This is a genomic window from Erwinia psidii (genome assembly GCF_003846135.1).
Taxonomy (GTDB): domain Bacteria; phylum Pseudomonadota; class Gammaproteobacteria; order Enterobacterales; family Enterobacteriaceae; genus Erwinia; species Erwinia psidii.
In genome coordinates, this window is record NZ_RHHM01000005.1 from 173,015 (window position 1) to 230,685 (window position 57,671).

The following is a 57,671-nucleotide window of genomic DNA, read 5'->3' on the forward strand; positions in this document are numbered from 1 at the left end:
CCATGATGGGCCAGCCAACCAGCAGCAACATGCTGATGTGGATCACCCCAAAGATAGCGCCAAGTCGCCAGTAATCCCTTGATTTCACATAACCACAACCGTAAATGATCACCCCAGGACCGGTGGCGTAAGGAGTCAGGCACCCCATAATGCCGATAGAAAGCACCAGTAAAAGGCAAAGCTGTTCCATGGGAACACCGGGGATGCTTTTACCCAGCGCAAGAATAACCGGTAGCATGGTGGCGGTATGGGCCGACAGACTGGCAAACAGGTAATGGGCAAAGTAGAACACCAGAACCAGCACGATAACGGTTCCCTGAGGTGAGAAACCTTCCAGATGCCGGCTCATGCTTAAGGAGAACCAGTCGATAAAGCCGGAACGGGTCAGGCCGTTTGCCATCACAACCAGCGTGGCAAGATTGACCAGGGTATTCCACGCGCTGCTGTATTGCGTCACATCCTTCCACGGCACTACTCGCAGCGCCAGCATCAGCGCCACGGCTAACAGGGCGACGGCAGTGGCATTGATATATTTACCGCCAAAAACCCAAAGCGTCAGGCTGAGTAAAACCAGGCCGACAAGCGTTATCTCCTGTCGGGTCAGACGCCCCAGGTTTTTCAACTCGGTTGCAGCCCAGTGACATACTTCGGTGCTGTGCGTGACGCCCGGCTTATAAAGCAGCCAGGCCAGCCACGGAGCCACAGCCAGTAAGATTATGCCAACGGGCAGAAAGCCGAGAAACCACTGTAGCCAGCCAATTTGCACACCGGCAATCTTACTGACGAACTCAAGGCCAAGCACATTAGGCGCGGCACCGGTCACAAACATGGAAGAGCTGATGCTGGTCGCAAGCACCATCATCCACATCAGGTAGCCACCAATCCGGCGCGCCGAGGGGTCATTAGGAAAGGATTTAAACAGCGGTGGAAGATTCTTGATAACCGGAAATACCGTTCCCCCGGTACGGGCGGTATTGGACGGCGTAAACGGCGCCAGCATGATGTCGATAAGAACAATGGCATAACCCAGTGTCAGGGTACGCTTACCCATGAATTTCACCAGAAACAGCGCTATACGACGACCAAGCCCGGTCACCTCATAGCCCAGCGCAAAGATAAACGCGCCAAACACCAGCCAGACCGTGGTACTTGAAAAGCCTGCCAGGCCCCATTTTAACGCCGCTTTGCCGGCATTAAAGTCTGGATTTGCCAGTTCGGTGGCATCAAACAGCAGGAAGTGGCTGCCAATAACCGAGACCACAACGGCAATAAAGCTGATCGCCGTTGCCGGAATCGGCTCCAGAATCATGCCAACAATCATCGTGACAAAAATGGCAAAATAGTACCAGGCCTGTGGCGGCATCCCCTCCGGTACAGGAATTAACAACATCAGGGCAAGGATGCATAGTGGCACCAGCGATTTCCATATATTTTCTTTGGCAAAAGTCATTAATACTCCTCCGTGAATAACAGGTTTGCGCAACGTTGATTGTCTCGCGATTAGTGTTTTTTTAAATTACCTTACGTACGGTTCCGACAAATAACCCACAGTATAAAGGCTGGGCAATATCGCCACAGACAATACGATATAACAAGTTCATTTTCATTAATCGTGGATGTCGGGCTTTTTTATATTTTTTAAATCATGAATGTTATATCATTATTTATTTACTGTTACGTAAATTCATAATCACCCGGTCGTTTTGACACAGCGGCCACTGCCTGAACGCCTTTCTGAAGTTGGGTAACACACATTCTGTTATTCTGCCTCCCCACAATTAAAATCACCAGGATATTTTTGTTGTATAAGCCTGAATAAATTTTATTTTGATCAGAAAAATTTGGTCATCAGAAGGCCGTAAAGTCACCAGCTAATGGATATCGTTAATCCTGTCAGTTTGCTGTGATGAAGTAATATTTACATAACATGATTTATCATCAGCTCCCATTCTGCCCTGCAACAGGTGCTGCTGAAAATTCAGAAAGGTATTTTTGCAGCAGGCAGGATTGCTCCATCTGAATACAGGCGATGTAAAAATTTCCTTATCCTGTCCGTTTTGTCTGACTTTTCCGCAAGGGAAGTAAATCCCCCCGCTGGGGAGTACATCAAAGTCTGTAATACGGACATAACAGGAGACCATGAAAAGTACAGACGCTGCTTTAAGCATCTTAATTAACATTTATCATCCCGGAAATAGAATTAACCTCTGTTTCTTTCTGAAAATAGCGGAAGTGCATCTGTATAATCATTACGTTAACGACTGTTTCAGACGGCGCTTTTTAATTTAAGATACTGTCGAACCAACAAACACATCATTAACACTTACTGCACAACTCCCCCATTATTTATTTCAGGTAAGTAAGGTTTATCCTTAATAAACGCACTTCGGAACAGGAAACGTCCATATGCTGCCGATTTGGCCGCGTGACTGCTTATTTTATTTCTGTCTGATGGGGTGCCATCTTTAACCATCAGATTAACAGGGCAGATGCCGTGTAAACCCATGCCTGACATCTCGCGTTAGGCCATTTGAGTATCACAGGATTTTTATAACCCGGTGATGTCAATTCAGGTGAAGAGTTATCTGTTGCCAGGCTGTATGAAGGTTAATAACCGCTGGGCTTATATTTGCCGGGCAGTTTACAGCAGAGGCGTAATCATTCATTTTTCACCACCCCACAGGGGTTTCACCGCAGGCATGTACCGGATGTAATGTATCTGCCAGACAGAGGCCTTAACCTCCGCCCTGACAAAGGCCCTGATGCGGAATCGACATCACCCCCTCGTGCAGGCAAAACAGGCTGTGCCTCAGGGGCAGGTCACAGCCGCTGATGTTACCGGCCAATCTGCCTCAGCAGCGCCGCCAGCCGTTCACGGTGCTCACCGTCAATCTCTCCAGCCGCAGAATAGCCCGCATTCTGCACAATCATGTCGTTCAGGCCAACCAGCCAGTCATAGATATAGCACGCGGCGTGGTTATTTGGCTTCAGTGCCAGTTTGGTCAGCCGTTGTCCAGGCCCCAGGCTGGCGCTTTGTGTTTCCGGCCTGGCGAAAATAGGCTGGCCACGATTGATTTTACTCTCTGGCCGCTGGCTTTCGGGCTGGTTCTGAAAACCAAGCCAGGCAACAAAATCCCCCAGTACGCTGAGAGCACGCGTAACCTGCCGGTCGGCAATCATCTCCGCAGGCGTACCCGGAGCCGCATCATCGGTCAGCATTTTGACCAGTGCGCTTTCAATATCCAGACGTATACTGGCAGTCACCAACTCCTCCGTTAACATCTCCAGCGTAGGTTTGCTGACGCCGAGCAGTTCAAGCAGCACAGAGCGATCCGGCAACTGGCGCAACATGTTGACCCAGTGGTGATATACCTGCCTGGGGAACGTCGCACCGGGCTTTTCCTCGATGAGATTTTCTTCCGGGTTTAACAGGCCGGGAACAGGTTCATCGCTTAACAGATCAATACTGATGCCTATGCCAAATGGATCGTCTTCGGTCAGTGCATGTTCTGTACCCTGCACGGAGAGGGTCGGTGAGCGGCGTTGCAAAAAAAGATGCCGCAGTGTTTCTCTGTCCGGTAACAGACGTTCCAGCAATTCACCATGAACACCCGTGCGCGCCTGCAACGCTTTCAGCAGCGCCGCAGCGATGCGCAAACGTGCCTGCGGTTCTTCTTTTTCTGAGGCAAGATACCAGCGGCCCAGCAGGTTATCTGCCAGTTCCCGGCGGATTTCGTTTGCCTGTTCCTGAAGAAACTCCAGCCTGGTTTCACGTCGGACTTCATTGGTCAGCCAACCAGCCATGCGTTTGACCCCTTTATCATCCATGGCCAGCATCGATCCCCAGGCATCGCCTGGCGTGCCGACAAAACGCTGAACTGCCGCATCGTGGTTTTGCCCCTGAAGGATGCGCTGGTCATATGGCGTCAGTGCCCAGATCAATCCGGGCTTGCGTTGGCGGCGGATTTGACTGTTTTCTCCCTGGTTTTTTTTCACCCAGTTTTCCAGCGCGCGTCCAACCACCCGCGTATCAGCACGCTGGCTGGACGCGCTGCACACCATCAGCAGACTGACATCATAATGATCGGCAGTGCGGGTCAGCAGGAAAGGGCGCTTGGCGGTCAGAAAACGCAACGCCAGAGTGTGTTGTGAATTATCCGGTAAGGCGGCGGGTTCTTCGAACCCCGGATAATCAAGCAGGTCAACCTGCTCGAACAGGCTTTCTCGCGGCGCGCTGTAGAGCGGCAGTAAAACTTCCCGGCTGAGCAGCGTCAGTTCAGACAGGGCCAGATTCACGGGCTTAAGACTGCGGTTGTTCTGTTGCGGTATCACCTGAATAACCCTGTCGGTGGCCGTGTTGAAGTGGCGCAAACTGTGACTGCTCAGCACACTGAGCGCAGGATCTTCCAGCGTAGACTGCGGAGCCAGCACCACCGCCGCCCCGGAGACATGATGCAGTACATGAGCCAGCTGGCGGTAAAGGTTGCTCAACGCACGATCTTCGCCCCAGAGCAGTGAAAACAGACGGGCGCGATCGTCCACACCCAGTAGCGGGGCCATCTCCACGGCCTGCGGCCAGAAATGACTTTCCAGCGCTTTATCACAACAGCGTTTGACGGTAGCCAGCCTGTCCCACAGTGCCACAACCTGATTGTCGCTGATACCACCGGTTGGCTGGTTCTGGCGATACATCGCCGTTGCTTTCAGTCGTTCAGTAATCTGCTGTTCATCCAGCAAAAAGGAGGGGGTATCATCACGCCTGGCATACATATCCGCAATAATCGCCACCAGTTCGCCTTCGCTGAGTAAGGTGAGCCGCACGGGCCATTCATTATCAATGCGTGCCTGCTGCCCGCTGATACGAAGCACCATCGTGCCGGTCTGTTGCTGAGGATTAAGCTGGCGATAATCAAGCGTTGTACCACCGAGGGCAATCTCCATGCGGCCTTTTTCGCTGGCGGCCAGTGCTGAAATCAGGTAAGACTTTCCCGCCTGTGAAAGGCCAAAGAACCCAATTGCACACTCTTTAGCCGCTGCCTCGGTCAGATAGCCAACTTTATTACGCTGGCGCATCAGCCTGATATGCAGACGATCGGCTTCCATATCAAGGCGGGGTGCGTTTTCACGGGCGCTCTCCAGCCAGTCGGTCGCCCCGCTGATACTCTTTGCCAGCGTAGCCAGTTTTTTGCCAAACTGTCCTGATAACTGCTTAGGCGTCAACGCTTTCATTTCTTGTATACGCTCCCACTGTCAATCCAGTAATGGGTGAGTCCTGATCCGCTGCTGGCTAAGGTGTTCAGCTTCAGCCGCAGATGTTCCAGCGGAACCTGCGTACCATCATCAAGGCTTGCCTCTGCAATTTCAAATCGTTCCGCGCCGGCGGCGCGGGTTTTGTCAACGGTCAGGCTGATTTTCAGCACTTTATCACCGGCCACGCGCCTGGCCAGTTGCGGGTCAGCAATCGACAAGGTATACAGCGGTGAGGCAGGCCAGCGGTCATTATCAAGTTGGCGGAACCCCAGCGTTAACGCCCCCCGAACCTGAAAACGCTGGCCTGAATTAAGGCTGAACTGTTCATCATCAAGATCAATATCGCTGTACCAGACATTGTCGCTACTCAGGGAACCATTGCCATCCAGCATTCCCAGGTAACGAATGGTGGAGTAAGGCTGAAAATCGCCAGCTTTAAACCAGAAGTTAGCCAGACGCAAATCCAGCGACAGCAGGCACAACATAGCACCCACCGCGGCGGTGGATTTCGGATTCTCAATACGCCCCTGCTTGTTGAACGGATACCAGTCATTCGTGTGATATCCGTCCAGTGACAAAATGCGGCTGACCGGCAGAGGTTGTAAATGGCGAAAAAGCGCCTGAACGCCAGGGAAACGTGAAGGTCGTCCGGTCAGCAGCAGCACATCACAATCGTACACTGCCACCACCTCCGACATTGAGCGCAGGCTGTGAGTAATATTCATTTGCGGTGAGAGAAACCCGGCGTGCAGCTTGCTCAGGCTGGCAATCAACGGGACATTCAGGATATCAAATGACTCCGCGTCACCCGGTAGCTCACGCTGAATTTCGCGGTTGATATAATCAAGCAGCTTCTGCGTTGGACGCTGAGGCAGCAGTTCCGCAAAACGAGCCTCCACTTCAGCGTTAAGATCCAGCGGATCAAAGCGTTCATAGGCTTCAAGAATAGCCTGGCCAAGAGGAATAAACAGTTGCAGGGTGGCTTGCTGACGCAGCGTGGACTGCCCGTCAAGGCGTCCTTCGTGACCGAACAACCTGGCCATTACGCCTTCAGGATTGTCCATGCCCGCCTGCTTAAAAGCGGCCTGTAACGCGGGCAGAACATATTGTTGAATGACATCCAGCAGAATATCATCCCCCGCCAGCTTGAAACCTTCACGGAAAAGCAGTCGTGGCATGATTTTGACATTATTACCGATCCCGTCATCCAACCGATACTGGGTGATCGCCAGGTCGGTGGTGCCACCACCGATATCAATTGAGGCAATACGCAAGGTTTTTCCCGGCGACTCATCGGCGGCGCGCGGGCGGTCAGGCCGGGCCATACTGCTAAAAAAGGCTTCCGCACGCCCGCCAAAGTTCACCTGCGTTTCGTTATACAGATAGACCATTTGTCCACAGGTGGCTTCGTCCCATTCCATCTGTACATCCGGCACCGGCATAAGGCTTTTGGCCTTGTCTTTATCGCTGGTGAAATCATCATCCGCCGGATGCCAGCCCATCGCTTTCCATACCAGCGCGATAGCCTCATGCATCCGGCGGCGGAAAATCTCCCGCTCCGGCTTTGGCATGGCGGACGGCAGCGTCAGAATAATATTGCGTAACTGTCGGGGGGCGCTGCTGTGCAGCATTTTTTGCCGTTGTGCCGGACTGTTCATCTGCATCATCGCCTGGGCCAGCAGTTCACAGAGCATAAGGCTCATAACCGAGCTGCGGCTGTAGTGAGCGGAGAATACCGGAAGGCGTTCGTCCAACGGCTGATGGTACAGCGGCTGTCCTTCATCGTTGAGCAGATTGGTCAGTGGCAGTGCGGTAGCGACAGGTTCATCCATCGCGTTACCTGGCGTATGGCTGAAGCGCCATCCTGGCGTATAGCTGTCTTCATCCCACAGATAGCGGCGCGGGCTGGAAATACCTGTCGCACCCTCCGTTCCCAGGCGTTGCACCGCCAGCTGGCTGGCTTCGCGGCCCACGCGGGTGATGGAAGGCCAGATAAAGGCATCCTCACGACCGCTTTCCATTGAGAAATTTTGTTTACCAAAGCTGGCCTGAGCGAACTCAACGCGGCTTTCGAACAGCTCGTTATACACCTGTTCCGGGGCGCTCAGATTGCGCAGATGCAGCTCATAGGTATGTCTGAGGCCATGATGATCATCAACGTGGTCCTCCGCCATGATGCCACAGGTGTGAGAGTTCCCGACATCCAGAATCAAATCTACCGGGATTGCCGGAGAGGATGGTGTCGCAGCACTGATTTTGAGTTCTGGCAGCGATAACTGATGGCCCAGCAAATGCAAAATATTCAGATAGTGCGCCTGATACTCAAACTCACGCAGCGCAGTGCGGATATTGACCTGCGGACGCTGTTCAATGTCTGCAGCACGTTCGCTGAACACCTCACGCAGCCAGCCATCGATCCATGTGTGGTCAAGAAACTCGCCCAGTTCGTCACTACGATGCGCCAGTGCGAAGCTGACGCCGGATTGTGCATCACTGGCATTCAGCCCCAGTGATTCATCGTCACCATCCGCCAAGACACGGGTTTCAAAGGCCATGCAGATGCGGTGGGTGTAACCGTTTTGATCGGGCTTATCAAGCGCAATGACCTGCACTCGCGCCCAGTTGTCCGGGCCGCCGATAAAACTTCGTGGAGGATTAAAGCGAAAGAAGGGCAACGGTAGCCAGACGTTGTTGAGCAGGGTAAGCGATTGTTCGAGTGGGAAACTGAATTCAGGTTTAACCACTTCCGGCGCACTGCCAGCCGCCACGGGCAGCATATATTTGCCACTCAGGGCGTTGAAATTAAGTCGCAGAAGCGGACCGTTAGCGGTCTGCCGGACAAATTTTCCCGGCAGATCGGCACCCAGCTCAGGCGTCAGTGCAAAGTCAAGAAACTGAATGCCACTGTTCTGAACCAGAGTCATATTCGGTTTAATATCAGCGATTGTCGCCAGCATAATCATTTACTCTCGCGCTTCATCGTCATCGGTAATACCGTATTGGCATCGTATTGACCGCTACATTCGGCAACACCTGTAGCCCCTTGCTTACAGGTCAGGTCGGGCATCTGATAACGCGATCCGTCACTGCACCTGGCTTTGGTACGACTGTTGATCACCAGATTACCGGACTTCATCAACCCGGCATAAACATCCACTTTACAGGTAATTCCGTCACCCTGAGTCATCTTTGCGATGCCTTTGCCATTCTTGAGCTGATAGCGCAGACTCGGTGGCTTTCCGGTCAGCGGGTTTTTCCCACCAATCACTACCCGCCAGTTTCCGTTCAGAAAGCGGGTGGAGCCAAGTTTCACTGCGTCAGAAGGCAATGACAGATCGTCTTTGCCTGGCGGAGTGACAGCGATGATTGCATCATCAGCGGCGGGAGCCGCTTTTACCGTGTCCTGGGGCTGAACAGCAGTGACCGTTGCTGGCATAACCGGCAAGGACATTTTCCAGAATACAGCCGGTGTGACCGGTTTTTCGACAACCACCGGCGCTGCGGAAGATTCCTGGGTGAGACGGTTTTCGGCCTTGTTACCGTTTTGCACCCCGGCCGATGTGCCGGTGTGTGTTGCAGGCGTTGAAGCCTCCTCCGCCGGAGCAGAAAGGTAACTCTTTATCTGCACGCCGAAAGCGACCAGCAACGCTGCTGCCGGTAGCATCCAGCCATAGCGCAGTAGCGGACGCGATACGGGTGCAACAACAGTGGTCGGCGCTGGGTCCGGTTTGCTTTCAATAACCGCTGGCTCAGATTTGCTTTCCACCACTACAGGTTCAGGCGTTATCTCTGTCACGGGTGCGGCAGCAGGCGCCGGTACGGCGGCCATTTTAGACAGGTTCAACGGTGGCTGTTCATCTTCCACCATGCGCAGGCAATCCAGCGCGTCCTTTTGAGATTTTTTATCCAGACTGACGAAGCCCCAGAAGGTCAATACTGGCCTGCCGCCAACCAAATAGACAAAGTTCTGGTCAGGAAATTGCAAACTCTTTGCCAGCAACGCAGCAAACAATTTGTGGTTGCTTTTCTCAGACTGTTGCGCCCGCTGGCACATCTCCGCCACGATTTGCTGGCAGGCGGCAAGTTGATTCAGAGCCTGGCTGCGAACGCTGTCACTGGCAGCGGCCCAGGAGGTCACTTTACCCTGAATGGGCGCATACCAGTCCAGGCGGTTTCCGGCATCGTTAGGTTGGGGAATGGCAAGGCAGTCAGCTATCTGTTGCTGTTTTCTCAGACGCAACGTTTCACGCAATTGCAGCGCTGAGAGGTAAACAGGCTGCCCGTTTTCGCCAAGGGGCAAAACCGCATCCAGACTTCCGCTGCGTAAAAATAGTTTAGCCACGCAAAATGACCTTATTGTCAGATATGAGGGTAAAAATACTTACTGCAAATGTTTCTTTACTTTAGGCCACCGGACTTAAATCAAATGAACAATTAAGAGGGTAAACAGGCGATTACTTTCGCAATGGGATTACTGAAAGTCATTAATACTGCCAACAGAGCAGTGAGACTGGTGAACAACCGTGCGCCAGCATCGCGGCCTTAACTAAAAAATCCGTCAACATCGGGCTGTCTGAAAGCCTCCGCTAACTGAAATAGTGGTGATTTTTTCGCGGCCTGACCGTGCACCGCATTGTGCTGAACGGATAAGGTGGCCTGTGCCACCAAAAACAGCATAATTTTTTCTCAACACCTGCCGATAACCCGTATGTGCCAGCATAAAAACATGACATAAAGGTTACGATATGCGTATTTCAAAGCGGTTAGGTTTCCTGAGTAAATTGTTCAAGTCTGAAACACTCTGTCGCACCACACAGAACTCGATCAATGGGGCTGTCGCGATTATCGAATTTACCCCTGAGGGTAAAATCCTCAATGCCAATGAAATGTTCCTGCATAAAATGGGTTATAAACTGCATGAAATTGTCGGGCAGCACCACCGTATATTTTGCCCGAAAGAGCTGACTGTTTCGCCTGAGTATGCACGATTCTGGCAGAGGCTCGCTAACGGTGAGAGCTTTGGTAATCAGTTTTCACGACTGACCAAAAGCGGTGAGAAAATCTGGTTTGAAGCCAACTATGTCCCGATACGCAACAACCGGGGCAAGGTGATTAAAATTGTCAAGCTGGCTTCTGATATCACAGCCCGAACCCTTGATGCGCAGGAGAAGAAGGCGATGACTACCGCCATTGAGCGCTCCATGGCGGTGATTGTGTTTAATCCTAATGGCCAGGTGTTACGTGCCAATGATAACTTCCTGAAAACCACTGGCTACCGGATTGAGCAGGTAGTGGGGCAACATCACCAGATGTTTTGTCCACCTCAAATGCACAACAGTGCCGAGTATATCCACTTCTGGCAAAAACTGCGGCACGGTGACTTTGTATCAGGCCAGTTCGAGCGCATTGACAGCAGTGGGCGTACTGTCTGGCTCAGGGCAACTTATAATCCGGTGTTTGATGAGGACGGTCATCTGTATGAAGTGGTAAAATTTGCCACTGATGTGACGGGTCAGGTGATTAAGAATCAGAAGGAACGGGAGGCTGCCGAGCACGCGTACAGTGCAGCCCTCGAAACCAGCCAGAATACCCGTATTGGCGTTGACGTGATCGAAAACAGCGTGGCGAAAATGAATGAAATCGCCGCCGAGCTGCGTAACGTTTCTGGCGGTATTAACGATCTGAGTTCGCAGTCTGCCCAGATCGGAAACATTGTGGAAACCATAAAAAGAATTGCCAACCAGACCAATTTGCTGGCACTGAATGCTGCCGTGGAGGCGGCCCGCGCCGGTACTCATGGCCGAAGTTTCGCCGTGGTGGCCAATGAAGTGCGGAGCCTGGCAGCCAATATCAACACCGCCAGCCAGGAAATCTCAGAAGTTGTGAAGCATAACCAGCAGCTGGCCGCCCAGGCGCAGAAAAATATTTCCGCCAATCTTGCCCGCGCCGATCAGGGGGTTTCGCTGGTGCGCGATGCAGGCAACGTCATTATGGATATACAGAATAACTCCGTACAGGTAGTGGAAGCTATCGGCCATGTTACCGAGCATCTGGCAGACTGACAGCTTTTCACCATCATCAGACTGATGCCTCGGCAGGTTAAATCATCACAGAGGGTGTTTGCTACACTCTCTGTGACTGCTAACCAACACTGAGGTAAAGGATGAAAATTAAAAGCTACGCTGCGATGCAACCCGGCCAGACGCTTGAACTGTATGAATATGACGCAGCAGAGCTGGCCGCAGAAGAGGTTGAGGTCGAAGTCGAGTATTGCGGCGTCTGCCATTCAGACTTATCAATGATTGACAATGAGTGGGGGATCTCCCGATATCCTGTCATTGCCGGACACGAGGTAATTGGCCGTGTTGCTGCCTTAGGTGCCGCAGCAAAAAACAAGGGATTATCGGTTGGACAACGCGTTGGCATTGGCTGGATGGCAAAAAGTTGTCAGCATTGTGATCCTTGCATCAATGGTGAACAGGTTAACTGCAAAAACGGCAGTATTCCAACCATCCTTAATGGTGGTGGCTTTGCTGAAAAATTACGTGCCGACTGGCAGTGGGTGATACCTCTGCCGGAAAAACTGGATGCTGCCACTGCGGGACCGCTGCTGTGTGGTGGTATTACCGTCTTCAAACCCCTGCTGATGAGTAACATCACTGCAACCAGTCGCGTCGGGGTAATCGGTATTGGTGGACTTGGCCACATTGCGATTAAAATTCTGCACGCGATGGGGGCAGAAGTCGTTGCTTTCAGTTCCACACCAGACAAAAAGCAGTCCATTCTTGAGATGGGAGCCGATGAGGTTGTAAACAGCCGCGATGCAAAAGCACTGAAAAAACAGGCAGGGCGCTTTGATCTAATCCTCAGCACCGTAGCGGTGGATCTGGACTGGAAACCTTATTTTGATGCGTTGGCACCGGCCGGTAAATTTCACACCGTCGGCGCAGTAATGAAGCCATTCCAGGTATCTGCATTTGACCTGATTATGGGTGACAAGGCGATAACAGGTTCTTCTACCGGTTCACCGGGTCAGTTGCGTAACCTGTTGAAACTCGCATCCCGCGCGGATATTGCACCGCAGGTGGAATATTTTCCTATGTCTGAAATCAATGATGCACTGAAACACGTCCGGGCAGGTAAAGCCAGTTATCGTGTGGTGCTGAAAGCAGATTTCTGAAGGCGATCTGTAGATTAACCAGGCACCCCGGCCAGACAAAGGCAGGGGTGTACTGACAGAGCGAGATATGCAGATAAACGCGATATCGAACCCGGTCTCTTTATTTCGGCCCGGGTCGTACGTTCTACAGCAAACGGGGGGAATTAATGAGCCTGGAATGAAAAAATAATTATTTTATCAATGAAGGCAGGTTAATATTTATAAAAAAAGATGATATCAATTACAGACTGCTTATTAAACATTTTAATAAAAGCAATAAACTAATTGCCTGTATATTCTATGCTGTGGATAACATTTCCAGCACACGTCCGTACTCAGAAGGAATAGTGCTCCACTTTTGAGCAGGAAAAGGGATTATTCCATCACCGTTGCCCGGCACCTGGTACAGGGCCTTTGATGCGCGGCCAGGCAGAAGCTGCTGTAGGTCAACGTCAGATACAGCCATTCAGGACGCCGCAATCACATTATTATGAAAGACTGCACACTAGCTATTTATAAAAGTGCCTGCCTGCATCTCGTTTATCTCCTCAAAAAAGGACGAAAAGTGTTTTTTGCAAGATTATCACCTGCCGAAATGATATTTATAACCTTACAAACCGGGTCGTCCTACGGGAACACCTTGCTTTAATTAATAGCGGCGCGGATCACACTGTTTAGCGAATCGAGAGCATTTGTGGTGTGGATGGCTTTGCGGATATCGGGCGGATAACCGAAGAATGTATTGAGGTTTTCCCGGTGCACACGCCAGCTTTTGCTGATTTGCGGGTACTTATCGTCCCAGACTCCCGCGAAGGTATCCTAACGCTACTAACGCCATCAGCGCTTGCCCGTCTGATACACCGCCTTCTGCCCACTGCCTACGGCTTTATCCCCAGTAATTCGGGCATGTTTGTATTTACGACCCAGTGAAGTTTTTTATGAAGATAAAAATAGCCGTCTCAACGAGCGTATTCAGTACATCCTGGTGTTTCGGCCCCAATATTTATCGGTCGCGCGCTGGCTTTTATTGCCGAATTTCAGCCAGGCTGTTACCTGCTTTCCGACGACAGGGCTTCCAGATTATCGCGAAAAGCGGTAACAGCAATCGCTCGGTTATCAGCCAGATAACGGTCTTTTGCCGCAGGTGCCGAGCTTTGTACTGCAATCAATTGCCAGGCATTATCCACTTTCATCAACAGGGGAGAGCCGCTGTCGCCGGGCAGGGTATCACATTGGTGTGAAAGAACGCCTTTCTGTGCCCAGCCGGTGACGGTACAGTCACTGTGCGAATAGAGTGTATCAAGATGGTCAAGGGGATAGCCCGCCTGAGTCACTTTACTTGCCGCATTTTTCAGGGCAACGGTCAGGGCGTTGCGGTCGCCGGTGAAGAGTGGCAGAGGAACAATACCTGAGGGCGGGTTGCGCAAAATAATCAGCCCGTAATCATAGGGAGCGGCAGAGGCCGGTACGATCCAACCATCACCATCCGCTTTAAGTTTTTTACCCAGCTCAGGATCGACACGGCTTTCAATATCATGGATCTCATAGCGCCATCCCCCCTGTCCGTTGGAAATAAAACGCAAAGCCACCGCTTTGTCGAGTTTACCCGGCGGGGCAAACAGACAGTGGCCGGCGGTGAGCGCCAGATGCGGTGAGATCAGCGTGGCGGTACAGAGATTACCGCTGGTCGTTTCGAGTTGACCAATAGCTTCCCAGGGTTGCGTAGTGGTCGCGGTGATCGGCTTGCGATCGTCCTTACCAAAGAAAAGGGTCTTGACTTCAGCCGGGTCGGGGCCTTCATTATCATCAGCATGGAGTTGAAACGGAAGGGCTATACAGCCGATTAGAAAAAAAGCAGTCAGGCGCATGTCTCACTCTGCATGGAGAAATATCAGAAATTCCGCAACCAGCGGTGGCAGTAACTATAGTAGCTTAGCAGGAAAAAGGGAGCTTGATTTGGAATGTTAATAATCCATCAGATTAAAGATAAAAGCTGGCAGCGACAATACCGCAAACGATCATTAATCCCAGGATAATTTCGAATAAATAGCGACGCACCATCATCCGATACTCCAGAAAGAAACACCCGGCATAACCGGGTGTTTACGTTGTCAGTATGAATGGAAGAGTCCTTCCACTTCATTAATTACGCTTTAGGTGCAGCGGCTTTCTTAGCTACTTTCTTATGGTGAACTTTTTTAGCAGCCTGTGCTTTCTGCGCTACTTTCTTGTGGTGCTTTTTAGCAGCCTGTGCTTTCTGAGCAGCCGCTTTTTTAGCAACTTTTTTGTGATGCTTTTTAGCTGGTGCCGCTTTAGCTGGTGCTGCAGTTGTTGAAGCAGCAGCAGGTGCAGCCGTTGTTGCAGAAGCAGCCGGTGCCGCAGAAGCAGCTGGAGCAGAAGTGGTTTCAGCAGCGAAAGCAACTGAAGACAGACCCATAGCAGTGGCTACAACCAGAGCAAATAATTTTTTCATTGCAAAACCCTCAACGTTTATTTCATATGTCAGCCCACTGCGGGGCCGGTGAAGTAACTATATGTGATGGCCGCAACGGTGTCCGTGAGTGATTGGTATCGGCGTGTAACGGATTGTACAACGCAGCGATGGAGTGGGAGGAACAGGAAATGTCGTCCTGAACATTATCTTGATGCTCAGGACGTTAACATTGAGGGATTAGCGACCGTTCAGATAGCGATTTTCTAAATGTTTTTTGAAATACAATGGGTTAAGGTCTTCTCCCGTCGCATTTTCAATCAGCTGCCGGGTACTGAAACGGCTGCCATGCTGCCAGATATTCTGTTTAAGCCAGTTAAATATGGGCTGCAAATTACCCTGACGCAACATCTGTCCGACATCGGGCAGTGCTTTATTCACCGCATGAAAAAGCTGGGCCGCATACATTGCGCCCAGCGTATAGGTGGGGAAGTACCCGAACGAGCCATCTGTCCAGTGGATATCCTGCATACAGCCATCACGATAGTTATCACTGGTATCAATGCCCAGTAATGATTGCATTTTTTGCTGCCACAACCCGGGAATATCATCAACCTCAATCTCACCGCTAATCAGTTCCTTTTCAATCTCATAGCGAAGAATGACATGGGCGGGGTAACTGACTTCATCTGCATCAACGCGGATAAGTCCGGGTTTCACCCGTTGATTGAGGGCGATAAAATTGTGTTGTTCCAGCGCAGGTTGATCGCCAAATAACTGCCTGACGTGAGGCAGCATCAGCGTCAGAAAATCCGTATTGCGCCCCAGCTGTTTTTCAAAGAACAGGCTCTGGGATTCATGGACTGCGGTCGAGCGGGCCAGACCGACAGGCTGTCCCGCCCACTGCTTCGGCAAATTCTGTTCATAGCGTGCGTGACCTGTTTCGTGGATCACCCCCATCATAGCGCTGATAAACTCATTCTCATTGTAACGGGTGGTGATACGGACATCTTCCGGCACGCCACCACAGAATGGATGAGCGCTGACATCCAGACGGCCCGCGTTAAAATCAAAATCCAGCAGCTTCATTACTGCCAGGCCAAGTTGTTTCTGTGAGTCCAGTGCAAAAGGCCCAGCGGCAACCTCAACCTTTTCTTTCGCCTGCCGGTCAACAATGCGCTCCAGCAGAGAAGGCAGCCACTGTTTAATCTCGCCAAAAATCTGATCCAGACGGGCACTGGTCATCCCAGGTTCATAAAGATCCAGCAAGGCATCGTAACGGGAGCAACCCTGTGCCTGCGATCGAATCTCTGCTTCCTGACGGCTCAGTCTGACCACTTCTTTCAGATTGGCAGAAAATCCCTGCCAGTCATTGGCCGGGCGCTGTTGCCGCCAGGCATGTTCACAACGCGAGCCAGCGACAGATCTGGCTTCCACCAGCGAGGCAGGTAACAGTGACGCCTGTTTCCAGCTTCGCTGCATTTCTGACAGATTGGCACGCTCAACATCGTTTAGCGTTTGCTGTTCTGCTTCTTTCAGCCATTGTGCAACATCTTTTCCGGTAAGGATTTCGTGTTTTAACACGCTCAGTTCAGCCAGTGCGGCACCACGTGCCTGGCTGCCTCCCGGGGGCATCATTGTCATCATGTCCCAGCCAGTAATGGCCGCAAGATGATCAAATCTGGAAAGTCGGGTGAAAACCTGGGTCAGATTCGTGTAAGCAGATGACATGGTAATCCTTAACATTAACAGAGAGTATTCAGACCACGCGTGGCGGATTTAAGGGTAAATTAACTGGCCAGCAAAAGCGAACGCTGGCTCCCCCCAGCGGACTGGTATCAATCAGCACCTGACCGCCAAATGCCTGAGCAACGGAGTGCACAATCGCCAAGCCAAGCCCACAGCCGCCGGTGGCACGGTCACGGCTGGGATCAAGACGCACGAATGGCTCAAATACCCGCTCACGTTCTGCAAGGGGGATCCCGGGGCCGTCGTCCTCAACCTGAAGACAGGCGAGGTTGCCGTCAAACCATAAACCAACGCGAAGCCGTTGGCCGGCATAGCGCAAAGCATTGTTCACAAGGTTATCAAGCACACGCTCCATTAGCCGGGGGTCGGCTACGCCGATGTTGTGGCGTTGTGGGGTGTCCAGCTCAATCTCAAATTCAGTGTAAACAGAGCGGATATCGTCCAGCCGTTCAACCAGCCATCCGGCGAGGTCAAGCGACTGTAAGTTCAGTTCCACTTTTGGCCGATCGAGGCGGGCATAAGTCAACAGTTCCTCAATCAGGGATTCCAGTTGTCCAATATCGCGGTTGAGGGCGACAGCTTCAGCGTCGCTAAGATTATCGCTCATCTCAAGGCGGTAGCGCAGTCGTACCAGCGGGGTTCGCAGTTCGTGAGCGATGCCGTCAATCAACTGCTTTTTACTGACAACCAGGGTATTAATGTTGTCGGCCATCTGGTTAAAAGCCACGCCCAAACGAAGCAGACTTGACGCATTGTCGAAGTGAATTCGTTCATCAAGGTGTCCCTGGCCAAGCCGCTGTGCAGCAGACTCAAGCCGCAGCATGTCTTTCCAGTGCGGACGCATCCAGATAAACACCGGCAGCGCCAGTGAGACACCGATAACCGCCAGCAACGCAATATCAAAAATACGCATCTCATGCAGAAAGAACAGGTAGGGAATGGGACCCACTGCCAGCACGTAATGGCTGCGGGGAATATGTTGCAGAAAAGTATATTCATCATCCAGCGCGACGATTTCCCCGGCACGCAGACGACGCAACGTGGTCGGATCGAGCTGGTACTTGCTCATCGGTTCTATGTGGAGTTTAAAAGACAGATTCAGCTCAAGGTTATCAATGGTTTTATTCCAGTCACGTGGCGGGATCTCTCGCAGTTCGCTTCGCATCAGATAGAGCGAACTTTTCATCAGGTCATCCATCGACTGGCGTCCGGCTCGTTCAGCGGTGAACTTATAGACCAGCCCGACCAGCATCGCCATTACCACAAAACAGACAAACAACATCAGGTAAAACTGAATAAATAATTTCTTCATTTCTCATCCCACGCATGTGGGGCGAACAAATAGCCTTTATTTCGGATGGTTTTAATGCGGTAGGGTTCGGTTGCGTTATCGAGCAGTTTTTTACGTAATCGGGAGACGGCCACATCAATACTGCGATCCATACCGTCATAGCTGACACCGCGCAGCGTTTTCAGCAATGCATCGCGATTAAGAATCGAACCAGCGTGGGTCGCAAGTTCCCACAGCAAATCAAAGTCCGCAGTGGAGAGGGCGATAATTTCCTGGCCGAGCATGACCTGGCGATTGACCGGGTCCACGGTAAGGGTGCCGAAGGTCAGCGTTTTCTGACCAGAAATAGCCGGAGAGATTTCCTCACTCTGATTTTGTGTGCCGGCCTGACGCAAATGAAGACGAAGGCGGGCCAGCAGAACTGCCGGCGGCGTGGTTTTCAGGATGTAGTCATTGGCACCCATTTCAAGCGAGAGAATATGGTTCATATCACTGTCGAGAGAGGTGAGCAAAACAATCGGACCGGACCAGACATTACTGGCACGCAGATCCCGGCACAGGGTCATTCCGTCTTTTCCCGGCAACATGATATCCAGGATCACAAGGTCCGGGCAGGTTGCGGCTATGGTTGCCTCGGCACGGTCACCCCTGCTTTCTACGATAACGTCGATATCATGACGGCTCAGATAGGCCGCAATCAGTTCACCGACATCCTGATCGTCTTCAACAAATACAATTTTGTTCATAGCGCTGTTTATCTGCGGAGAAGAGGATAGACTACTATTTGTTAACACAGACTACTATGATTCAGCGCTAAATAATTCTCGATATATAGTATAAGACACGTAAAATATGCCATTATAGTCAGTGGGTTGATTCTGGTTAGCCTGGCAATATCTAACGAGGTGGGAGAGGATGAAGGTGTCTGATAAAGAGCCGGCTTCAACGGTAAATAATGAAAATATCTGCCTGAATTATACCGATTTTCTCTCTGCTTCCTGCAAAAAGCGCTGGAGCTTTGTTGATGCAATTTATGGTGTAATGCCTATCTTCGGCATGGTAACCAGGAACTCACCAGACCTGCCGGGCGCGACGTCGGAAAGACTTAAAGTACTGGCGCTTCAGATCATCTCCACCCAGGTCAGTGATGAAATAAACATCGCGCGATTGATAACCCTGGCTGAACAACACCATATTACCCGGTTCGATATTCTGTTACCTTATGCGCTGTCTGACCTTCAACTTGATGTCATTCGCAAGGAATATGGACATCCGCTTAAGCTCAGTCAGTATGATGACATTCTGACAGTAGCCATGTACGCCCCTCACTGATCCAATCCAACAAACTGATCACTTCTCCGGCGAACCTTATAAATGGCTGTTTACGCAGGCCTCAGAGCGGTAGCACTTATTGCGGGAAAACCAGCATCCGCCTGGCTGACCCGGCAAAGGTTTCTTTTTAAAGCGCTGACCTGACTGATAAAAGCGTTACTGACATCGGGGTATATTTATCTACGGGGTTCAGGTCAATGCATTTATCAACGCCGGATGCGGTCAGACGATCGCCTCCGGTTGATAATTATTTGAAGAGGTCTGCGGAAATTGTCACGTTACCGCCGCTTTGATTAGACCACTGACGGGTGATGTGGTAGTACTTCGCGCCTTTGGCGATGGCAGCACGGCCAACGGCTTCAGATACCTCTGTTGGCGTACCAAAGTGCCCGGTGAAGGTCACGCTGTCAAAGGGTTGCATCTGCGCGGCGGTAACGGCATTGACTTCCTGTACGCTTTTGCCATCCGGCGCTTTGACAGTGTAGCGTTCAACGCCTGAATTTTGGGTTTCAAAGAAACGGCCTACTTTGGTGCTGGGTGATTCAGATGAAGCAACGCCTGGGATCTGAACCGTTTTGGCTGCGGCTCCACCGGTGGACAGCGCCGCTTTGCCTGCCTGAGAATCTGCCGGGATCAAATCGGGTGACTGAACTCTACGTGCAGGCGCGTCCGCTTTATAGATATAAGCGGTAATATACTGGTTGCCGCCGCTGTTAGCATCGACCTGGCGGACAATATAAAAAGAGGCCGCACCCTTAGATTTTGCCTGTTTGGAAACGGCATCATTCACATCTGGCTGGCTGCGATAAAACCCCGTCAGGCTGACAGTATCATAGGGCTCCAGGCTGAACGCTTCGCTTTTGGTCAGTTCGCGTACACCATTGATAACGCGGTCCTGATCCTTCGCTGCCACTGGCGCATCGGCGTGATAAAGATCGGCTACCACCCGCCAGTTTCCACCGTTGCCATTGGTGTCGCTGATCCCCTGAATATAGTAGGCGGCAGCACCCAGCTCATCAGCACGTTTTGAGACAGCAGCAGCGGCATCACCGATCGCATTAAAGCGACCTGAAACAGCAATGCGATCAAATGGTTTAAGTGCTGATGCTTTTTCCGGGGTCAGTTCCTGTGCCGCATGTGCGGATAATGATGTGAGTGACAACAGGGCTGATGCCAGAATGGTTTTTTTCAGCTTCATAAAATAATCCTTTGCCTTACGCAAAAACGAGTACGAAACGTTCTGGGCTATTGATGTGTAACAGATTAGCTGCCGATTATTACATGTAATAATGTGTCCTGTCTCAGGCATTTTTGGCGCAGACAGACGGACAGTTAAAATGACCGTATTTGTTTATTACGTAAATGTTAAAATTGACATTTTTACATTTTTGCTACATGAGAAAGCTGTTTTTCCCCCTGTTTTGGTTAAAATCATGTTAAATAATTATATTTTTTCCACGCCAGGAATAATAATGCTGCAATTTATCGCTTATTTTCTGCAAAAATAGTTTATATATAGGCACTTAAATCATTAACTTACCTCAAAGAGCACATTTGATAAAGAAAGCGGCGGAATATACTCTCAATTACTGGATCGCTCATCATATTTTCAGTAATTTATAATAGTTTGTCACAATACTGCCGGGCCATCGGCCTGAGCAGCGAAGATAACTGTCATCTTACTTCTGATGAAGGGAATATTATGCTAATTGGAATAACCAAAGAGCGATTGCCCAATGAAGCACGAGTAGCTGCCACGCCGAAAACGGTTGAGCAGCTACTGGCGCTGGGCTTCAAGGTCACTGTGGAAAGCGGGGCAGGCAAACTGGCCAGTTTTGATGATGCGGCCTATCTTGCTGCCGGCGCAACACTGTCAGATAACCTCAGCGTCTGGCAATCCGATATCGTGATGAAGGTCAATGCTCCGACAGATGCCGAGATAGCGCTTACCCGTGAGGGAAGTACGCTTATCGGTTTTATCTGGCCTGCACAGCATCCTTCTCTGCTTGAAAAACTGGCAGCCCGAAAGGTCACTGTGATGTCGATGGACGCGGTTCCTCGCATTTCGCGTGCGCAATCGCTGGATGCACTCAGCTCAATGGCGAATATTGCTGGTTACCGTGCAATTGTCGAAGCAGCACACGAATTTGGCCGTTTTTTTACCGGGCAAATTACCGCTGCGGGAAAGATCCCTCCGGCAAAGGTGATGGTCATCGGTGCTGGTGTTGCCGGTCTTGCAGCCATCGGTGCGGCGGGAAGCCTTGGCGCCGTTGTTCGTGCTTTTGATACTCGCCCTGAGGTGAAAGAGCAGGTTCAAAGCATGGGTGCCGAATTCCTTGAACTTGATTTCGAGGAGGGCGCGGGCAGTGGCGATGGCTATGCCAAAGTGATGTCTGAGGCCTTTATCAAGGCGGAAATGGCACTGTTTGCTGCACAGGCAAAAGAAGTGGACATCATTGTTACCACCGCGTTGATTCCCGGTCGTCCGGCTCCTCAGTTAATTACCGCCGCGATGGTCGCCAGCATGAAGCCGGGTAGCGTGATTGTCGATCTGGCCGCACAGACCGGAGGCAACTGTGAACTGACCGTAGCGGACAAGGTGATCACCACTGAAAACGGTGTAAAAATTGTCGGCTATACCGACTTACCAAGTCGTTTACCAACGCAGTCTTCGCAGCTTTACGGTACTAACCTGGTCAACCTGCTTAAACTGTTGTGTAAAGAAAAAAACGGCGAAATCCTGGTAGATTTTGATGATGTGGTTATCCGGGGTGTGACCGTTATTCGCGATGGCGAAGTGACCTGGCCTGCACCGCCCATACAGGTTTCTGCCGCGCCAAAAGCCGCAGCGGCTGTGGCAACACAGCCTGAAAAGCAGGAAGAGAAACCAGCTTCATCACTGCGCAAGTTTATGCCTGTCGCGCTGGCGGTCTTGCTGTTTGCATGGTTTGCCAGCGTAGCACCACCTGCATTTCTGTCGCACTTTACCGTTTTTGCCCTTTCCTGCGTGGTGGGGTATTACGTGGTGTGGAACGTCAGTCACGCTCTGCACACGCCGCTGATGTCGGTAACCAATGCTATTTCCGGCATTATTATTGTCGGTGCCGTATTGCAGATAGGTGACGGCGGCTGGGTCAGTTTTCTGTCCTTTATCGCCGTGCTGATTGCCAGCATCAATATATTTGGTGGCTTCACCGTCACGCAGCGCATGCTGAAAATGTTTCGTAAAAACTGAGAGGTAATCAATGTCTGGCGGATTAGTGACAGCAGCATACATTGTTGCCGCAATTCTTTTTATTTGCAGCCTGGCAGGGCTGTCGAAGCATGAAACGGCCAAACAGGGCAATTTGTTTGGCATCAGTGGAATGGCAATCGCTTTGCTGGCCACCATCTTCGGTCCCGACAGCGGTAATATCAGCTGGGTATTGCTGGCAATGGTCATCGGTGGCGCGGTTGGTATCAGGCTGGCGAAGAAAGTTGAAATGACCGAAATGCCGGAGCTGGTTGCGGTACTGCACAGCTTTGTGGGCCTCGCTGCGGTTCTGGTGGGTTTTAACAGCTATCTGGATCACGCACCTGCCACGGAAGTCGTGCTGGAAAATATCCATCTCACGGAAGTCTTTATCGGTATCTTTATCGGGGCGGTGACCTTCACCGGTTCTTTGGTGGCATTTGGAAAACTGTGTGGTAAGGTTTCTTCCCGGCCTCTGATGCTTCCTCACCGCCACAAACTGAACCTGATAGCAATCGTCGTTTCGCTCTGCCTGTTGATTATTTTTGTTCGCACCGACAGTCACGGCATGGAAATTTTTGCGCTGTTTGTAATGACGCTTATCGCGCTGGCCTTTGGCTGGCATCTGGTTGCGTCGATTGGCGGTGCCGATATGCCGGTGGTGGTATCAATGCTGAACTCCTATTCAGGATGGGCAGCAGCAGCAGCCGGTTTTATGCTGAGCAACGACCTGCTGATTGTGACCGGGGCGCTGGTCGGCTCAAGCGGCGCGATCCTTTCTTATATTATGTGTAAGGCGATGAACCGTTCTTTTATCAGCGTGATTGCCGGTGGTTTCGGTACTGACAGTACTTCAACGGGCGAAAGCGAAGAAGTGGGTGAACACCGTGAAATTGATGCTCAGGGGACGGCGGAGCTGCTTAAAAACTCCGATACGGTGATAATCACTCCTGGCTATGGCATGGCAGTGGCACAGGCTCAGTATCCGGTCGCTGAGATCACTGAAAAGCTTCGGGCGCGGGGTGTAAAAGTCCGTTTTGGTATCCATCCGGTGGCAGGCCGCCTGCCCGGGCATATGAACGTGTTGCTGGCAGAAGCACGTGTACCATACGATATCGTGTTGGAAATGGACGAAATTAATGACGATTTCTCCGAAACGGATACCGTGCTGGTTATCGGTGCCAATGACACCGTTAACCCTGCTGCACAGGATGATCCGAAAAGCCCGATCGCCGGTATGCCGGTGTTGGAAGTGTGGAAAGCGCAGAACGTCGTGGTATTCAAGCGCTCAATGAATACCGGTTACGCTGGCGTGCAGAATCCATTATTCTTCAGGGAGAATACCCAAATGCTGTTTGGGGATGCTAAAGCAACGGTGGATGCCATTCTGAAAGCGTTGTAACACTCATCTTCAATGACGTCAGGGTAAAGTCCCGGCATAAGGCCGGGGCTTTAATTCAAATCGGAAACGGTATCTTTCTTTCCTCTCACCGCTTCCAGCAAACTTAATCATCTTCACCCTCAGGCTCCACCGGGGAAGTAAAACCATCGGGTTTAATCGCCAGCAAATCACAGCGGAGATGATCAATAACCTGTTCAGCCGTATTTCCCAGGAAGGCGGCTGACAGTCCGGTGCGGCCAATCGTTCCCAACACCACGACGCCAGCATCCAGTTCTGCGGCAAGATCCGGGATGACTTCTTCAGGCAGTCCTTTCTCTACATGGGTAAATTTTTCATCAATACTGAACTGTTGCCGTAGCGCTTTCATCGCCAGCAAATGCTGACCGCGTATAGCGTCGTTGTAGACACAGGGATCAAAATCCGGCAGTTCAATGGCGATATTAATAGGAGTAACAGGATAAGCACCGACCAGATGCACTTCGGTATGATTGACCAACTGCGCCAGTTCAAGCGTTTCCTGTACCAGTTTTGTATTAAGCGGATCGTGGTGGGGTTCTTCGCTGGCCAGGTTAACGGCAACGACGGCTTTGCCATCTTCCGGCCACGGTTGATCTTTTACCATCCATACAGGACAAGGACATTTGCGCAGCAGGTGCCAGTCCGTTGGAGTAAATACCACTGCCTGCAACCGGTCGTGCTGATGGGCCATTTTCAGTACCAGATCATAATGACCATTGAGCACTTCCTGAATAATTGCCTCATAGGGACGATTATGCCAGATAACCTTGATCGCTATAACTATTCCTGCGTCAAGATAAGCCTGTGCCTGGTCACGGATCCACTCAGTGCGTTGGCTGACCACACCTTTACGCATGGTAGTACGCTCATCCGGTGAGAGCAGGGTGGTCATTTCATAGGAAAAGTCATAAATAGGCAGAAAAGCAGTAATGCTTCCACCAAGACGTTGATTCAGATAGACGGCCCGGCGAAGCGCTGGCTGGTCGTCCTGTTGTGGATCGACAACCACAAGAATATTCTGATATCTGGTCATAACGGTTTCTCCTAAGCAGGTTATTTTAAGATAGCGCAATCATCTGTCCGGCAGAAGAGAAAATTACTGGCACTTCACATATTAATAGTTACCGTGCTATTTAATTTTCGACAGGAATACAGAGGGATACCGGAAACAGGTAGCGAGGACAGGCAGGTCGTTGCGTTGTGCAGGGATGTTATCCACTGGATAAACTGGTCACTGTTTTAATATCAGGCTTTTTATCTGTGAGACATCAGGAACCCGGCTTAATTGCAGAAAGGATATTAAAAATAAGCCGGGTTAAAATATAAGAAAACACCAGATCTGTTAGGTAAACCGATCTGGTGTAAATTACTATGTTGCATACAGCAATTAAAATCAGCGTTGTTTCTGAACGATAAATTGTTCAGAAACAGCACAGGCCGTTATTGCTGACAATATCTCTGTCAGGCAATGGCACGACTCTGACCAGCAAGCTCTGACAATACGGCGTGATCTTCAATAGTTATATATTTCCCCTTTACCGCCAGCATTCCGCTTTTCTGAAAACGGCCAAGCAGACGGCTGATGGTTTCCACCGTCAGACCAAGATAGTTACCAATATCACCACGGGTCATGGTCAGACGAAATTCTCGCTGGGAGAAACCTCGCTCGCCAAAGCGGCGGGACAGGCCATAGATAAACGCAGCCAGGCGCTCTTCCGCATTTTTCTTGGAAAGCAGCAAAATCATCTCCTGATCGCCTTTGATTTCACCACTCATCAATCGCATCATTTGCTGGCGCAGGCTGGGCATTTTGCCAGAAAGATCGTCAAGCGTTTCAAAAGGGATTTCACAAACCATTGCGGTTTCCAGTGCATGGGCGAAGCTGGGGTGAACACCAGCACTTATTGCATCAAAGCCCACCAGATCGCCTGCCAGGTGGAAGCCCGTAATCTGTTCATCACCCTGTTCTGTAATGGTGTAACTTTTAATGGTCCCGGAGCGAATGGCATACAGTGACTTCAGTTCATCGCCAGCTTTGAAGAGCGTCTGACCTTTCTGAATGGGCTTTTTGCGTTCGATGATATTGTCCAGCTGATCGAGTTCGTGCTCGTTTAGCGTAAAAGGAATACATAGCTGGCTGATACTGCAATCCTGACAGTGAATAGCACAACCGCCTGACTGAATACGTCTGCTGATAACTCGCTTTTCAGGGATCATAGTTATGGACTCGATTGATTATTGATTGAGGTCAATTTTATCACTTTTTCCTGATTGAAGGGAACGGACCAGGACAGTTTTCGCATTTATCAAAATGCTTAAATTAACTCTGGTGTCATTCTGTTTAAGATTTATCAAATGTATAACATTTCGCTTATTTAGATAACGTGGCACTAAAGCGATATAAGTTTTCCCATTGTTAATTAGGCAAAAAGTTGCTCATCAGTACGCATAAATTCCGTAAAGCAGTATTAACTGCTGTATTCACTCAATCATTGATGTGTCACCTGAATGAGTCCTGATGATAAATAATGGTTGCGGACATTTAAGGGACCAGCCGGCCTTCGCGGGGCAGAATTCCCCTGTGAGAATATGCAGGAACCGATGTAAATAATCTGTTGCACAGTATTTTTCCGACACCAGCCTGCTGAGGCCTCACGGCATTGATAAGGTCGGCTGCATGCTACCCGGCAGTCTGAAAACACACCGGCTGTGCTGGAGGTACTGTTTCTGGCACCGGACAGCATAAAACATCTGCCCCTGAAAAAAAGATTGTCAGCTGAGTACCGGAAAAGCATTGAAAAAAGCGTAATTTACATTTTTTCGCATCAACAGTGATCGGCAGGAAGAGAAGCCTCGCAATGTTACCGCAGTGGACATCACGCACACTGCGACACCCCTTGCTGATCGGACGGTACCGGCATTTGCTGAGCTTACGGTTGCCGATGGCCGCACTCTTACCTTCCGGGTGAAATGCCGGGATAATAACGGGCTTATCGGCTGCGGTTCGCATCGCATCGCATCGCATCGCATCGCATCGCATCGCATCGCAGGGTGATTATAAATATAGCGCGGCTGAAAGATAATCTGGCTCAGGATATTGAGGCTAACCGCAAGAATAACCGGCAAAAAACCATCAAAGTTTCCTCCGGTAGCGTTGAGCTGTTCACGCTATCTGACGAGATTGAACAGCAGATGATCCGCCGCTTTGCGTTAATGAGTTATCGGCATATCAGCCGGGAAACTGCGGACGTATACGCTTTCAGCGTTTCCACGCGGTTAACGACAATGTTCCCTCTGCATGAAATCAGCTCATCACATTATTGGCCAACATCTATCCACAGCATCTGAGCGCCCTGGAAAGGACTCACGCGGTTACCACCCATGGTTAAGAAATTGAATCGCTTCTTTCAGGAGCACCTGACCATGAAAAGACGGCTTACGCCACAATCAAAGGTATGGAGGTGATGTGTGCACTACGCAAGGGGCAGGCCTCATCGTTTTACCATGGTGCTCCCCTGGGCAAGATGCATCTGGTAAGCAGCGTCTCTGAAATTTAGGGTATTTCAACAACAGACAAGCTGCCTCATCGCACATTTTGCAACAGTGCCCTGCGTTAACGCCTGCTCGTGCCATTGCACGGTAATTGGGCATCTGTAGAACAAATCAAATCCTTTCAATTGGTGAGTTTATTTTCACTTTTATGGAACTGCAACGACTAATTTAATACTCACACATTAATTTTTATTAATGGATTATGCCGCCAGCAGGTCATCAGATGATTTGCTGTTGCAGTCAGTTTTCACCACGGTCGCATTGATGGGAAGAGAAAAGTAGAAATGCCGGTTATGGCGATGACCGCGATAAAGGGACACTTTTCAGATATCGTTGCGGAAATTTTGCCATCATAACCAGATACATCCTGGCAACCTGAAAAGTCATCTTAACTTGGCATATTTTCCACAGGGCGGATGGTAACGCGCGTGAACTGATCATTAACATTTATATTTTTGCCTAAGCAAAATTTATGCCGACAGCAGAAACTACCCTGTGAGTCGGAAAGGCCGGATTGCCTTGTTGTTGGGCAGTTTTCTGCGTCAATTTGGCGGTGAAAATATGACCGAATAGGTTGAGCTGTCAGGCCAGTTTGTTTGCTTTACCTCTGATATTTTAATTTTTTATATTAAATATCAATATTTTAATCCTTTTTGCTTTTTTGGAAATCAAGGAATGTAACTCTATGTTGAATCAAACCTCACGGGCGATAACGCGCTCGAATCCTCAGGAAATGGCGCAGAATATAAGCCACTCTGCGCCGGAAACACCATTGCACCAAAATGTGGCGTCGGGCTTGCGTGGTTCAGGCCTGCCTGACAATGAAGCTTCTCGTTCAATATCGGCCTGGCTGGCTCGCCGGCCAGAGGTACAGGATGAGTCTTGTCTTGCAAGTGGTGGCCTGTTGCTACGCTATGGCCCCGATCATAACGAAGCGATGGCACCCCGTAATGAAGCCCTCTTTACCCACACTTCCGGTTTACTGGCGGCAGTGCTGACGGTGCACCCGCAGGTCGAGCAGCGCGCAAGAATGCCTTTAACGGCCGGACATATCGCCAGCCAACTTGCCGCCCCTCCGTTTGGATTATTAACGGGTATCTGGCAGGCGGCTGACGGTAATGCGTTTATCGAACGTAACGGTCATTTGCATCAGGTAAACGAAGAGGGTCACTGGATGCCGCTGCCAGTAGGGGGGCACGATGCGTCATTGCGCATGATCGGACGGCAGGCTGATGGCAACGTATATTTGCATGATGGTAAAAGGATTTTACGAGCCGGTAATGGCCCTGCTGCTTTCCATTCCACCCGGCTTCCGGCAGGGGCTATTGCACGTATCGACGCCACGGGAGCACTGCGTATTCTGCATAAAGGTCAACTGATGACGGCCACGAACCACGGTCAGACGGTGCGTGATATTTCACTGTTGCGCCCGGTCACAGGTGGTACAGGCTTTGAACCCACCCCGGCCAGACCGATTGACCTGCTGCTGCTTCCACATCCCCACTCAGCCGCAGCGTTAGTTCTCGACGAAAAGGGCAGAGCCTATCAGGCGGAGTTAGGTGGTCAGGGGTCGATAGAAGCACGACGGCTGACCTTACCTGAGGGAATGAGCCATGCAGAGGGATGGGCGATTACCTCAATGGGGCTGTCGAGCGATAATGCGGTGCATTTGCTTTTAGAGAATGGCGAGGGGCATCGTGTCGCATTGCAAAAAACATCTGACCAGACTGAGTTCCAGCCAGCCTGGTTGGTTGACCATCCGTTGCTACTTATCAAAACTGAGGGGTTACATACCCATGCCGATGAGGCGATGCAGTCGCGCACATTGCTCGATGGACATGCACAACTTGGGCATATAAATGGTGTGTTGCATTATAAGTCCGCGCCCGGACAGCATTGGGAACGGCCATCGTTGCCAGATGGTGAACCGTTGACGGACATTCTCTCGCTGCATACAGGTGTAAAAGGCTTTGTGGATCGTCGTCCGGTGTTCGCACTACTGGATAATCCGCAGCGGTTAGCCGAACTCAAGTTACCCGGACGCACCACCTGGTTGCCAGCAGGTGAAACGCCCAGCCATCCTGCGGGTGGGCCATTGGCGATAATTCCTGACAGGGTACAGGTACGGGCTCAAACGATTGCCCATTTTGATGAGGGAGTTCGCGATGTGGCAATAGACGCCGGAGGTCAGGTTGCCGTATTGACGGAGTCTGGTCATTTAAAGCGGTTCAACGCGAATGGGGAAGTTAGCGAATTGCCTGCTCTGGCCCATCCGCTCTCCATCGCCATAGGGCTGGATGATCGTCTGCATGTCCTGAGTCAGTCACCTGACCACCAGACCAAATTGCAGCGGCTTACCGACAATGGACAATGGGAGAATGTCCCGCTGACTTTGCCGGAAAGTCATGACTTGCCGGGCGCTCTGCGAAGTTCGCGTACCGGCCAGCTACAACTGCAATTTGGTCATAACTGGCATACACTGCTGCCGTCAATGACCGGGCCAGATGCAAGGCGGATACCGTCGCGCGTTGCACCTCAGGCTACGCCGGATGAGAAAGCTGTCGCCGGAACACAGTCGGGAACCAATGCACGCGTCAATTATCAGCAAGCCAGTCGTATCAGCACGCCCGATCATGATGTCAGCGTGAATACGACGTTACTGGGGAGCACCTCAACCGACCCGTTGTCGCTGAATTCCAACATTCACCTGATTGCCAATACCTATAAATCGCAGGCGATCAGGATGGCAAATATAGTAAGGGACGTTGCGCACGATACCACTCACGCCGTCGCACACAAAATGGGTATCGCTTTGCCACCCACCCCACAGGAAAAACGATTAGCCCGTTTTCATCAGGAAGCGGATCAGCTGCGCGGGCACATCGGTACTCTTTTCGAGACGCTGCCAGTTCTGGCAGAGGTACGCGTTGCGTCTGCCATCGGGCCGGGCCAGCATGACCGTGCCGGGTTGACGGCAGCTCAGGGCGAACATCTGATTGCGATGCGTGAGAATGAGCTGGCTTCGCTGCTGCGCGATCTGCGCAAGATTGGTTATCATGAAGGTGTTATCGCAGCAGATTTCTCCACGCGAAACAAACCCGGTGTTGAATCCACTTCCTCCAACTTTAGCTATCATGTAGCCGAACTGTGGCGACGTGTAAGTTCAGGTATTACCAGGGCAACATCTCGTCCTGGTAATGATGTGTTGCCTGATTTTGATCGGAGTATTTCGTCTCTGGCACGTGCCGCAGCGGATAATCCGCAGACATTGAGCGGGCGTGAAGCGGAACTACTGACCCAACTGTGTGAGGTCAGTGGAAAACTGAAGGCATCCGGCGTGCAGTTATCCGCAGATGAAGAACAGAGCAAACTCTCCTCCAGGCCAAATGCTTTGCGTACCGCCTGTCTGCTTAACGGCCTTGCCGAATATGACACACTGCTGCGTACTAACAGCGCAGCAGAGCTTGAGCAGGCTGATAGCAGGCAGAAGCAATCAGGATTACGGGGACTTGCCCGATTAGGCCTGTCGTCGTGGAGCCAGCTTGAAGCCTTTGACGACGTGGTATCAACGTTTCGGCAGCAAATCACCACTCCGGGTAACGGGCGTCGCGCGCAACTGCTCAAAAGTCTGAATTTGCCTAAAAACGCAGCACCGGATGAAATGGCGTCGCGAATGACCGATTTGCTACAGGACCTGTTTAACCGCAGCACCTTTTTTTCTTCACAGTCGCGATCGGCAGAATTGCGCGGCTCTTTGGGCGCAGTGGCATGGAAGTATATCAATCCGGTCAGCGCTGGTGTGGGTGGCGAGGCCATTCATGCGCTGGGGGTTGAGCGTATTGGCGATTCGAAAGATGGCGATGCGGGGTTGGTTGCATTTTTTGTCAGACATGCGAAAGCCACTGCATCAGGTAGCCTTGGGATCGGCATTGACTTTAAGCCCGGTGCCGGAAGCGGTTCACACGCCTATCTTAATAATTCCAGTATGAGCTCTTACATGGCCACCTGGGGGGGGAGCGCCAACGTTAACGTAGGGGGCTCATATCAGCACGGTATGGGGGCGGCCGTTATTCTGTCTCCGTCAACAATCCCTGAGTTCTCCAGGCTGCTGTTTGATCATCACGATACCGAAACTACCAATATTTTACATGCCGGTGTGAATGAAGGTTCGATCGGTTTGGATCTTTTTGAGACGAATGTAAATGCTTCGGCCAACCTTAATGTTTCGGTACAGCCCTTTGCAGCCAGTTCCAAATATGGTTCGCAAAAACCGCATGCTGCATCAGAGCCAGCAGGCCCCGGCAACCTGAACAGTTCGATTTCTGGTGCTGTAGCGGGGGGAATTACCGGACAGATTGGTGGGCAGTGGTCTCAGATGGAGCTGCACCTGGATCACGCCTGGCAGGAAATACTGGGCCTTGAGTTTCAGGGGCGTATAAACCTTAACGCCGAGTTAAATGGCGGTGTGAACCTTGCATCGGGTTTATCTTCGGTGCTTGGACGAAACTTTTCCCGGCTGGTTAATGCCGCGACCGGGGCGGGCAACCTGCAACTGGCTGGCGTTCGCCTGAATTCAAGCGATGTCCAGTTGCCGACCAGTGGCATTTATGCTGATAAACAAAATGCACCTCTTTTGGGTACGGCGAGTTATAAACGCACGCTTGACACTAAGGCGGCGCATCCTGTTTCTCCTGATGAATGGCAACAAATGCGTCAACGTCTGGCCAGCGTTTTCCCGGAAAGCGCTGCGGACCTTGGTCCGATGCATTATCCGGCAACGTCCGCTGAACGCATCGCGGTGATTATGCAGGCGATCAAGGGGATTCAGGGTGAACAGGCGAGTAGCATCGAAGCCCGCGGAGCAATAGAGGGAGATGCGCTGAAACAGCAGCGTGCTCTGGCTGAAGAGGCGACCAGTAGAGACGCGGACAGGCTATGGAAAGGTGGAACGAAAAGTGAGCGTGCAGCGGTGGTCACCTCACTACAACAACTGCGCCAGCAGGAAACAACTGCGGTACAGCAGCGGGCGCGACTGATTCCGGGAGCCCGTATTGAAATCAATATGTTTGGTCGTGAATCGCTGGATGCGGTGATGAGTCATGCTATAGGACATATTGCGCTGGGTGAGAAAATGCGCGATCTGACAGAAGTACGCCGACAAATTCCCGGACTGAATGAAGTTCTGCGACGTTTCAAGGATATTCCGAAAATCAATCAGGTCCGTTTTGTATTTGAAATGCGTCCGCAAGCGATGAACGCCATCAACGATGCACTTGAAGCCAAAGTACATCAACAGTCCGCGTCTGCACTCGGTTTGTCATCTTCGTCGGATGGTATGGACTGGCGGTCGGTTCTGAATAAGACACAGCACTCTCCCGATCTCTACCGTCTTGCTGCTCTTGCCGTGCATAACACCGATGATAACTCTGTGATCAACCGTGTTGGTCTACCATTGGTTAACCTGACTGCCAGTGCGGGAACATCGCATCAGATGTTTGAGGCGGAAATTCAGTTCCACTACGATCTGTACGATCGGATACAGGGTGCTGAAGTGCTTGAGGCGGGTGGACGGGCTTTACGACAGTCACTTAATCCGTTGCGAAGCGCCGGAATTGAGGCGATTGGTCAGCATCGCGCCGGTGTTGAGGCGCGGGTTGCGGAGCCTGAGTCTCCCCGTGGTGAATCGTCGCGTTCAGAAATCTGGCACGATATCGATTTGTCGTAGGGGGTGGGTTTACTGCCATCAAATGTGAAGTTGAGACGGCAGCCTGCCATCCCTGATTGACAGAGAGTGTTTTACCTGATGTTTCACTGTTACCAGAAAAGGCCAGTCATGGTGACAGTGAGCCATTCACAGGGAAACATCTGATGATATGGGATGCGTCTGTCGATGCTCTGACATGTTGTGTCCCCCGTGAAAAAACGGGGGACTGAAACAGGAGGCAGTGCTGGATTTAGCGGGGTTGCGTTTTCTGGGGGCTTTGCAGCGGGCCATGTGGATGAATTCCTGCGGAAATTAACATACCGCAGAGCATAAAACGGTATGCCGGTCATCAAGACTGTCAGACGCTCGCCCTGTAAGGGCGCTACGTTCGATTATCGATGTAAGAGGTTATCTGTCAGCAACGTCATCGCTTTTACTTATGAAACACTCCCGTAACGCGAGATTGAAGATTTTCCTTGCGTGAAAGGGATGTAATTTAGCAAGTGAACCTTCTTACAATCCGTTATGATAGCGGTCATTTTTTCAGGAACTAAAGCCAGCCTGCCCACTGGCAATAACCTTACGGAGCGTTACTGTGGAACGTCTTGCCACGACAGATGTGCGTACCTTAATCAATGAGGGAAGCATCAGCCGTTATCAGCTACGAATTATTGTTCTCTGTTTTGCCGTAGTGGCTATGGATGGGATGGATATCGCTGTGATGGGGTTTATCGCTCCGTCGCTGAAAATTGTCTGGGGCGTCAGCACCCAGCAACTGGGAGTGGTGATCAGCGCCGCGCTGATTGGACTTGCACTGGGGGCTATGCTGGCGGGACCACTGGCGGATCGCTTTGGCCGTCGGACGATCATCATCGGTAGCGTGTTCTTCTTTGGCCTGTGGGCGCTCGCTTCTGCTTTCTCACAAAACATCGATCAGATGATGTTATTTCGTTTCCTCACCGGGCTGGGATTGGGTGCTGCGATGCCAAACGTGGGCACGCTGATCGCGGAATATTCCCCTGAGCGTAAGCGTGCCTTTATTATCACCGTGGTGTTTTGTGGTTTTACATTTGGTGCCGCGGGTGGTGGATTTGCCGCATCCTGGTTGATCCCGACTTTTGGCTGGCATGCCGTGCTGATTTTGGGTGGCCTGTTGCCGCTACTGATTGTGCCAGTGCTGATTTCATGGCTGCCGGAGTCAGTGCGTTTCCTGCTGGCCCGTAACGCGCCTGCGTCGCAAATTCACCAGATCGTCGAAAAAATGGCACCGGGAAAAATACAGCATGGTAGTGAATTCACCATGCCGGAAAAGAATGGACGCCACGGCGCGGTCCGGCTGGTTACAAGTCGTCCCTATCTGTTGGGTAGCACGATGCTCTGGGGCGGCTATTTTATGGGGCTGTTTCTGGTGTATCTGATTGGCAGCTGGCTGCCGTCGCTGGTTAAAGATATGGGAATGACGGTAACCCAGGCGGCGCTGATTACGGCAATGTATCAGGCTGGTGGAACAGTAGGCTCACTGTTCGCTGGCTGGATGATGGACCGGTTTAATGCCAATCTGGCACTGGCCTCAATCTATTTTGTTGGTGCTATTGCCACCGTGTCTATTGGCTATACCCCAGCGCATACACTGACACTTAGCCTTGTGGCCTTCAGCAGTGGTTTTTGTCTGAACGGAGCGAATACCGGCATGAATGCGTTATCCGCCAGCTATTATCCCACCCATGCGCGGGCCACAGGTTCCAGCTGGATGCATGGTGTCGGGCGTATTGGCGCCATTCTTAGCGCCTTTGTCGGTGCTGAAATGTTGTCGATGGGCTGGAATATCACCCAGGTTTTCACCAGTCTGGCGATACCTGCGGTGTTAACCTCTGTCATGCTGCTGGTTAAATACCGATACGCACATCAGCGCACAGGCTGAATGAAAATCGTTATCTTCCGGGATTGTGGGCGGAGCCGCTGATAAAAACCGATTGAACGACACAGACATTAACTGGGAATCTGTCCCTGTGCCAGCCAGCAATGAAGCAAACTGGCACGGGCTTATTCCCCAGCGGTTATTGCAGGCTACTGTTACGGATCAAACTGTATCTGCCCGCGCCAAGCAGCATAATGGCAAGCGCCCCGAAGAAATAGAACGCTTCATCTTCCAACCCCCATGCACCGACAGCGCTTCGATGCCACACGGCACCGGTTTTAACCAACAGGGTGGCAAACGCCAGATTGATGGCAATCACAAACGCCGCCGGACGAGTCATCAGACCAATAATCAACATGGCAGGAGCGATAATTTCACCAATGTAGGCTCCCCATGCCACAAAACCCGGAAGGCCATGCGCTTTGAGCAGGGTGGCAATCCAGCCGATACCGTGAACCACCTTAAACTGGCCGTGAAACAGCAATAATCCCCCCAGTGAGAGACGCAGTACAAGCTTGCCAGCATCGGGATGATCACAAAAACGGGCAAAACCGCTATTAATTGCAGAAAACATATAGGGTCCTCAGGAAAATTGGCAGCCAATAATGATTGCGCTGAAAAGCAGGATCTTATTTTCCCTGCATCTCTTTGGTCGCCTCAGATTTTATCCGTTGCAGCAAACAGCGCTACCGTGCCGTGCAAGGTAATGTCCACCTCACGGAAATGCTGTTGCAAAGCCGCCTTAAGATTTAACAGAGAATCCGTCTGATTGCCAAAAATCCCTTTTTTATTGTACACGCTCATCAGCTTACGTCCGAAAGCGTTGTGTTCCACGCCGCTGCCAAGAATGGTTGCGCCATAGACTGTGCCATTCTGCGTGACAGCTGATTTGATATTAGCCAGCGCGGTGGCCTTCAATGACATGTCCCCAGGCAGGCAGTGCAGGAGATAAAAGAGTGATACTGAGTCATAGCGTTCGGTCAGTTCAGAGGGCAATGCCTGATAGACATCATGACGGATCGTTTTCGTGATACGCGAAGTACCAATTCGCTCTGTCGCCGAAGTGAGGCTGAACGGATTCAGGTCCAGCAACGAGACCTGTTGCAGTGAGCCTGACAACTGCGCCAGGTAATAACCGGTACCTACGCCGATATCGAGATGATTCTTACCTAAATGGCGTCGAAAATGGGGCAACAGTATCTGTTGAGTTGGACAACGCCATGCAAAACGGTTGGAGATATCCAAAACCCACCAGTCATACAGTTTCAGGCTCAGTGGGGTATAAACACGGGAACCTTTCGCACTGTCAATACGCATTATTCTTCCTTAACAATCAGCCATTTTTTTGTGGCTATAAGGTAATTGAATTATCAGCCTGAATACAATAAACATCTGGAAGAAAGGATTTTATTGGCAAATAGCAGGCCTGATTTTTACCTTATTTTTCAAAATTCGGTCACATTCCTTGCTCATGATGTACGCCAAAAAGTGTGACAATGTTCCGATTTTACAGACACGCTTTTCCTTACATAAGCTTATCTGGCCTCGGCGAGAGAAAAAAACCAACCAGTGCAAACACTTACAGTTTTTCATCAAATCTTAACATTTTGAATAAAAAGAAATAATTACTCAGGTAATGCGCAAATGTGCCGATAACCAGTGCAGGGTCATACGTCAGGCCGGGCTGACAAGGTTTTCTATCGTTACGGAGTAGTTATGAATATATTAAAAAATTTTACCATCCGCAGCGTTATGCTCTGGATCCTCGGGCTGTTCTGCCTGCTGTGGTCTGCTGTAGGCATGTACAGTGTCTATTCCCTGAGCGCTCTGAGTAAAGGCAATGAGGTTGATCGGGAGCTGGTCAATCAAATGACTATTCTGAGTAAAGGCAACGATCAGTATTTCCGCTTTATTACCCGCCTCAGCCGTGCAGTGGATTCCCGCCTGGCCGCCAGCCCAACCGCCGCCAGCGATATGGCATCTGTCCAAAAAGCATTGGACAACATGACGAAATTACTCGCTGATTTCAAAGCAAGTGTTCCAGGCCCACTTGATGCCAGCTACTCTGATGCGGTTATCGTCAGTTGGGAAAAGCTGCTAAATGAAGGCGTGCTGCCTCAGATGAAACTCGCCCAGCAACCCGTTATTGATGAATACCGACGCCATGCCACTACCGTCACTCCGGCGCTGAGTCGTGAGTTCGGCAGCAACGTAGAGAAATTTAACAGTGCTGCGGGCGATAAGCTCGATATCACACGTGTTAAGGTTGATTATCTGACCAATGTTACCAAAGTGGTCATCGTACTGGCCGTCATTGCCGGACTGCTGATTTTACTGTTCACTGACCGTTACCTGGTGAAAATGCTGGTCCGCCCGCTGGACACAATACGCCAGCACTTCAGGCTGATAGCCGATGGCGATCTTAGCCAGCCACTGGAGGACATTGGCCGCAACTGCGTGGGTAATCTGGTCCCGTTGTTACAGGCGATGCAGGACAGCTTGCGTGACGCAGTAAGCGCAATACGCAACGGAACAGATAATATTTACCGCGGTGCAGCAGAAATATCTTCCGGTAATAACGATCTTTCATCCCGAACCGAACAGCAGGCTGCCGCGCTGGAGCAAACCGCCGCAAGTATGGAACAGCTGACGGCAACGGTAAAACTGAACGCAGACAATGCGGCACATGCCAGCGAACTGGCTGAGGTTGCCTCCATTACGGCCAGTAAAGGGGGTAAACTTGTAAGTGACGTTGTAACAACTATGCATGGGATCGCCGGAAGTTCTCACAAAATAGGTGAAATCACCAGCGTCATTAACAGCATTGCTTTCCAGACCAACATCTTGGCGTTGAATGCGGCTGTTGAAGCGGCAAGGGCAGGTGAGCAAGGTCGTGGCTTTGCGGTGGTTGCCAGCGAGGTTCGTAATCTCGCACAGCGGAGTGCCAACGCAGCAAAAGAGATTGAAGCACTGATTAGCGATTCGGTCAGTAGGGTGGATAGTGGCTCACGTCTGGTGGGTGAAGCAGGCAGCACAATGGATGAGATCATGCGGGCGGTAAGTGAAGTGACGCAAATTATGAAACAAATAGCGTCAGCCTCTGATGAACAAAGCAAAGGGATCTCTCAGGTTGGCACCGCTATCACTGAAATGGACAGCGTCACCCAACAGAATGCGTCGCTGGTTGAGCAGGTTTCAGCGGCGGCGAGTTCACTGGAACGTCAGACAGAGGAGCTTACATTATCCGTGTCCAAATTCCGGCTCTCTCCGGCTTCAACAAAAGTAAGTGAGGCCACCACGGTTAAACTCGCTCAGTTACCAGCACAGTTGCCGGCGCGTCCAGTGGATGCCCAGAAGCCGCCGGTCGATGACGAATGGGTTTCATTCTGAGGAAACGGTTACCACTTCGCCAGCCGTTTCTTCCACCGTGCTGGCTTTTCTTCTACAGGGCCGTTCACCACGGCCCTGTTGCTGTCATTAATATGTGATCCTAATCGATATTAACTGCAGAATTCTGCCACCTTCGTTCGCGGCCAGGCAACCAGAATAAGGTTGTAATAAATGCTTACTTTGTAGACTGGACTCTGACCCTCCTGAACAGGAAGTGAGTATGAGTCAGGCTATTGTATCAGGTATTTTCTGGCATCTTGTCGGTGCTGCCAGCGCCGCCTGTTTTTATGCTCCGTTTAAAAAAGTCCGCCACTGGTCATGGGAAACCATGTGGTCAGTGGGCGGTATCATGTCATGGATTATATTGCCCTGGTCGGTCAGTGCCATCCTGTTGCCTGACCTCTGGGGTTTTTACAGCACATTTTCCCTGTCACAACTCATGCCGATATTTCTTTTTGGCGCCATGTGGGGGATCGGTAACATCAACTACGGTCTGACCATGCGCTATCTTGGCATGTCCATGGGTATTGGCATTGCGATAGGTATCACTCTGGTAGTTGGTACGCTGATGACGCCGCTACTTCAGGGACGCTTTGCCGAACTGTTCAGTTCCGAAGGAGGAAGACTCACGCTGGTGGGGGTACTGGTCGCCGTGGCCGGCGTCGCCATTGTTTCATGGGCAGGGGTACTGAAAGAAAGGGCAATGGGGATCGCCGTTGAAGAATTTAATCTGAAGAAAGGACTGCTGCTGGCGATAATGTGTGGTGTGTTCTCCGCAGGGATGTCCTTTGCCATGAATGCCGCCAAACCACTGCATCAGGCCGCCACGGCACTGGGGATTGATCCACTGTATACCGCGTTGCCCAGTTATGTCGTGATTATGGGGGGCGGGGCAGTAGTCAACCTTGGCTTCTGTTTGATTCGTCTGGCCACCAGGAGCAATCTTTCATTAAAAGCCGATTTTTCCGTAATGAAATCATTACTGGTGTGTAATGTGCTGCTGTCACTGCTGGGTGGCACCATGTGGTACTTGCAGTTCTTTTTCTATGCCTGGGGTCATGCCCGGATCCCGGTGCAGTATGACTTTATCAGCTGGATGCTACACATGAGTTTCTATGTGCTGTGCGGTGGTCTCGTTGGGCTGGCTCTCAAAGAGTGGAAGAATGCCGGTCACCGCCCGGTCAGTTTGCTCTGCTGTGGCTGTCTGCTGATTATTTTTGCCGCCAATATCGTTGGCATGGGAATGATGTTCTGACGCAAAAGCTGATTCAGCGCTGTGTTATTTTACCCGACGCGCATGATGTTCAAACTGTTGGCGAAAAGCGCTTGGCGTCATTCCGGTTCCCCGCGTAAATACCACTGAGAAGTAGTTGCTGTCGTCGAAACCACAGCGTGCAGCGACTTCTCCGATCAGACACTCCGTGCTGCGCAGAAGAAATTTTGCCTTGCACAGCCTGATTTGCCGGATATATTGCGCTGGCATCATACCGGTCTGCTGGCGGAACAGGTGCTTCAGGGTGCGCTCAGACAGATGATGCTGCTGGCAGAAGAGACTGAGATCAAAATTATGGGCAATCTGACCCTGAATGGCTGACATCAGCAGGTCCAGCTGTTCTCCTTCAGGCAGTTGTCGCGCGCAATCCGGCTTATAACGGTGACGCTGCAAAATCAGCACCAGTTGCAGAAATAGCGTTTCCGTTAGCTGCCTGGAAAGTTGATCGCTTTTGTGGCACTCCTGTGATAATTGCAGGATCACCCCACGGACAAGGGACATTCCTCGCGTGGTCAGTCGCCATGCTTTCTCGTCCTGCGGCAGGAATTCCCTGAGGTCCAGGCCCAGCTGAAAACGTTCAGGACAATATATAATGTTATCAAGTACCAAATCGTTGACTGATTCATAACTGTGGCAATCATCCGGGCCGACATAAAACAGGTCTCCACAGGTGATCAACCACGGATTGTCATTCATCACATGAAGACCATTGCCACGCCAGACAATCACCAGCTCGCTGAATTCATGAGTGTGAAGGGGGAAAGAGGGCTGCGGGCTGCGGTCAGCCACCACCACTGGCATCAGTTCAGAAGGAAAATAGTCGGCTTTCGTCAAACAAAGAGGCACGTCCAATGTTCACCTCACAGAAAATTTTGCCTGATGGTACGTGGAGACGTGCCAAACTCGCGCTTAAATAGCGTGGAAAAGTGATTGCTGTCACCAAATCCACAATGAAAGGCAATATCAGTGATGCGCATTTCGCTATGTCGCAGCAGATGCCTTGCCTGTAACAGTCGCAGGCGGTTCAGATAACGCTGAGGCGTGCTGCCAGTCTGCTGCTTTAACTGGCGATGCAGCGTGCGCAGGGAGAGTGAAAATTGATCGGCCAACGCCTCCCAGTCGACTTCCTCACTGTAATGCGCGGCCAGCCAGTCCAGCAGACAGTGCATTCTGTCATGCTGATTATCAGCCTGGAGTTCACTCATCCCATTACGTAGCAGCAGTAACAGTTGCATAAAATGCATTTCCTGCCCGGCCTGACTTTCCAGGGTGCATGGCTGTACATCTTTCTTCATCACGTCAATAAGCTGCCGCACCTGTTCCAGTACCGCGTTATTAATCCGCCAGTGGTAAGGGTAATTCCCTTCGCTCTCCTGTGGAAGCAGGCGCTGGAAGCCGGTGATAAATCGAAACGCATCAGGCTCACGATACAGGACGTTAGTCAGAACCAGCCGGTCAGTTTTTTCATACAAATGGCGATCGTGGCTGCGTACAAAACAAACACAGCCGCCAGACAGCGGTTTTGGCTCCCCGTTAAAGATATGGATCCCGGCCCCCTGTTCAACGATCACGATCTCATGAAAATCGTCATGGTAATGCTCAGGAAAGGCATTCTGTGGCACCCGGGGTTCAATGGCTACCGGGCCGCCGCCGGGGAAAAAATCCACGCTGTGTAGCACTGTCATAATGTTCCTTCATTAACTATTTTTGGCAAAGTCTACAGACAGACGCCGCGCTTCACCTTGAGTTTTCGACAGGAAACAGCCTCCTTAAGACGAATTATTCAAGAACCCGTCCTGTGAAATTCATAATTGCGCGTCGCATCACATCAGGTTCTGGCGCGATTAAAAATAAAAAATGTGAGCTTTTTCACGTTCACCTTTGTCGCGTTGCCAGCTCCCCAGACTGGCTGGCAGTGAAGGAAAGGTACTAAATAGCCGGGCTTTTACACTGATGTTATTAAATTGACAGGAAGCCAAACCATGAGCATGCGAAATTGTGTTGCCATTGATCTGGGCGCATCCAGCGGTCGCGTAATGCTGGCAAGCTATAACGCACACGATGGGAGTCTTGCGTTACAGGAGGTGGCCCGGACGAAAAATCGTCTTGTCTACGTTGACGACCAACAATGCTGGGATGTCGATGCACTCGAGGCCTTTATCGTTTCCTCGCTAAATGCCCTCGAACCGCAGGGTATCATGATTGATAGCATCGGCATTGATACCTGGGGCGTGGATTTTGTCCTGTTAAATAAAGAGGGTGAACGTATCGGCTTGCCCGTGGCCTATCGTGACGATCGCACGCATGGCTTGCAGGCCCGCGCCATAAGAGAACTGGGACGCGACAATATATACCGGCGCACCGGCATTCAGTTTTTGCCGTTTAACACGCTCTATCAGCTACGCGCACTGTCTGCAAGCCGCCCAGACTGGTTATACGATGTCCGCCATGCGCTGCTGATCCCTGATTATTTTCACTATCGGCTGACGGGCCAGGTTAACTGGGAATACACCAACGCCACCACAACTCAGCTTCTTAATATCACCACAGGGGAATGGGACAAGGTGCTGCTGGAGTGGACGGGAGTCAATCCTGACTGGTTTGGCCGACTTTCACAACCTGGAAGCAAAGTAGGCTGCTGGCAGAGTGGATCAGGCAAAAAAGTTCCGGTGGTTGCGGTAGCGACACACGACACCGCCAGTGCGGTGCTGGCGGCGCCATTGACTGACGATGATTCGGCCTGGCTCAGTTCCGGCACCTGGTCGCTGATGGGCTTTGAAAGTTTCGAGCCATACAACGACAAGGCGGCACTGGCTGCCAATATTACCAATGAGGGGGGGGCGGAAGGGCGTTTCCGTGTGTTGAAAAACATCATGGGACTGTGGCTGTTGCAACGCGTTTGTAGCGAACTCTCAATTGATAACCTGGACCACCTGGTCAATGAGGCCAGAAATCAAACCGCCTGCCGCGCGTTAATTAATCCAAATGACGAGCGTTTTATCAATCCGGTCAGCATGGTTTGTGAAATTCAGAATGCCTGTGTGGCACAGGGAATGCCACAGCCAACCACACCCGCTGCGTTAGCCCGGTGCATTTTTGACAGTCTGGCGCTGTTCTATCGCCAGGTACTGAAAGAGCTGGAGCAGGTTCGCGGTGCCCCTTTTAACCGGTTACATATTGTCGGGGGCGGTTGCCAGAATTCGTTGCTAAATCAACTCTGTGCTGATGCCTGCGGTATTCCGGTGGTGGCCGGACCGGTAGAGGCTTCGACGCTGGGTAATATTGGTTGCCAGCTTATTGCCAGTGGCGACATACGCGACGTCACACACCTTCGCCAGCTGATTAAACAAAATTTCCCCTTACAAACTTATAACCCACACGTCAGTGATGTATACCGGCACAACTGGCCACTTTTCCAGTCACTGACAAATACGGCTAAGGAGCTATGCATATGACCCAGGCAATCGACCAGGCGTTCGGGTTGGCAAAACAGCGTTTTGCCGCTATCGGTATTGATGTTGATGCCGCAATGGCGCTGCTGGATAAGATGCCCATTTCCATACATTGCTGGCAGGGTGATGACGTGCGCGGCTTTGAAAATCCTCAGGGTGGACTGACTGGCGGCATTCAGGCAACGGGAAATTATCCCGGAAAAGCGCGTAATGCCACAGAGCTGCGCGCCGATCTGGACAAGGCCCTGTCACTCATTCCCGGCGCAAAAAGGCTGAATTTGCATGCGATTTATCTGGAAAGCGATACGCCAGTTGAACGCAGCGATATCAGGCCGGAACATTTTGATCGGTGGGTGGAATGGGCCAAAGCCAACCAACTTGGACTTGATTTCAACCCCTCGTGCTTTTCACATCCAATGAGTGAGAGTGGTTTTACGCTTTCAAGTGCCAATAAGGAAGTCCGTCAGTTCTGGATTGAGCACTGCAAGGCCAGTCGTCGTATTTCTGCTTACTTTGGCGAGCAGCTGGGGACACCGTCAGTGATGAATATCTGGGTCCCGGATGGGATGAAGGATCTCACCGTTGACCGCTTTGCTCCCAGAGAGCGTCTGATGAATTCACTTGATGAGGTTATCAGTGAAAAACTGAATCCGGCTCATCATATTGACGCGGTAGAAAGCAAGCTTTTCGGTATTGGCGCGGAAAGTTACACCGTCGGGTCAAATGAATTTTGCCTTGGTTACGCTGCCAGCCGCCAGACCGCATTAACCCTGGATGCAGGACATTTTCATCCAACCGAAGTCATTTCTGACAAGATCTCCACCGCCATGCTTTATGTCCCGCGTCTGTTGCTGCACGTCAGTCGCCCGGTACGCTGGGACAGCGATCATGTGGTGTTGCTGGATGATGAAACGCAGGCCATTGCCAACGAGATAGTCCGTCAGAAGTTGTTTGACAAAGTGCATATCGGTCTGGACTTTTTCGATGCCTCAATTAACCGCATCGCTGCCTGGGTGATTGGTACGCGTAATGCCAGAAAAGCGCTGTTGCGGGCGTTGCTTGAACCCGTTGACCGGTTGAAAAAACTGGAGCTGGAAGGGGACTACACCTCACGTCTCGCGCTGTTGGAAGAGCAAAAATGTCTGCCCTGGCAGGCGGTGTGGGAGACCTACTGTCTGCGTCACGACGTTCCTGCCGATGCCAGCTGGCTCAGTGAGGTACGCCATTATGAACAACAAATTCTCAGTAAACGCTAAGGGTGTATTATGCAACACATTCTGACTTCATGGTTTGTCCAGGGAATGGTCAAAGCAACCAGTGATATGTGGCTTAAAGGATGGGATGAACGCAATGGCGGTAACGTCAGTCTGCGTTTGCTGGATGAAGAGGTAAAACCTTTTACCCAGGATTTTTACCGCGCACCGCGCACCGTCGAGCTGAGTCAGCCTGCACCCTCGCTGGCTAACTGCTGGTTTTTGGTCACCGGTTCCGGCAAGTTTTTCCGTAACGTGGAGCTTGATCCTGCGGACTGTCTGGTGCTGCTGCGCGTCAGTGAAGATGGCAGGGCTTACCAAATATACTGGGGACTGGTCAACGGCGGACTACCTACCTCTGAACTGGCGTCACACTTTCAGTCACATGCGGTGCGAATGAAGGTAAGCAATGGTGCAGATCGGGTGATTATGCATTGCCATGCCACAAACTTTATGTCCCTGAGTTATATCGCTGAACTGGATTCTGCCCGTTTCACCCGTCTGCTGTGGGAAGGCAGCACGGAGTGCCTGGTGGTGTTCCCGGATGGTGTGGGGATCGTGCCGTGGATGGTACCGGGTACAGACGGTATTGGTGACGCGACGGCAGAGAAAATGGCGTCACACAGCCTGGTCATGTGGCCATTTCATGGCATCTTTGGTGCCGGTCCAACACTGGATGAAACTTTCGGTCTTATTGACACTGCCGAAAAATCGTCAGAAGTGGTGGTAAAAGTGCTGTCGATGGGGGGAATGCGACAAAGCATTACTACAGAAGAACTGATTGCTTTGGGGAAACGGTTCGGCGTCACCCCTTGGCAGGCGGCAATAGAGGCACGGCATCCTTATGTTGCGTAAGGCGTTCGTCATGCAAATCCATCCTGACAAACATCAGGAGTATCAGCAACGGCATGACCCTATCTGGCCGGAACTGGCCCGGACACTGAAAGAACATGGGGCGCATCATTACAGTATTTTTCTTGACGCACCCCGTAATCTGCTGTTTGCCGTTGTGGATATTGAATCAGAAGCACGCTGGAATGCTGTTGCGCAAACGGAGGTGTGCCAGCGATGGTGGCGTTCGATGTGTGAACTTATGCCGTCAAACGCTGACTGCAGCCCGGTCAGCGCTGAACTTTCCTGTATGTTTTATCTGGCATAAAAAAGCGGTCTGCTCCAGGGCAGGCCGCGGTCAGCCGTTGATGCGTAACTGAGGATAGCGACGCATACTCCATGCGCACCATGCCAGAGAAATCAGTCCGATCGCGCCACCAACGTAGCCAATACTGGCCATATTCAGAGACAAACTGACCTGATTACCCAGTAACGCTCCGCCACCAATCCCAATATTGTAGATGCCCGAGAGTAGCGACATCGCCACATCGGTGGCATCAGGAGCCAGTGCCAGAACCCGCACCTGAACCGCAAGGCCGATGATCATCATCGACATTCCCCAGAAAATGCATAGTGTCGAAATTGCCATGCTGTGCGTGGCCGCAATAAACAAGCCCAGCATACACAGTGAAACGATGGCAATGGCCCCGAGTAAGAACACAGCCGGATACTTATTTCCCAGAGCGCTGAACAGGATGCTTCCCACGATGCCAGCCGCACCAAAGATCAGCAGTAAAAAGGTGGTGAAATTCCCACCCATACCCGCCACGATCTGAATAAACGGCTCAATGTAACTGTAAGCGGTGTAATGAGCGGTGACCACTACCGCAATCAAAAGGTAAAGTGCGGCCAGAGCAGGGCGCCTGAATAGCATCGGTACACTTTTTAGTGAGCCGCTGTGTTCACTGGGTAATTTAGGCAACAGCTTAAGCAGGCAAATCATGGTGGCGAGGGCGACAACACCGATCACCCCGAAGGTGACGCGCCATCCGAGGAACTGACCGATAACCCGGCCAATAGGTAAACCCAGTACCATTGCCAGGGCCGTGCCGGTCGCCAACATACTGAGCGCCTGCGTTTTTTTGCCGGCGGGCGCCACTCTTATCGCCAGCGACGCTGTAATTGACCAGAAAATCGCATGCGAGAGCGCAATACCAATTCTGGATACCACCAGAACACTGAAGCTCCAGGCCAGCGTGGACAATACATGGCTGAAAATAAAGAGCAGAAAAATGGCCATCAACAGGAAACGCCGTTCAACGTTGCGGGTAAGCAACATCATGGGTAGAGACAGCAGCGCCACCACCCAGGCATAGATTGTCAACATCAGACCTACCTGCGCGGTCGGCATGAAAAAGCTGACCGCAATGTCAGACAGCAGGCCAACTGGTGCAAACTCGGTGGTATTAAAGATAAACGCGGCAATGGCTAACATGATGACACGTAACCATGCAACTTTGCGTGAAACGTTAGTTGATTGCATTGGGATTTACGACTTATTGGGCTGGGTTAATTTCGTTCCAAACGAAATCAGAATGAAGATTACATATTGTGTGTGATCTGCTTTGCAGATGACATATAAAAATTATCTTTTTTGTAAATCAACCGATGCTGGACAGCATGCCTCGACGTAGAGCGGGCCGTTTGCTTAAAACATTTAGCGCATAATTCCCGGCTTTTCATGGTGATACATTTAAGAGCGGTAATCGCTTATTGGCTATCTTCTAAATAACCACGTTATTTGTTATATTAATTTAAAATTCACATACAACTAACTGATTTAAATACATTTTGAAATGGCAGCAACCACAGTAAATCACAGCCGAACGCAAGGGCATAAAGATGCTTGATATCCGTTTTCCTACGGCAGTACAAATGGTACTCTGCATAGCCCAGGCGGAGCGGGAAGGTAAACGCAGCACCAGCAAAATTCTGGCTGCCAGCCTTGAGGCTAATCCCAGTTTTGTCCGTAAAATGATGGTACCGCTCAGCCGTGACGGCATCATCGTATCGACGCTTGGCCGGACCGGTACTATCAGACTGGGGCGGTCGGCAGATCAGATTACCCTTTGTGACATATATATGTCAGTGCTGGAAGACAAGCCTCTGTTGGCGGGGCGGCCAGAGGTATCACCACGCTGTCTGGTGAGTGCTAACAGTTGCTGGTTTTTTAAAGAACTGGCGCAAGAGGCAGAGCAGGCCACCATGGATGTTCTGTCGGGACGCACGGTGGCGGACGCCCTGAAAGAGATCGGTGAACGTGACCAACGCCACACTCTTAATGTTCGTAGCTGAGGCAACCTCAGCTGATGATCTTAACTAAAACCCATTCAGTCTCAGCTTCCACTCCCGCTGAGGAGATCGTTTCCTTCATTAAATAGCTATATGGACACTAACCCGATGCAAGTAGGGACAGCTATTCAAAAAACAGTGGGGTAGGGAAGCAGCGCGCCATTCTGCCAGATCCTGTTCTAAAGCGGTGCGGCTCTGTATAATCTGCAAATTACAATGCCTTCTTCACTTCTCTGACAGGAAACGTCATGGAGATACCAAAACTGAATAAGCAGGTAGGGTGTGAGTTAGCCAGCTATTTGCTGATTACGCTTGCCCTGTTTTTAATTTTTCCGCTGCGCTTATTGCCCTGTTTTTTGACAGGTTTTATCGTTTATGAAACTATTCTGGCGCTTACACCGTGGGTAGAGAAATGGGTTAAAGGCCCGCTGGCCCGATGGATTATTATTTTCTTTCTTACCATGATGGTCGTTGTCTCGTTGGCTTTGGCGATAACCAAACTGACCGGCTTTTTGCTGCATGATTTTCAGGATCCGGCTGCTTTTCACGCCACCGCGAGCAAACTGCTTGAGGATGCCCAACGTACTCTGTCGCCGGTTATTGCACGCTATTTACCTTCAGACATTGATGAGTTGCAGCATCAGGTGATGACCTGGCTACGGGAGCATCTGGTGGTAGTGCAAACCTTCGGCAGGACCGCTGCTCACACATTTGCAACGATGTTGATTGGTATGCTACTGGGCGCGATTATTTCACTGCGCATCGGCGGGAACGACAGGCAGAATGCGCCTTTGAAACATGCATTGCTTGAACGTCTCAGCAGACTGGCGGCCTCTTTTCATAATGTTGTTTTTGCACAAATCAAAGTATCGCTGATTAATACATTACTCACCGCCGGATTTTTGTTTGGTTTATTACCGCTATTTGATCTGCATTTTCCGTTTGCCAAAACGATAGTAATAGTGACTTTCATTGCCGGACTGCTGCCAGTTATTGGTAATCTCATTTCTAACACCATCATCGTACTTGTTGGGCTTTCTATCTCTCTTGAAGCGGCGTTGATAGCCCTGACTTTTCTGATACTGGTGCATAAACTGGAATATTTTATCAATGCCCGGATCTTTGGCTCACGGATCAACGCTAAAACCTGGGAAATTCTGTTGGTCATGCTGGTATTTGAATCAGCATTTGGTATGGCTGGAGTGGTGGCAGCCCCGGTGTATTACGCCTATCTCAAATCAGAGTTGCGCTATGCCAGACTGATTTAAGCCTCCACGGGGGGAATTCCCCCAGGTTTTGCCGGTCAGGGCATCTGCAAATGTTTGGAGGGAGGCGGGAGCAAGGTTACTCATGGTGTGCGAAGAGATACGCAATTTAACATAATATACATTATACGCACCAATGGTAAGGATGGCAGAATCTGACGGGAATCGTTGATACTGGCCATCAACTGGCTACTATCGACAGTGATTCAAAATCATCCGTTTCTCCAAACGAATCAGAATCAAATGTCTGTCAGCAGTAACGGCCTGACCTCACCAATCAGGCCTTTCATCCAATTGCAGTTGGTAAATCTGTACCTGATACACGAGAATCAAACACCACTTCTTCAGTGCCATCATCATGATGCCGGACAATCTGATAACCGGATTACGGGTTCTGGCTCTCAGCTTCATAAGCAGCCCGGAATGCGGATGGATGTACTGATGCAGAAACCACTAACACACATAATTTCATCGTGTGGAACATCAGGACACTGGAAAAACAAGATATTCTGGCACTCGAAAGGCATATTTCTACATTAAGTTCATACACTTACATTACGAAGATGTTTATGAAAAAGCGGTATCTGGAGAAAAGTAAAAGGATTAACAGTCTCAGGAACAAGCGGCGTTGAACTGGTTTTCGTCAACGTAATTGCTTTCTGTCTGGCAGTTGTTGCCTGGCTAATGAAAACTTTCGAGGTTGAATGGCAAACAGCACTAGAAACTGCGCCTGGCCTGATAGGCTGTCGGTGCGGGGATCAAAATTGAAACAGGTCTTGTTCGCTGGGGTGCTCCACTGGCGATCGCCCTTCTGATTCCGGTATTCAAACCAATTCTTAAGGAAGCTGCCGGAGTACGTGAAATGGATGGGTTGGTTTCCGATGATATGGTTTCGTGGTACGGAACTGGCTGATGTTTTTTCGGAATTCTTATCATCGGATAACCGCGCGGTCTTTTTCAGGATATCCCGCACTTCTTCGGTGCGTTTCAGTTGCGAATATAACGTGTAAGAGAAAATGAGTTTCTTTAACTCTGTCCGAATAAAAATAAAAAATGATTAACGTAATCCACACCACAAAATGATTCATATAAATGATTATTATTCCCCCTCCGAATTATTGCTTTTCTTAATACAGGGAGGTAATTGTGTCTTTATAATTATTCTCTGACGATATGAGGAGTGACCTATTGCAAAAATGACGAATCAAGTTGCTGAAGAACCGCTATGATAAAATCATCTGACTGTTTTCACTTGAAAATTCATAGTCAGTCTGAAAAAACAGATTATGTAAGAATAACCAACTCCAGGTATATTCATGCCAGGATAACAAAGTCATAAAAAGGAGATAAGAATGTCTACAATCAATCTTTCATCAAATTATGGATTTATAGATCGTAATATATGGGGAGCACCGCAACCCGGCATGGGGGAAGCATTGAAAGATCTTTTTAATTTTTTCCTGGAAACCTGTCGAACCTATGATATTCACGACATTGACCTCAGGCGGTTTGAATTTGAATATCCAACGGAAAGTGGAACATCAATATGGGGTTTTTTCGATCTCTCTCTTTTGGAGTATATGTTTAATGAGATTCTTTTTGAGAATTCAAATATTACAGCAGTCGAGTGGTCTTATTATCACCCCAATATGACTCCAACACATCCGGGCATAGCATACAATATTGTAGTAAAGTTTGAAAACGGATACATTCATGATGATTGGATGTATAACTTAATTGCACTGGCACCTGACGGGCAATTCAGGGTTAATATGGTATTTTCTCCTTACCCAGGAATGAACAGCCATAGTTTAAGAAAGGCCGCATTACAAAATATATAAACTCTACCCCTTCATAAATCATGGAGGTTTCTTTCCATGTGTATAATCAGGGAAAGAAAACAAAGATAAAAATCAGTTAAAAGGCACAAAACCTGGATTTGAGTTCGGTGAGCGCCTGAACGCTCACCTTTAAAACAACGGCAGTCACACAGAATTAATTACAGGGTTTTTCTGACATTCCTGACGCTTCAGAATAATTTGTGAATAAGTTACTCACAACACCTGAAATACTGCGACGGTTTGCACCAGTTTATGCGCCTGTATCCTGAGATTTTCTGCTGCTGCGGCACTTTCCTCGACCAGAGCGGCATTGCGTTGTGTCACAGTGTCAATCTGAGTGATTGCCTGTCCTACCTGTTTAACGCCTGAACTTTGTTCCATACTGGAAATACTTATTTCAGAGACGATATTAGTAACCTGTTGGATTGCAGAGATAATCTGCACCATTGTCTCTCCCGTCTCATCAACCAACAGGGAACCTTGCTCAACCTGTCCTACACTGTCGGTAATTAACATGCTAATTTCTTTCGCGGCGTTAGCACTGCGTTGCGCCAGGTTACGCACTTCAGACGCCACCACGGCAAAGCCCCTTCCCTGCTCTCCTGCACGCGCTGCTTCAACCGCCGCATTCAGCGCCAGGATATTAGTCTGGAAAGCGATACTGTCAATCATATTGATGATATCGGATATTTTCTTTGAACTGCTATTGATGCCTTTCATGGTTGATATTACGCGATCAACTATCTGGCCACCTTTTGTTGCCAGTTCAGATGCACCGGACGCAAGATGGTTGGCCTGCCGGGCATTTTCAGCGTTGCTACTGACGGTAACGCCCAGTTGCTCCATAGTGGCAGACGTTTGCTGCAATGCGCTGGCCTGTTCTTCGGTACGCTGGCTCAGATCATGATTGCCCTGCGAAATCTGCATGCTGGCCGTCGCCAGACTTTCCGCATTACCACGCACGTTGGTCACCAGAGCCGAAAGAGAGGACTGCATCTCTTTTAACTGCGCCAGCAAGCTCATCTGGTTTTTATATTTCAGCTGAATCCGTTGTGAAAGGTCCCCTTTCGCCATCAGATTAACTTCGCGCATCGCTTCCAGAGGTTCTCCACCCAATTGCTGAAGCAGGCTACGTAAAAGCATAACGCCCAACAAAATCGATGCGACGGCCACGAAAACCACGGCGAAAAATGAAATCATGCTGGTGGTAGCCGCAATATTTTTCTGATTAGTGACTTTTTCGCTGGCAAGATCGTCCTGGTATTTTTTTAACGTCACCAGCTCATGAAAGGTTGTATCCGCATAAGGCTTTACTTCTTCTTTGTTTATCCCTCTTGCACCAACAGCGTCGCCTTTCTCAATGGCAGCAACCTGATGCTCCATCCCTTTACGCATTAACGTATAGGATGAGATAAGATTTGCATAAGAAGATGCCATCGAAGAGTCAATAATGAGCTTGAGATCATCCAGCTGACTTTCAACGCTGGTGAAATTGTCCGTATTCTGTTTTTTCCACAGGGCAATAGATGTCGGATCGCCAATAGCGATCATTCTTAGCGTATTAATATCGATGCGCGTCAGCAAACCATCGATCTGCCCAAGAATGGAAGCAGCTTTGTAATCTTTTTCATATAAAAACTGCAGTTCTGATGTGGCAGCAGAAAGACGTGAAAGCAAGAACACGGCCAGTAATATAAAAAATATTATAATTGTGGAAATCATCACCAACAGCTTCTTTTTTACTGACCATTTTTTCATCGGTGTCTCTCAAATAGAAAATTATATTTATAAAATATCCACAGCATGTGCTGTGTTGTGCTGAATTTATTTTCGCACTGACTCTGTATCGGCCGAAAAAGATGAAACTTGAAGCAGGATTCAGATAGTTTTTTTAATTAATTGCTAACGCCCGTGATTAAAATACAACTTATTGATATGAAAGTATATTTTTAGCTTTTTAATGAGATATTTGTCGCCATATAATTCTAAATGTGAAATCTTTCGGCTTTTTTTTACGCATAAAACAACTAAGCAGCATTGTTTGGTCGCTGTCGAAAAACGGGAAACAGCATACTTAAACTGGCCGGGAGAATCCGGTTGCAGACATGAGAATATGTATAAAACACCGGTGTAATGATATACGGCAGCCCCTGTCACAGGTAAAGCAGTTTACAAAACTGCTTGACCTTTTCCTGTCAAACATTACGGTCTGGCGTAACACGCAACGCTTTTTAGCTGAATGACATATTCTGGTTGCCGCCGCTAAATAACGGCTCCTGATATCGCTACACTTTACGTAAACCCTGTGGCACATGGGATTGCCCGTTTCCACAACGAAAACCGGCGCTATCGACGCTTCAAAGTTGTCGTCAGGATTACAGCTATTTAGACTGTCTCATCCATTGCCTGATGAATGCGCTTTTCCGACACCGGATACGGCGTCCCAAGCTGCTGGGCAAAATAGCTGACCCGGAGTTCTTCAATCATCCAGCGCACATCCTGAACATCCACGTCTTCCCGGCGCGTTGGCGGCAGTTTATTCAACCAGCTGTTCCATGCCTGCTGCAGTTTCTCCACCTTCAGCATTCTTGCACGATCGCTGTGAGGATCGACAGGAAGTTTCTCCAGCCGGCGTTCAATCGCCTGCAGGTAGCGCAAAGTATCCGCCAGGCGTTTCCAGCCGTTTCTGGTGACAAATCCACGATAAACCAGCCCGCCCATCTGTGCCTTAATATCTGACAACGCCAGCGCCATGCTCATATCCACGCGGCCTTTCAAACGCTTGTTGATAGTGAACACGGCGGTCAGGATCTGCTCAACCTGCTTCGCAATGTCCATAACCGTATCGTTGAGTTCTGCCCTCACTCTGTCATGCAGTTGACTGAATCCCCGCTCCTGCCAGCTGGGACCGCCATTTTCCTCGATCAGTTTATCAACGCCGCAGGTGATGCAATCGTCGATCAAGTCCAGTACCTTGCCATAAGGGTTAAAATAAAGGCCCAGTTTGGCTTTATTTGGCAGCTTCTCATGCAGGTATTTGATCGGGGATGGAATAGTAAGCAACAGCAATCTTCGCTGGCCCTGCCACATCGCTTTCTGCTGCTCATGTTGGGAATCAAACAGACGGATCGCCACGCTATCTTTCTCATCGACCAGCGCTGGCCAGGCCTTAACATGGTAATTTCCACGCTTCTGCTCAAAATGATCGGGCAAATCACCAAAGTTCCAGATATGCAGACCACGCTGCTCCAGACCGTCATTGGCCACCAGAGACAGTGTTTCCTGCACCTTGCCCTTCAGTTTTTCACGAAGCGCTGCCAGATCGCGGCCTTCAGCCAACCGGCGATTATGTTCATCCACCACGCGGAAGGTCATTTTAAGATGATCGGGCACCTGATCCCATTGCCAGCTTTCCCGTTCAATGGTCACCCCGCTCATCCGACGGAATTCACGTTCCAGCGACTCAATCAGTGGTAATTGCAGTGGAACCGCGCGGCCAAGAAAAGCCTCCGCATAATTTGGTGCCGGAACAAAATTGCGGCGCACTGGTTTCGGTAACGATTTAATCAGCGCAATAACCAGTTCCCGCCTGATGCCGGGGATCTGCCATTCAAAGCCTTCCTCTTTGACCTGATTCAGCAGCGGCAGCGGAATATGTACCGTGACACCATCGGCATCGGCTCCCGGTTCGAACTGGTAGCTGAGACGCAATTTTAAATTACCTTGCTGCCAGAAGTTTGGATAATCAAGTTTGCTGATGTCTTCCGCACCCGCTTTAATCAGCATCTCTTTGGCAAAATTCAGCCGTTCTGGCTGTTCACGACCGGCCTGTTTCCACCAGGTATCAAAATGGACTGCCGATACCACCTCATGAGGAATACGCTGGTTGTAGAAGTTAAACAGCGTTTCATCATCCACCAGGATGTCACGGCGACGTGATTTGTGTTCCAGCGCTTCCACTTCCTCACGCAGCCGGAAATTGGCCCGTAAAAACGCATGTCGCGTCTGCCACTCTCCTTCAACCAACGCATGGCGGATGAACAGCTCCCGTGACAGCGTAGGATCGATGCGACTGTAATTCACCTTGCGCGCTGCGACAATCGGTAACCCGTACAATGTCACTTTTTCACTGGCCATCACCGCGCCCTGGGCCTTTTCCCAGTGTGGTTCACTGTAACTGCGTTTGATCAGGTGTTGTGCCACCGGTTCAATCCACTCCGGCTCAATGCGTGCCGCAATACGCCCCCACAGGCGACTGGTTTCCACCAGTTCCGCCACCATGGTCCATTTTGGTGGTTTCTTAAACAGAGCGGAGCCGGGGAAAATGGCAAACCGCGCGTTACGTGCCCCTGTGAACTCCTGCTTTTCAACATCTTTCTGTCCGATGTGTGAAAGTAATCCGGTCAGCAACGCGGTATGCAAACCACGAAAATCAGCCGCTTCACCGTTTAGCGGGATCCCCTGTTCACGCACCACCTGGCGCAGCTGAGTATAAATATCCTGCCACTCTCGTACGCGTAAATAGTTGAGATAGTCTGTTTTACAAAGGCGGCGGAACTGACTGGATGACAGCGCTTTTTGCTGCTCCTGCAGGTAATCCCACAGATTGACGAACGACAGAAAGTCAGACGCTTTATCAGCAAATCGCCGATGTTTCTCATCCGATGCCTGCTGTCGGTCTGCCGGTCTTTCACGCGGGTCCTGAATGGAAAGCGCCGCGGCAATGATCATCACCTCACGGGTACAGGCATAGTGTTGCGCCGCCAGCACCATTTTTGCCAGCCGGGGATCAACCGGCAACTGTGCCAGCGTGCGCCCGGAAGGCGTCAGCCGGTAATGATTCTCCTGCTGCACAATTGCGCCCAGCTCTTCCAGCAGTCGCACGCCATCCTGAATATTACGTTTATCCGGCGCTTCCACAAAAGGAAAGGCGCTGATATCTCCCAGCCCCAGGGCGGTCATTTGCAGGATCACCGACGCAAGGTTAGTGCGAAGAATTTCCGGGTCGGTAAACGGAGGCCGGCTGAGGAAATCAGCTTCCGAATAGAGACGGAGGCATATTCCTTCTGCCACCCTGCCGCAACGCCCCTTACGCTGGTTAGCCGACGCCTGAGAAATCGGCTCTATCGGCAGGCGTTGTACCTTGGTGCGAAAGCTGTAACGACTGATGCGTGCCGTACCGGGATCGATAACATAGCGGATGCCAGGTACGGTCAGTGAGGTTTCCGCCACGTTGGTGGCCAGCACGATGCGGCGACCGGCGTGCGACTGGAACACCCGGTTTTGCTCCGCGTTGGACAGCCTGGCGTACAGTGGCAGGATCTCCGTATGCGGTAGTTCGCGGCGATTCAGTGCGTCGGCCGTATCTCGGATTTCACGCTCACCGCTCATAAAGATCAGGATATCCCCCGGCGCTTCTTTACTCAGCTCATCAACAGCATCAAAAATAGCCTGTAACTGATCGCGCTCACTGTCATCAGCGTCTTCGACGACCGGACGATAGCGCACCTCAACCGGGTAAGTCCTGCCGGAGACTTCAATCACTGGCGCATGATGGAAATGTCGGGAAAAACGCTGAGGATCAATGGTCGCAGAAGTGATAATCACCTTCAGGTCCGGGCGTCGTGGCAGCAGTTCGCGAAGATAACCGAGAAGAAAATCAATATTAAGACTGCGTTCGTGCGCTTCATCAATAATCAGCGTGTCATACTGCATCAACAGACGGTCCTGCTGAACCTCTGCCAGCAGGATACCGTCGGTCATCAGTTTGACCTGGGTGGTTTCACTGACCCGATCGTTAAAGCGTACCTTGTAGCCAATACAGCCACCCAGTGTGGTCTCCAGCTCGTCAGCAATGCGGTCAGCAACGGTACGTGCCGCCAGGCGGCGCGGCTGTGTATGTCCAATCAGTCCGCTGATCCCCCTGCCCAGCTCCATGCATATTTTCGGGAGCTGGGTGGTTTTGCCGGAGCCGGTTTCACCCGCCACAATCACCACCTGATGCGCCCGGATGGCATCGGCTATTTCCTGTTTTTTCTGGCTGACGGGCAGATTATCAGGGTATCTGATGGCCGGAACTGCCGCCTGGCGCTGGCGAATACGCTGCTCAGCCACACCAATTTCATGGTTCAGCTCGGCCGCTATTGCTTCCTGTGCTTTCGGGTTTTTTACTTTTTTCGCACCGTGCAGACGCTTGAGCAGACGCTGGCGATCGCGGAGCATTAGCGATTCCAGACGCGGTAACAGCGCCGTCAGGGTCATGAAGGGTGTGTCAGACATAAAAGAAAACTCGCTAATCGCAGGCTCACGGGCCGGTTTCACATGGAAAGGGTGGAAAAATTTTGCGTAGTGTAGCACAGACCATCACTTAGCCAGGACAGATGACCGCTACGCTTGTTCAGTAAATTTGAATACAGGCCTCAGAATATTGCACTATGACCGTGGGTTAATTGCCCCTACAGTGTTTGCCACATGGCCGAAAGACCTTCGCGAAACTAACAGGATATTATTATGAGCAAAGTTTTAGTACTGAAATCCAGCATTCTTGCCGGTTATTCCCAGTCAGGCCAGTTAGCCGATCACTTTGTTGCAGAGTGGAAAGCCGCACACGGAAGTGATGAGATAACCGTTCGCGATCTGGCGGCGGACCCGCTCCCCGTTCTTGATGGCGAACTGGTGGGTGCTTTGCGCCCTTCCGATGCAACACTGAGCCAACGTCAGCAGGAAGCGCTGAATTTATCCGATCAACTGATAGCCGAACTGAAAGCACACGACACCGTGGTGATTGCAGCACCGATGTATAATTTCAACATTCCCACCCAGTTAAAAAACTATTTTGACCTGGTTGCGCGCGCAGGTGTGACCTTTCGTTACAGTGAAAATGGCCCTGAAGGCCTGGTAACCGGTAAAAAAGTGGTGGTGATTTCCAGCCGTGGCGGCATCCACAAAGATACGCCAAGTGATTTACTGACCCCTT

40 protein-coding genes and 5 pseudogenes (2 of these 45 running past the window's edge) are annotated in these 57,671 nt (G+C 50.6%); 22 read left to right on the top strand and 23 right to left on the bottom strand.

The features are described 5' to 3' along the window. From EB241_RS08290 to EB241_RS08310, 5 genes are all read right to left on the bottom strand, one after another. Positions 1-1,450: the 5' portion of an anion permease gene (locus tag EB241_RS08290; protein ID WP_124232719.1), read on the bottom strand. Its footprint begins 14 nt before the window's first position; 1,450 of the gene's 1,464 nt are visible here — the first part of the coding sequence; the start codon lies at positions 1,448-1,450; its stop codon lies off the left edge, out of view. Between the two features lie 421 nt (positions 1,451-1,871). Beyond that, positions 1,872-2,180, bottom strand: coding sequence for a hypothetical protein (locus EB241_RS08295; RefSeq protein WP_124232720.1), 309 nt, complete (start codon positions 2,178-2,180; stop codon positions 1,872-1,874). 655 nt (positions 2,181-2,835) lie between these two features. Further along, a complete protein-coding gene (locus EB241_RS08300) occupies positions 2,836-5,229 on the bottom strand; it encodes a virulence factor SrfC family protein (protein WP_124232721.1) in 2,394 nt (797 codons plus the stop codon). Further along, positions 5,226-8,207, bottom strand: coding sequence for a virulence factor SrfB (locus EB241_RS08305; protein WP_124232722.1), 2,982 nt, complete (start codon positions 8,205-8,207; stop codon positions 5,226-5,228). Before EB241_RS08305 ends, EB241_RS08300 begins: the two co-directional genes overlap by 4 nt. Before the next feature lie 2 nt (positions 8,208-8,209). After that, positions 8,210-9,592, bottom strand: coding sequence for an SrfA family protein (locus EB241_RS08310; RefSeq protein ID WP_124232723.1), 1,383 nt, complete (start codon positions 9,590-9,592; stop codon positions 8,210-8,212). Positions 9,593-9,995: 403 nt separating this feature from the next. Between EB241_RS08310 and EB241_RS08315 the strand changes: the two genes are divergently transcribed. After that, on the top strand, positions 9,996-11,312 hold the full coding sequence (locus tag EB241_RS08315; RefSeq protein ID WP_124232724.1) for a methyl-accepting chemotaxis protein: 1,317 nt from the start codon (positions 9,996-9,998) through the stop codon (positions 11,310-11,312). 101 nt (positions 11,313-11,413) lie between these two features. Beyond that, positions 11,414-12,430 carry an NADPH-dependent aldehyde reductase Ahr gene (gene ahr / locus EB241_RS08320; protein WP_124232725.1) on the top strand — a complete coding sequence of 339 codons (1,017 nt, stop codon included), beginning with the start codon at positions 11,414-11,416 and terminating at the stop codon, positions 12,428-12,430. Between the two features lie 630 nt (positions 12,431-13,060). Here the strand turns inward: ahr and EB241_RS08325 are convergent. The 7 genes and pseudogenes from EB241_RS08325 to rstA all read right to left on the bottom strand — a co-directional run. Then, positions 13,061-13,297, bottom strand: a pseudogene (locus EB241_RS08325) (transposase); the annotation flags it as partial. A 161-nt stretch (positions 13,298-13,458) separates the two neighbouring features. Further along, positions 13,459-14,277 (bottom strand): trypsin-like serine peptidase, encoded by an 819-nt coding sequence (locus tag EB241_RS08330; protein ID WP_124232726.1) that lies wholly within the window; start codon positions 14,275-14,277, stop codon positions 13,459-13,461. 112 nt (positions 14,278-14,389) lie between these two features. Next, on the bottom strand, positions 14,390-14,473 hold the full coding sequence (ydgU, locus tag EB241_RS22045) for a small membrane protein YdgU (protein ID WP_456073066.1): 84 nt from the start codon (positions 14,471-14,473) through the stop codon (positions 14,390-14,392). Positions 14,474-14,555: 82 nt separating this feature from the next. Then, on the bottom strand, positions 14,556-14,882 hold the full coding sequence (gene asr, locus EB241_RS08335; RefSeq protein WP_124232727.1) for an acid resistance repetitive basic protein Asr: 327 nt from the start codon (positions 14,880-14,882) through the stop codon (positions 14,556-14,558). A gap of 198 nt (positions 14,883-15,080) precedes the next feature. Beyond that, positions 15,081-16,571 carry a carboxypeptidase M32 gene (locus EB241_RS08340; protein ID WP_124232728.1) on the bottom strand — a complete coding sequence of 497 codons (1,491 nt, stop codon included), beginning with the start codon at positions 16,569-16,571 and terminating at the stop codon, positions 15,081-15,083. Between the two features lie 28 nt (positions 16,572-16,599). Then, positions 16,600-17,901, bottom strand: a complete 1,302-nt coding sequence (gene rstB, locus EB241_RS08345; protein WP_124232729.1) for a two-component system sensor histidine kinase RstB — start codon at positions 17,899-17,901, stop codon at positions 16,600-16,602. Further along, a complete protein-coding gene (gene rstA, locus EB241_RS08350) occupies positions 17,898-18,626 on the bottom strand; it encodes a two-component system response regulator RstA (protein WP_124232730.1) in 729 nt (242 codons plus the stop codon). Before rstA ends, rstB begins: the two co-directional genes overlap by 4 nt. Before the next feature lie 175 nt (positions 18,627-18,801). Here rstA and EB241_RS08355 point away from each other — a divergent pair, with 175 nt between their 5' ends. Beyond that, a complete protein-coding gene (locus EB241_RS08355; protein WP_124232731.1) occupies positions 18,802-19,212 on the top strand; it encodes a hypothetical protein in 411 nt (136 codons plus the stop codon). Positions 19,213-19,459: 247 nt separating this feature from the next. Here EB241_RS08355 and ydgH read toward each other — a convergent pair whose 3' ends face one another. Further along, on the bottom strand, positions 19,460-20,410 hold the full coding sequence (ydgH, locus tag EB241_RS08360) for a DUF1471 family protein YdgH (RefSeq protein WP_124232732.1): 951 nt from the start codon (positions 20,408-20,410) through the stop codon (positions 19,460-19,462). 504 nt (positions 20,411-20,914) lie between these two features. Here ydgH and pntA point away from each other — a divergent pair. After that, positions 20,915-22,447 carry a Re/Si-specific NAD(P)(+) transhydrogenase subunit alpha gene (gene pntA, locus EB241_RS08365; RefSeq protein ID WP_124232733.1) on the top strand — a complete coding sequence of 511 codons (1,533 nt, stop codon included), beginning with the start codon at positions 20,915-20,917 and terminating at the stop codon, positions 22,445-22,447. Positions 22,448-22,457: 10 nt separating this feature from the next. After that, a complete protein-coding gene (pntB, locus tag EB241_RS08370) occupies positions 22,458-23,846 on the top strand; it encodes a Re/Si-specific NAD(P)(+) transhydrogenase subunit beta (protein WP_124232734.1) in 1,389 nt (462 codons plus the stop codon). Between the two features lie 103 nt (positions 23,847-23,949). Here pntB and uspE read toward each other — a convergent pair whose 3' ends face one another. Both uspE and EB241_RS08380 read right to left on the bottom strand, forming a co-directional pair. Next, positions 23,950-24,897, bottom strand: coding sequence for a universal stress protein UspE (uspE, locus tag EB241_RS08375; protein WP_124232735.1), 948 nt, complete (start codon positions 24,895-24,897; stop codon positions 23,950-23,952). A gap of 428 nt (positions 24,898-25,325) precedes the next feature. Then, entirely contained in the window at positions 25,326-26,081 is a 756-nt protein-coding gene (locus EB241_RS08380; protein WP_124232736.1) for an FNR family transcription factor, read from the bottom strand. 652 nt (positions 26,082-26,733) lie between these two features. Between EB241_RS08380 and EB241_RS21955 the strand changes: the two genes are divergently transcribed. From EB241_RS21955 to EB241_RS08400, 5 genes and pseudogenes are all read left to right on the top strand, one after another. Continuing rightward, positions 26,734-26,919: a thioesterase, FlK family gene (locus EB241_RS21955; RefSeq protein ID WP_407644261.1), complete on the top strand. Its 186-nt coding sequence runs from the start codon at positions 26,734-26,736 to the stop codon at positions 26,917-26,919. After that, on the top strand, positions 26,916-27,212 hold the full coding sequence (locus EB241_RS21960; RefSeq protein ID WP_124232737.1) for a hypothetical protein: 297 nt from the start codon (positions 26,916-26,918) through the stop codon (positions 27,210-27,212). The genes EB241_RS21955 and EB241_RS21960 overlap by 4 nt, the downstream gene beginning before the upstream one ends. A gap of 80 nt (positions 27,213-27,292) precedes the next feature. Beyond that, a pseudogene (locus EB241_RS08390) lies at positions 27,293-27,421 on the top strand (IS6 family transposase); the annotation flags it as partial. Between the two features lie 680 nt (positions 27,422-28,101). Further along, a complete protein-coding gene (locus EB241_RS08395) occupies positions 28,102-33,141 on the top strand; it encodes an AvrE-family type 3 secretion system effector (RefSeq protein WP_124232738.1) in 5,040 nt (1,679 codons plus the stop codon). Between the two features lie 574 nt (positions 33,142-33,715). Further along, complete coding sequence (locus EB241_RS08400; RefSeq protein ID WP_124232739.1) at positions 33,716-35,041, top strand: MFS transporter; 1,326 nt, start codon at positions 33,716-33,718, stop codon at positions 35,039-35,041. A gap of 136 nt (positions 35,042-35,177) precedes the next feature. On the opposite strand, the gene EB241_RS08405 is transcribed toward EB241_RS08400, so the two are convergent. Together EB241_RS08405 and EB241_RS08410 are read right to left on the bottom strand one after the other, a co-directional pair. Further along, the gene (locus tag EB241_RS08405) at positions 35,178-35,612 is read right to left on the bottom strand and encodes a DoxX family protein (protein WP_124232740.1); all 435 of its coding nucleotides are present in this window, start codon (positions 35,610-35,612) and stop codon (positions 35,178-35,180) included. Positions 35,613-35,695: 83 nt separating this feature from the next. Beyond that, positions 35,696-36,355, bottom strand: coding sequence for a class I SAM-dependent methyltransferase (locus EB241_RS08410; RefSeq protein ID WP_124232741.1), 660 nt, complete (start codon positions 36,353-36,355; stop codon positions 35,696-35,698). A 399-nt stretch (positions 36,356-36,754) separates the two neighbouring features. Between EB241_RS08410 and EB241_RS08415 the strand changes: the two genes are divergently transcribed. Together EB241_RS08415 and rhaT are read left to right on the top strand one after the other, a co-directional pair. Continuing rightward, on the top strand, positions 36,755-38,428 hold the full coding sequence (locus tag EB241_RS08415) for a methyl-accepting chemotaxis protein (protein WP_124232742.1): 1,674 nt from the start codon (positions 36,755-36,757) through the stop codon (positions 38,426-38,428). Positions 38,429-38,648: 220 nt separating this feature from the next. Beyond that, complete coding sequence (gene rhaT, locus EB241_RS08420; RefSeq protein WP_124232743.1) at positions 38,649-39,683, top strand: L-rhamnose/proton symporter RhaT; 1,035 nt, start codon at positions 38,649-38,651, stop codon at positions 39,681-39,683. A gap of 24 nt (positions 39,684-39,707) precedes the next feature. Here rhaT and rhaR read toward each other — a convergent pair whose 3' ends face one another. Beyond that, positions 39,708-40,547, bottom strand: a complete 840-nt coding sequence (gene rhaR, locus EB241_RS08425; protein ID WP_124232744.1) for an HTH-type transcriptional activator RhaR — start codon at positions 40,545-40,547, stop codon at positions 39,708-39,710. A gap of 14 nt (positions 40,548-40,561) precedes the next feature. Further along, complete coding sequence (gene rhaS, locus EB241_RS08430) at positions 40,562-41,386, bottom strand: HTH-type transcriptional activator RhaS (RefSeq protein ID WP_124232745.1); 825 nt, start codon at positions 41,384-41,386, stop codon at positions 40,562-40,564. A gap of 297 nt (positions 41,387-41,683) precedes the next feature. On the opposite strand from rhaS, the gene rhaB reads away from it, so the two are divergent. Genes rhaB through rhaM form a run of 4 tightly spaced genes read left to right on the top strand, consistent with a single transcriptional unit; the run spans position 41,684 to position 45,565 of the window. Continuing rightward, entirely contained in the window at positions 41,684-43,156 is a 1,473-nt protein-coding gene (gene rhaB, locus EB241_RS08435; protein ID WP_124232746.1) for a rhamnulokinase, read from the top strand. Continuing rightward, complete coding sequence (locus EB241_RS08440) at positions 43,153-44,409, top strand: L-rhamnose isomerase (RefSeq protein ID WP_124232747.1); 1,257 nt, start codon at positions 43,153-43,155, stop codon at positions 44,407-44,409. The genes rhaB and EB241_RS08440 overlap by 4 nt, the downstream gene beginning before the upstream one ends. A gap of 9 nt (positions 44,410-44,418) precedes the next feature. Next, positions 44,419-45,261 carry a rhamnulose-1-phosphate aldolase gene (gene rhaD, locus EB241_RS08445; RefSeq protein WP_124232748.1) on the top strand — a complete coding sequence of 281 codons (843 nt, stop codon included), beginning with the start codon at positions 44,419-44,421 and terminating at the stop codon, positions 45,259-45,261. Then, positions 45,251-45,565, top strand: coding sequence for an L-rhamnose mutarotase (gene rhaM / locus EB241_RS08450; RefSeq protein ID WP_124232749.1), 315 nt, complete (start codon positions 45,251-45,253; stop codon positions 45,563-45,565). The genes rhaD and rhaM overlap by 11 nt, the downstream gene beginning before the upstream one ends. A 30-nt stretch (positions 45,566-45,595) precedes the next feature. Here rhaM and EB241_RS08455 read toward each other — a convergent pair whose 3' ends face one another. After that, positions 45,596-46,780 (bottom strand): sugar transporter, encoded by a 1,185-nt coding sequence (locus EB241_RS08455; RefSeq protein ID WP_124232750.1) that lies wholly within the window; start codon positions 46,778-46,780, stop codon positions 45,596-45,598. 359 nt (positions 46,781-47,139) lie between these two features. Between EB241_RS08455 and EB241_RS08460 the strand changes: the two genes are divergently transcribed. Continuing rightward, on the top strand, positions 47,140-47,592 hold the full coding sequence (locus EB241_RS08460; protein ID WP_124232751.1) for an RrF2 family transcriptional regulator: 453 nt from the start codon (positions 47,140-47,142) through the stop codon (positions 47,590-47,592). Between the two features lie 245 nt (positions 47,593-47,837). Continuing rightward, positions 47,838-48,857, top strand: a complete 1,020-nt coding sequence (locus EB241_RS08465) for an AI-2E family transporter (RefSeq protein ID WP_124232752.1) — start codon at positions 47,838-47,840, stop codon at positions 48,855-48,857. Between the two features lie 267 nt (positions 48,858-49,124). Here EB241_RS08465 and EB241_RS21085 read toward each other — a convergent pair. Beyond that, positions 49,125-49,326, bottom strand: a pseudogene (locus EB241_RS21085) (hypothetical protein). Between EB241_RS21085 and EB241_RS08475 the strand changes: the two are divergent. The 3 genes and pseudogenes from EB241_RS08475 to EB241_RS08485 form a co-directional block, all read left to right on the top strand. Continuing rightward, a pseudogene (locus EB241_RS08475) lies at positions 49,277-49,486 on the top strand (hypothetical protein); the annotation flags it as partial. The pseudogenes EB241_RS21085 and EB241_RS08475 sit on opposite strands and share 50 nt — an antisense overlap. Further along, a pseudogene (locus EB241_RS21870) lies at positions 49,437-49,764 on the top strand (hypothetical protein); the annotation flags it as partial. The pseudogenes EB241_RS08475 and EB241_RS21870, both read left to right, overlap by 50 nt. A 442-nt stretch (positions 49,765-50,206) precedes the next feature. After that, a complete protein-coding gene (locus EB241_RS08485) occupies positions 50,207-50,695 on the top strand; it encodes a hypothetical protein (RefSeq protein WP_124232753.1) in 489 nt (162 codons plus the stop codon). Between the two features lie 213 nt (positions 50,696-50,908). Here EB241_RS08485 and EB241_RS08490 read toward each other — a convergent pair whose 3' ends face one another. Both EB241_RS08490 and hrpA read right to left on the bottom strand, forming a co-directional pair. Next, positions 50,909-52,453, bottom strand: a complete 1,545-nt coding sequence (locus EB241_RS08490) for a methyl-accepting chemotaxis protein (RefSeq protein WP_124232754.1) — start codon at positions 52,451-52,453, stop codon at positions 50,909-50,911. 627 nt (positions 52,454-53,080) lie between these two features. Next, positions 53,081-56,974: an ATP-dependent RNA helicase HrpA gene (gene hrpA / locus EB241_RS08495; protein ID WP_124232755.1), complete on the bottom strand. Its 3,894-nt coding sequence runs from the start codon at positions 56,972-56,974 to the stop codon at positions 53,081-53,083. 231 nt (positions 56,975-57,205) lie between these two features. Here hrpA and EB241_RS08500 point away from each other — a divergent pair, with 231 nt between their 5' ends. Next, positions 57,206-57,671: the 5' portion of an FMN-dependent NADH-azoreductase gene (locus EB241_RS08500; protein WP_124232756.1), read on the top strand. Its footprint extends 140 nt past the window's final position; the window shows 466 of its 606 coding nt (coding positions 1-466); the start codon lies at positions 57,206-57,208; its stop codon lies off the right edge, out of view.

Coding starts and splice junctions, on each gene's coding strand:
- EB241_RS08465 (WP_124232752.1), top strand. CDS start 47,838: ATGGAGATACCAAAACTGAATAAGCAGGTAGGGTGTGAGTTAGCCAGC.
- EB241_RS08485 (WP_124232753.1), top strand. CDS start 50,207: ATGTCTACAATCAATCTTTCATCAAATTATGGATTTATAGATCGTAAT.
- rhaT (WP_124232743.1), top strand. CDS start 38,649: ATGAGTCAGGCTATTGTATCAGGTATTTTCTGGCATCTTGTCGGTGCT.
- EB241_RS08305 (WP_124232722.1), bottom strand. CDS start 8,207: ATGCTGGCGACAATCGCTGATATTAAACCGAATATGACTCTGGTTCAG.
- ahr (WP_124232725.1), top strand. CDS start 11,414: ATGAAAATTAAAAGCTACGCTGCGATGCAACCCGGCCAGACGCTTGAA.
- EB241_RS08440 (WP_124232747.1), top strand. CDS start 43,153: ATGACCCAGGCAATCGACCAGGCGTTCGGGTTGGCAAAACAGCGTTTT.
- EB241_RS08330 (WP_124232726.1), bottom strand. CDS start 14,277: ATGCGCCTGACTGCTTTTTTTCTAATCGGCTGTATAGCCCTTCCGTTT.
- rstA (WP_124232730.1), bottom strand. CDS start 18,626: ATGAACAAAATTGTATTTGTTGAAGACGATCAGGATGTCGGTGAACTG.
- EB241_RS08410 (WP_124232741.1), bottom strand. CDS start 36,355: ATGCGTATTGACAGTGCGAAAGGTTCCCGTGTTTATACCCCACTGAGC.
- EB241_RS08300 (WP_124232721.1), bottom strand. CDS start 5,229: ATGAAAGCGTTGACGCCTAAGCAGTTATCAGGACAGTTTGGCAAAAAA.
- EB241_RS08455 (WP_124232750.1), bottom strand. CDS start 46,780: ATGCAATCAACTAACGTTTCACGCAAAGTTGCATGGTTACGTGTCATC.
- EB241_RS08380 (WP_124232736.1), bottom strand. CDS start 26,081: ATGATCCCTGAAAAGCGAGTTATCAGCAGACGTATTCAGTCAGGCGGT.
- EB241_RS08415 (WP_124232742.1), top strand. CDS start 36,755: ATGAATATATTAAAAAATTTTACCATCCGCAGCGTTATGCTCTGGATC.
- rhaD (WP_124232748.1), top strand. CDS start 44,419: ATGCAACACATTCTGACTTCATGGTTTGTCCAGGGAATGGTCAAAGCA.
- rhaS (WP_124232745.1), bottom strand. CDS start 41,386: ATGACAGTGCTACACAGCGTGGATTTTTTCCCCGGCGGCGGCCCGGTA.
- pntB (WP_124232734.1), top strand. CDS start 22,458: ATGTCTGGCGGATTAGTGACAGCAGCATACATTGTTGCCGCAATTCTT.
- pntA (WP_124232733.1), top strand. CDS start 20,915: ATGCTAATTGGAATAACCAAAGAGCGATTGCCCAATGAAGCACGAGTA.
- EB241_RS08395 (WP_124232738.1), top strand. CDS start 28,102: ATGTTGAATCAAACCTCACGGGCGATAACGCGCTCGAATCCTCAGGAA.
- EB241_RS08315 (WP_124232724.1), top strand. CDS start 9,996: ATGCGTATTTCAAAGCGGTTAGGTTTCCTGAGTAAATTGTTCAAGTCT.
- rhaM (WP_124232749.1), top strand. CDS start 45,251: ATGTTGCGTAAGGCGTTCGTCATGCAAATCCATCCTGACAAACATCAG.
- uspE (WP_124232735.1), bottom strand. CDS start 24,897: ATGACCAGATATCAGAATATTCTTGTGGTTGTCGATCCACAACAGGAC.
- EB241_RS08295 (WP_124232720.1), bottom strand. CDS start 2,180: ATGTTAATTAAGATGCTTAAAGCAGCGTCTGTACTTTTCATGGTCTCC.
- rstB (WP_124232729.1), bottom strand. CDS start 17,901: ATGAAGAAATTATTTATTCAGTTTTACCTGATGTTGTTTGTCTGTTTT.
- EB241_RS08460 (WP_124232751.1), top strand. CDS start 47,140: ATGCTTGATATCCGTTTTCCTACGGCAGTACAAATGGTACTCTGCATA.
- ydgU (WP_456073066.1), bottom strand. CDS start 14,473: ATGATGGTGCGTCGCTATTTATTCGAAATTATCCTGGGATTAATGATC.
- EB241_RS08490 (WP_124232754.1), bottom strand. CDS start 52,453: ATGAAAAAATGGTCAGTAAAAAAGAAGCTGTTGGTGATGATTTCCACA.
- rhaB (WP_124232746.1), top strand. CDS start 41,684: ATGAGCATGCGAAATTGTGTTGCCATTGATCTGGGCGCATCCAGCGGT.
- hrpA (WP_124232755.1), bottom strand. CDS start 56,974: ATGTCTGACACACCCTTCATGACCCTGACGGCGCTGTTACCGCGTCTG.
- ydgH (WP_124232732.1), bottom strand. CDS start 20,410: ATGAAGCTGAAAAAAACCATTCTGGCATCAGCCCTGTTGTCACTCACA.
- asr (WP_124232727.1), bottom strand. CDS start 14,882: ATGAAAAAATTATTTGCTCTGGTTGTAGCCACTGCTATGGGTCTGTCT.
- EB241_RS08340 (WP_124232728.1), bottom strand. CDS start 16,571: ATGTCATCTGCTTACACGAATCTGACCCAGGTTTTCACCCGACTTTCC.
- EB241_RS08405 (WP_124232740.1), bottom strand. CDS start 35,612: ATGTTTTCTGCAATTAATAGCGGTTTTGCCCGTTTTTGTGATCATCCC.